This is a genomic window from Tateyamaria sp. syn59 (assembly GCF_007995245.1).
Taxonomy (GTDB): Bacteria; Pseudomonadota; Alphaproteobacteria; order Rhodobacterales; family Rhodobacteraceae; genus Tateyamaria.
Map to the genome: position 1 here is coordinate 57672 of NZ_VCBA01000010.1, position 57671 is coordinate 115342.

Consider the following 57671-nt stretch of genomic DNA (forward strand, 5'->3'; position numbering starts at 1 on the left):
CGGGTTCCTTGCCCACAAACACCCGTTCGGCATCGCGGCGCGCCAACTCCAGCACGCCGGGATCGACAAGGCGGTCGTAAAAGATGATGTCCGCCTCTTGCAGCCGTTGAACACCGCGCATCGTAATCAGATCGCTTGATCCCGGACCAGCGCCCACAAGGGCCACCGGAGCAGGGGCCGCCGCGGGCACTTTGCCGGTGCGAATGACCTCCTTGATGGCACGGGCCACTGGTGCGTCTCCCTCACTGGCGTGCTGCACGCGCAGCGGGCCATTGAACACCCAGCGCCATAGGTCGCGCCGCTGGCGTGGGCCCAGTCGGTGGGCCGCATAATCCCGCAAGCGCCCGGCCAGTGCCGCCAGGTCGCCCAGGCGCGGATCCAGCATCCGTTCAAGCGCTGTCTTGACCTGACGCGCCAGAACGGGGGCTGTGCCTTCGGTGCCGATGGCAACGACCACCGGGTCACGGTCCACGATGGCCGGGGTGATCGCGTCGCAAAGATCTGGCTGGTCCACGACGTTCACCAACGCGCCCGCAGCGCGCGCGACGGCGTGCAGCGCGGCGTCTATTCCTGGGCAGCCTGTGCCGATGAAAACCAAGGGCGCCCCTTCAAGCACGTGCGCAGTGATCGGGCCGGTTCGATGCGTGATCCGTCCTGCATCGGCCAACGCCTGCAATTCGACATCCAGCGTCGGTGCAAAAACCTCAATAGCGGCTTCGGTTTTGAGCATCAGCCGGCATTTCTGTGTCGCCTGTTCGCCGCCGCCAAGGATGACAACGCGGCGGTCGGTCATGGTCAGGAACATCGGAAAGGTCTTCATGGCGAGTCTCCTATTCTGCGGCGACGGCTGCGGGTTCTGCCGGGATCAGCAGGCCCTGAAGTTCGGGTTTGCAGGCACCGCAATTGGTGCCCGCGCCAGTGCAGTCACCCAACGCCTCGACCGAGGCGGCGCCATCCGCAATGGCGCGTTTCAGATCATTCAAGCCTACACTCATACAGGCGCATACAGTCGGGCCGGGATCGGCCTGCGCCCCGGCGGCGCGTCCCGCCAGTGCGGCCCCTGCGGGGCTGTCCTGTCCGATGGCCGCAATGGCATGCGGGCGGGACAATTGCACAGGCTCGGGTGACAGAAACAACAAGGCGCTCAGACGTCCGTCGACATGATGCGCAAGTCGTTGGCTACCAGTTGCGGTGTCGAGGGCAATGCTGATGCTGCCCATGGGCGTGCCGACAAGCTGCGCAAGCAGGTCTTCGGCCTGCGCCTGGTTCGAGCTGCCCGCAAGTTCCGCCTGCCAACCGGTGTCAGTGCGCGCCACTGCGCAATAGTCGCTCAGCGGCGTCACGGCCCGGTCTGAGGCCAGAAAGCCGTACCAGCGCGCCGCAAAGCGCGTGGCCGTGACACGCCCAAATTTGAGTGCAGGTTGACCGGACACGGGATCGGTACCCGTCTGCACAACCGCGTTGACGGTCCCGGAGGTGCTCCGCTGCCGGGTCCAGTGCATGGGTGCAAATAGGGCGCCAGAGACGACGCGGTCGGTCGGCAGGCTGCGCAGGATCGCGCGGTTTTTGCCGTCGCTCACCACACACAGCTCAGCCGTGCCAATGCCCAGTGTGGCGGCGTCGGCGGGATGGATCTCGACATAAGGCTCCGCCAGATGGGTCCCGAGGCGCGGGGCCTTGCCCGTGCGCGTCATAGTGTGCCATTGGTCCCGGTTACGGCCTGTGTTGAGGTGGAACTGGCCCGATGGAAGGGCAGTGGGCGCTGTCAACGGCAGCATGCGCGCCTTGCCATCCGGATGATAGAATCCACCATCCGCAAAAAAGCGGGCCTGCCCCTTGCCCTCAGCCGGAACCGGCCATTGCACAGGCGCCATCGCGTCATATTCCGCGTCACTAAGCGTCGCCAACCCGCTGATGTCAAAGTCCCGATTGAACGGACGCATTGCAGCAGAAAGCGCAGCGTGCTCCCGAAACACATCCGCCGGGCTGGTGTAGTCAAAGGCATCCGTCCAGCCCATGGCCGCCGCCACATCGCTGATGATCTTCCAATCGGGCCGCGCCTGCCCCGGCACCGGCAAAAACGCCCGCTGCCGCGAAATACGGCGTTCGGAGTTCGTCACGGTCCCGCTCTTCTCGCCCCAACCCGCTGCAGGCAGCAGCACATCGGCCAGATCACCGGTGTCCGTTCGCACCATGATGTCCGACACAACGGTAAAAGGCACGTTGGCAATCGCATCTGCCACTCCCCGCGCATCGGGCAGGCTGACAGCCGGGTTGGTGGACATCACCCACAGCGCTTTGATCTTGCCCTCTGCACAGGCCTTGAACAGATCGACCGCCTTCAGCCCGGGTGCTTCACAGATCGTCGGACTGTCCCAGAACGCCTGCACCGCCGCCCGGTGATCCGCATTCTCAATATCCAGATGGCTCGCCAGCATATTGGCCAAACCACCCACCTCGCGCCCACCCATCGCATTGGGCTGACCGGTCACCGAAAACGGCCCCATACCAGCGCGACCAATGCGGCCCGTCGCCAGATGGCAATTGACAATAGCGTTCACCTTGTCGGTCCCGCTGGACGACTGGTTCACACCCTGTGAATAGACGGTGACAACCTTCTCCGTCCCCGCCCACATGGAATAGAAAATCGCCAGCTCATCTGCTGACAAACCGCTCTCTGCCGCTTCGGTCGCATAGGCGGCAGCCAAGGCAGGCTCAAACCCGTTCACATGGGCATCGACATACGCGCGGTTCACCCGGCCCGTCGTCGCCAGATGCGCCAAAAGCCCATTGAACAGGGCGACATCGCCATCGGGTGCAATACTCAGATGCAAGTCAGCAAGCTGCGACGTTGCTGTCCGGCGCGGATCCACGTTCACGATCCGCATCTCCGGCCGCGCCTCCTTGGCCGCCGCAATGCGCTGGTGCAGGACAGGATGGCACCACGCCAGGTTCGACCCGACCAGCACGATCAGATCAGCCTCTTCCAGATCCTCATAGGTTCCCGGCACCGTATCGGTGCCAAAGGCCCGCTTGTGCCCCGCAACGGACGACGCCATGCAGAGCCTTGAATTCGTGTCGATATTCGCCGCGCCGATAAATCCCTTCATCAGCTTGTTGGCGACATAGTAGTCCTCGGTCAGCAACTGACCTGAGCCGTAAAACGCCACGGACTCAGGACCATAATCGCGAATGACCTCGGAAAACTTCCGTGCGACAAGCGCGGTCGCCTCGTCCCAGCCAACCTCGATCCCGCCCACAGTCGGGGCCAGCAAACGACCCTCCAGATCAATGGTCTCGCCCAGGGCAGAGCCCTTCGAACACAACCGCCCGAAATTTGCCGGATGCTGCGCGTCGCCCTTGATGGTCCCATCGGGCGACGCGATCACACCGCAGCCTACGCCGCAGTATGGGCAGGTCGTGCACGTGCTCATGCGGCAGACCGTGCCTGCAGGAACGTGGTATCCAGCAGGATGCGCCCGCCTTCAACGCGCGCCGGATAGGTGGCAACCTGACCCTCGTCATTGCCCTGCACCAGACCGGTCTCAAGCGAGATCACCCAGTTGTGCAGCGGGCAGGTCACGGCAGACCCATGCACGATCCCCTCAGCCAGCGGGCCCTGCTTGTGAGGGCAGGAGTTCTCCAACGCGAACACCTCATCCGCTGCCGTCCGAAACACGGCCACACACCCTGCGCGCGTCTTCACCACGCGCGCGCCGCGCTGGGGAATGTCGTCGAGGGCTGCAATATCAATCCAATCGGTCATTCCGCAGCCTCCAGCGTCAGGTTCGCAACAGGCCGGTAAATCGCGGCCTTCTTCTGGGCGTGCTCGGCCCATGGGTCTTTCTGGTAAACGGTCTGGGACAGGTCGAAACGGGCAGCGAGCCTGTCGCGCTCCTCCGGATCGGCAATACGCTCGCGTATCCAGTCGAGCCCAACCTTGTTCATCCACTTGTAGATACGGTCGAGATACTTGGCGTTCTCGCGATAAAGCTGCGTCATCGCCTTGATGACGATAATCGTCTCTTCCTCAGTCTCGACATCAATCAGGCGCTCAACCTCTTTGACGTCCATGCCCGCCGCACCGCCGATCCCGACCTGATAGCCGCTATCAACACAGACAACACCGATGTCCTTACAGGTCGCCTCAGCACAGTTGCGCGGGCAGCCTGACACACCCAGCTTCAGCTTGTGCGGGGTCCAGGACCCCCACAAGGCCTTTTCCAGCTTGATGCCAAGGCCGGTGGAGTCCTGCGTCCCAAACCGGCAGTGATCCGTGCCCACACAGGTCTTCACCGTGCGCAGACCCTTGGAATAGGCATGGCCTGACACCATCCCGGCGTCGTTCAGATCGGCCCAGATCGCGGGTAGGTCCTCGCCCTTCACGCCCAGCAAGTCGATGCGCTGCCCACCGGTCACTTTCACCGTTGGCACATCGTACTTGTCGGCGGCATCAGCAATCGCGCGCAGCTCATCCGGCGTGGTGATCCCACCCCACATCCGCGGCACGACACTAAACGTGCCGTCTTTCTGGATGTTTGCGTGCTTGCGCTCGTTGATAAAGCGCGACTGCGGGTCGTCCAGATATTCCAGCGGCCAGTCCGCAATCAGGTAATAGTTCAGGGCAGGGCGGCACACATGGCAACCATCCCGCGTCTTCCAGCCACATTCCTGCCAGACGGCATCCATGGACTTGAGTTCCTGGGACTTGATCATCCGCCGCACGTCTTCGTGCGTCAGATCGGTGCAGCCACAGATCGACTGCGCCGCGGGCATGACGAAATCATCGCCCAGCGTGACGGCCAGCACCTGCTCCACAAGTCCGGTGCATGTCCCGCAGGACGCAGATGCCTTGGTCACCGCTTTCACAGCCGTAAGGTCGGTCGCCCCACCTTCGATTGCATCTACGATGGTGCCTTTGCAAATGCCGTTGCAGCCACAGATTTCCGCATCACGCGGTAAGGCTGCAACGGCTGCTAAAGGGTCCACGGGGGCACCCCCCTGGTAGGCCGGGCCAAAGATCACCCTATCGCGCATCTCGGCGATGTCGGTCTTGTCGCGGATCAGGCCGAAGAACCAATTGCTGTCAGCGGTGTCGCCATACATGACGGTGCCGACCACGACATTGTCCTCAATGACAAGCCGTCGATACACCCCGCGCCCGGGATCCCTGAACACAATGTCCTCGCGCCCCTCGGCATCGGCAAAGTCCCCGGCAGAGAACAGGTCACACCCTGTCACCTTAAGCTTCGTGCTCAGTTCCTTCTGCACAAACGCTGCCTCGTCCCCAAGGATCGTCTGTGCCGCCACCTTCGCTTGATCGTAAAGCGGAGCGACCAGGCCGAAGATCGCTCCGTTGTGCTCCACACATTCGCCGACAGCGAGGATGTTCTCGTCCGACGTCACCATTTGGTCATCCACGTGGATGCCTTTGCCAACAGCCAGGCCCGCTTCCTGCGCCAGCGCAACGTTGGGCCGGATACCGACGGCCATCACCAGCAGGTCGCAAGGCAGTTCGGTACCATCATCCAGCAGCAACGCCTTCACCTTGCCATCTTCGCCCAGGATTTCCTTAGAGTTCGCCTGACACAGCACCGTGATGCCCTTGTCCACCAGCGCCTTGCGCAGCAGATAGCCTGCGGCCTCGTCCAGCTGACGCTCCATCAGGTGGCCCATGATGTGCACGACAGTCACGTCGACACCGCGTGCGGCCATGCCAGCCGCTGCTTCAAGCCCCAGAAGGCCGCCGCCAATGACTACAACCTTGTTCTGCGGCCCCATCGACATCATCAGTTCGGTGTCTTCCAGATCGCGATAGGCGATCACACCGTCCAAATCATGGCCGGGCAGGGGGATCATGAACGGGTTCGACCCGGTGCCGAAGATCAGCTTGTCATAGGGCAGCACGTCACCGTTCTCTGCGGTGACTGTCTTAGCTGTCCGATCCACCGATGCGACCCGCTCGCCAAAGCGGCAGGTGACACCGTTGGCTTCGTACCAATCGGCATCGTGTGTCACGATCTCTTCGTAGGTCTTGTCGCCCGCCAGCACTGGCGACAGCATGATGCGGTTGTAGTTCCCGCGCGGCTCAGCGTTGAACAGCGTGACGTTCACGTCCGCGCCCGCGTCAAACAGGTGCTCCAGCGCACGGCCCGAGGCCATGCCGGCACCAATGACGATGATATTCTGTGTCATCTCTTTCACTCCGCTGCCATGGCTTTTGGCTTGGGTTTCGGCTTGGCGCCGTGCTCGTACTCTTCAAGGAAATCGAGCACATCCTGCCGGTAGTTGTAGTAATCTGGATGCTCCAACAGCGCCTTGCGCGTCCTTGGTCGGGGCAGGTCCACATCTACAATCTTACCAATGGTCGCCTGCGGCCCGTTGGTCATCATGACCACCCGGTCAGCCAACAGAATGGCCTCATCCACGTCATGCGTCACACAGATGGCAGTCACCTTGGTACGCGACCACACCTCCATGAGAACTTCCTGCAATTCCCAGCGCGTCAGGCTGTCGAGCATCCCAAACGGCTCATCCAGCAGCAGCAGCTTCGGCGACAGAGCAAAGGCACGCGCAATGCCAACCCGCTGCTTCATCCCGTTCGAGAGGTCCGCGGCCTGCTTGTCCATCGCGTCGGCCAGTCCCACCCGCTCAAGGTAATACTCCACCACATCCTGCCGCTCTTCACGCGACGCGCGGGGATAAACCTTGTCCACACCAATCGCCACGTTCTCCTTGGCGCTCAGCCACGGGAACAGGTTGGGTGACTGGAAGACCACGGCCCGCTCGGGGTCCGCACCCTCCACATGGCGACCATCCAGCTTGATGGCCCCTTTGGAGATCTCGTTCAGCCCCGCCGCCATCGTCAGCACGGTCGACTTGCCGCAGCCCGAATGGCCAATCAGCGAAATAAACTCGCCCTTGTTGATCTTCAGATCGAAATCCTCGACCACGGTAAGCGGCCCCTTCGGCGTCGGATACACCTTGTGCAACTGCGAGAAATCTAGGAACCGGTTCTCGATCATCCCCTTCTGCGCCTCGGCCACAGCCGATGGCACACCATGAATTGGGGTCACATCGGGCAGCACCTTGGTGCCCTCGACCTTGGCCTCGATCCCCACATCCATCAGGTACTTGGTCACATGCGCCCGCAACCGCTTGAACTGATCGTTATGGTTCATCTCCATGCGATCACGCGGGCGAGGGATGGAAACAGAGAACTCGTTACCCAACGTGCCGTCCGGGTTCAGCGCAATGATGCGGTCGGCCAGGATAATCGCCTCATCCACATCATTGGTAATCAGCACACAGGTCTTCTTGTCGGCTTCCCAGATATGTTCGATCTCGTCGGCCAGATTGGCGCGGGTCAGTGCGTCCAGCGCCGAAAGCGGCTCATCCAGCAGCAACACCTCGGGGTTCATCGCCAGCGCACGGGCCACATTCACCCGCTGCCGCATCCCGCCGGACAACTCGGCAGGACGGCGCGTGGTCGCGTGACCCAAACCCACCATCTTCACATAGTGATCGACCTTCTCGGCCCGCTCCGCCTTCGACAGGTTGGGGAAAATGGTGTCCACAGCCAGACCCACATTCCCATTCACCGTCAGCCAGGGCATCAGCGAATAGCTCTGAAAGATCACCCCACGCTCCGGCCCCGGCCCGGTGATGGGCGCGCCCTTGAACGTCACCTCACCGAAGGACGGGGTATCCAGACCCGCCATCAGGTTGATCAGGGTCGTCTTGCCGGTGCCCGAGAAGCCAAGGAGGACCAGAAACTCCCCCTCTTTCACGGACAGAGAGATGTCTTTCAAAACCTCCGTCCGCTCGGTGCCTGCGTCGAAATACTTCGATACGTTTTTGAACTCGATCATGCTCATGGCGATCACCGGTTGTTCGTGAAGGTGAACATGGACTGGATGGCGTACATCAGGCGGTCCAGCAGGAAGCCGATGATGCCGATGGTGAACACGGCCACCATGATCTTGGCGAGAGACTGGCTCGATCCGTTCTGGAACTCATCCCAGACAAACTTGCCCAGACCGGGGTTCTGCGCCAGCATTTCGGCGGCGATCAGCACCATCCAGCCAACACCCAAGCTCAGACGCAGACCGGTAAAGATCAGCGGCAGGGCGGAGGGCAGGACCAGCTTGGTGATCTTGGTCCAAGTGTTCATTTTCAGCACCTTCGACACGCTCACCAGATCCTTGTCGATGCTGGCCACCCCAAGCGCGGTGTTGATCAGCGTCGGCCAAAGCGAGCAGAGTGTCACGGTGATGGCCGATGTAAGGAAGGATTTGGCAAAGAAGCCGTCGGCGGCATAAGTGGCCGACACAACCATCGTCACGATGGGTAACCATGCCAGCGGCGACACGGGCTTGAAGATTTGAATCAGCGGGTTGATGGCCGCGTTCACCGTCGGGCTCAGACCGGCAGCGATGCCCAGCGGGATGGCAACAACAGACGCGATCAGGAAGCCAAAAAACACCGTTTGGATCGAGGTCCAGATCTGATCGTAGTAAGTCGGCTTGCCGGTATAAACGCGCTCTTTCACACGGTCGGCCTGACCATCTGCGATCAGCTTGGCGTTACGCTCGTCCTGACGGACATAGAACGCGGCTTCTTTCTCTTTCTCACGCTGCGCGTCTTCGTGCAGCTTACCGACTTGCTCCCAAACCTGTGCGGGTCCGGGGATCGCACCCAGCGAAGTCTGCACCGTTGGTGCCAGCGAGGCCCATGCGACGAGGAAAAAACCGATGGCGACAAGCGGCACACCCAGCAGGCGCCAGATTTCCTTGGTCTGGGCCTTTGGGTTGTCACCGGCCGCTGCCTTCAGCACCGGTGTCAGCCAGGCGAGGCCAAGAACCTGAAACCATTTGTCTGCGGCGTTGATGCGGGTGAATGTCCGCTGTTTGCGTTCTTCGCGCGCTGCGGCGTCCAGATCGGATGGGTCGATGGCGGTCATGTCAGGCTCTCCTGGCGTGGATGCAGATGGCTTGGATGTGCTCTGCAAGGCTCGAATGGGCGGATGCTGCGATGCAGCGGTGTACGGGCTGTGCACGCTCTGTGCACAGGTTGTGCACACGATGTGACAGGGTGTTTCGCGGCACGGCAGTGTGCTTGTTTTTTGAGCAGATGCACCGCCTTTGGGGCCGGTTTGCTGCGAGGCAGCGTGAGGTGGGCATCGCTGCCCACCCCCTCATGGCTTTCAACCTTCGACAGCGTTGCCGACGACCTTCTGCTCACCCTTCAGGCCGATGGGCAGGCTGTCGATGTAAGCGTTGGGCGCTTTCCCGTCGTAGGGGATGCCGTCGATGATGTCGGCGGCAGGCGTCGGTGCCTTGAACCCATCGCTGTCCCAGGGGAAGTCAGCCTCATTGGCCAAACCTTCGTCCACCAGCAGGCGGGCTGCTTCAAGGTAGATTTCGGGCTTGTAGACCTTGGCGGCCATGTCGAAATACCACTGGTCAGGCTTGGCTTCCGAGATCTGACCCCAGCGGCGCATCTGCGTCAGGTACCAGATCGCGTCGGAATAGAACGGGTAGGTCGCGTTGTAGCGGAAGAACACGTTGAAGTCGGGGGCCGGGCGGCGGTCGCCCTTCTCGAATTCAAAGAAACCGGTCATCGAGTTCGCGATCACGTCGTAATCCGCGCCCACATATTCCGAGCGGCTCAAGATCTCGACCGCTTCCTCGCGGTTGGCGTTGTCGTTCTCGTCCAGCCAGATGGCCGCACGGATCAGCGCCTTGGTGATGGCCTTTGTGGTGTTGGGATGTTCTTCGGCGAACTCGTTGGTGATGCCGAACACTTTTTCAGGGTTGTTCTTCCACATGTCATAGTCGGTGATGACCGGAACGCCGATCCCTTTGAACACGGCCTGCTGGTTCCATGGCTCACCCACGGCGTAGCCATATATTGTGCCCGCTTCCATCGTGGCGGGCATTTGTGGGGGCGGGGTCACGCTCAACAGCACGTCCGCACCGATCTGGCCGGTGATGTTGTCGGGGCTGTAATAGCCAGGCTCCAGACCACCGGCGGCCAGCCAGTAGCGGATTTCGTAGTTGTGAGTGGAGACAGGGAACACCATGCCCATGTTGAAGGGCAGGCCTTGGTCTTTGTAGTCTTCAACGACCGGCGCCAGAGCTTCAGCACTGATCGGGTGCTGCGGGCGGCCATCGTCCATCAGCGGAACGTGGGGCTTCATCTGCTCCCAGATTTCATTGGAAACCGTGATGCCGTTGCCGTTCAGGTCCATCGAGAAGGGCGTGATGATGTGGGCCTCGGTGCCGTAGCCGATGGTAGCGGCGAGGGGCTGGCCCGCCAGCATGTGTGCACCATCAAGTTGGCCGTCGATTACGCCGTCCAGCAGCACTTTCCAGTTCGCTTGCGCTTCCAGCGTCACGAACAGACCTTCGTCTTCGAAGTAGCCGTTTTCATACGCGATGGCCAAGGGGGCCATGTCGGTCAGCTTGATGAAGCCAAACTTCAGCTCATCCTTTTCCAGATCCAGCAGCTCGGCATGTGCTGCCGTGCCAAGCAGGGCAGCCATGGCACCTGCGAAAGTAAAGAGACGGGTCATCCTGTCGGTCCTTTTTATAACAAAAAAGTCGCCCGTTCCCTGGTGCGCACGGGAGGAGGTGTACGCAGTAGGAACGAGCGACTTTGCTCTTGATAGAGCCTCCTTCATGGAGGCGGAGGGAAGCATCTTTGCTTCGTTGAATCACTGATAGCGACTCAATCGGGCGTCAGCCAATTGGATTTTGGTCGTAGCCAATGATTTTCTGCTGCGATGCAGCAACTGCCCAAAAACTAATCATTCCGCTCCGCCAAAATCGAAAATCTCGCCATCAAAAAAAGCATCCGGCCCCAGAATCATCTCCCCCCGCGTCGACGCGACGGCCATGGGGTGGGTCAGGGCGCCCTCGATTTTGGCGGAGGCGCCAGGCATGTCGACGCCTATGGGACCCAGATGCTGACGGTAGCAATCTGGGCGCATCGTGCGCTGGGCAATTTCAATGGCGTGGTCGCGGTTGATACCTGCAAGGCGCGCAATCTCGGCCCCGATCCACGCGGCCTGGCTGCGCCACGGAAAGTTGGCTGCTCGATCATGAAAGCGCAAGAAGCCGGGCACATCTACGGGGGCTGCACCAAATTGCGTAGCAAAGCGGCCCATCAATGCGTGATCGAGTGCGGCGTGCGGCAGGTCCAGATGCGCGCTCCGGGCCAGGATCTCGATGGCGAGGGGCCGGTTCTTGGGCGTATCGAGCCACGCAGCTGCCCGCGCAACAGCCCGCATCAACGCGCCCACAAGGCTTGGATTGTCTTCAACCCAGGCATGCCGTGCGGCCAGAACCTTTTCCGGGGCATGCGCCCAGATCGCAGCGCCTGGCAGGATCAATTCGCCTACGTTGTTGCCAACGGCAACAGACCCCCATGGCTCACCTACGCAGAAGACGTCAATCTCGTCTGATGCGACGGCGTCCGCCATCAGCGGCGGCGGCGTTGTAATGATGTGCAGGGCGGACGGATCTCGCAGCCCCACGTGACCAATCCAGTATTCAAAAAGCAGCCGGTGCATCGAATAGGGAAACGGCACGCCAACCCGCAGCGGGCGATCAAGGGCAGACAGCATCGGACCTGCGGTGTCCTGCGGTGGTGCAAAACCGCCCGGCCAACCCTTGTGCCGCATCGCATCCGCCATCGCGTTCGATACACCGATGACCGTCCCGTTCACCGACAAGACCATCAACGCGTCGATCCGTGCCATCGGCCCGCTCAGCCCAAGCGACATTGCTATGGGCATAGGCGCGAGCATATGTGCGACATCTAGATGCCCCAAGGCGAGCAGGTCGCGTAACGCGGCCCAAGAAGGCTGGCGCAGCAGATTGAGCGACAACCCCTCATCGGCTGCAAAATTCAATTCCTGCGCCACGATGAGTGGGGCGCTGTCGACCAGGGGCACGTAGCCACAATTCAGGCGGGCGGTACTCATGTCAGCAAATCCGATGCGGTCAGCAGGGCCTGGGCCACCTCGATCACCTTGCGATTCTGCGACATGGCGGTCTTGCGCAACAGGGCATAGGCCTCTTCCTCGCCCACGCCCTTGGCGCGCATGATCATGCCCTTGGCGCGGTCTACGGTCTTGCGGTCGGCCAGCGCCTGCTTGGCCGCCTCAAGCTCATTGCGCATCTGGCTCATCATCTGGAAGCGGGCAATGGCCGTTTGCAGGACCGGTTTGATCCGGTCGGGCTGCAATTCTCCGACCACATAGGCAGATAGGCCCGCGGCAACTGCAGCTTGCGTCATCTCGTCGTCCGAGCGGTCCACGAACATCGCGACGGGGCGGCTTTGCGCTTCGGATGCGACACTGACCTGCTCCAAAGCATCGCGGGAAGGGTTGGCAAGGTCGATCAACACCAGGTCCGGATCCAGAGCGGCGAGCTTGCGCGCCAGCCCAGTTACATCGCCCAGCACGACAACGTCGTTCCAGCCCCCTTCCATCAGCGCGTCGATAATGTCCCGCGCGCGGTCCGGGTCCGGTTCGATTACAGCAATTTTCATTTCTTCGGTCACGGAAGATGTGGTGCGCGATGGGCGCGGCCTGATCCATCCGCGACGCACAGGCTGCTCCCTGATGTCGCATGACGCACAGATTGTGTCCCAAGGTGTGAGCAATGCGCACAAAAAACTGGCAGGAAGTGAACAAAGCGCTGGCGTAACTTCGTTATCCACCGCACGGTCTGTGATGTCGGAACGGCGACACGGAGGTGAAGGTGGCGCAGACACCACAACATACCAACTACGATGTCATCATCGTCGGCGGCGCCATAATGGGTGCGTCCACAGCGTGGTTTTTGGCAGACAATCCGGATTTCGATGGTCGTGTGCTGGTGGTCGAGCGTGACCCGACTTATTCAGCGTGCTCAACTGCCCATACCAATAGCTGTATGCGGCAACAGTTCTCGACCGAGCTAAATGTCCGCGTCAGTCAGTTTGCGGCCGATTTTGTAAAGAACATCAGGGACTACATGGGTGGCGATGCGCGGGTGCCCGAGCTTGGCATTCGCAGCTTTGGCTACATGTATCTGGCCGATAGCGACGCTTTTGCCGACACCCTTCGACAGAACATCCATGTGCAACATGCCGCGGGTGCTGCGACACAGCTTATGAGCCCGGACCAGATCAAGGCGGCCTATCCATTCTATAATGTTGACGACATCGTTTTGGGGTCGATCAATACCGTGGACGAAGGGTATTGGGACGGTGCGACGGTCTTTGACTGGTGGCGCCGCCAGTCCCGCGAACGTGGGGTAGAGTATATCGAGAACGAAGTCGTCGCGATGACGCGCAACCCGGCAGGCACCCGCATCGAAAGCGTGACACTGGCCAGTGGTGACATCATCGCCTGTGGTCAGATCGTGAACGCCACGGGCCCGCGGGCAGCGCGTACGGCGCAAATGGCGGGCATTGATCTGCCGGTTGAGCCGCGCAAGCGCTTTTCCTGGGTCTTCAAGGCCGAGCAGCCGCTTGATCGTGATCTGCCGCTCACCATCGACCCATCAGGTGTGCATGTGCGTGAAAACGGGGGCGGCACATATCAGGCGGGGGGGCATTCCGACATCGACCCCGCCGTTGACTATGACGACTTCGACATGGATCACAGCATTTGGGGAAACCACGTTTGGCCGATCCTAGCCACGCGTATCCCTCAATTCGAGGCGATCAAGGTCACCAGTGAGTGGGCTGGGCACTATGCCATGAACACGTTTGACCACAATGCCATCCTAGGTCCGCATCCTGAGGTCAAGAACTTCAATTTTCTCAACGGGTTTTCCGGCCACGGTTTGCAGCAGTCTCCGGCCATGGGGCGCGGCATGGCCGAATGGCTGACCTATGGCGCGTTCCGAAGCCTCGATCTGTCGCCCTTTGCCTACGACCGGCTGGTGACGGACCGACCCATCCTTGAAAAAGCAGTGATCTGAAGGACCTGACATGAAGAAACTCGTATTGACCGGCGCGGCCGGTCGGCTGGGCTCATATCTGCGCGCACCGCTCGCTGAGTTGTGCGACACGTTGGTGTCCACCGACATCGTCGATGCCATCGACTCGCCCTTGCCGAATGAGACTTATGTCCAAGCCGACCTCGCTGATTTCGACGCGATGGAGGCGGTCGTGAAAGGTGCGGACATGGTCGTGCACTTCGGCGCCTTCGTGGACGAGGGCCCGTTCGAGACGCTGCTTGGTCCGAACTTCATAGGGTCCTACAACATTTGGGAGGCGGCCCGGCGCCATGGCACGCGCCGCATAGTCTATGCCTCGTCTATCCATGCAGTCGGCATGCACCCAAAGACCGACGCCATCGGGATCGACGCCGCCCATCGCCCGGACGGGTTCTATGGCCTCGCGAAGTGCTTTACCGAAGACTTGGCCCGCATGTACTGGGACAAGGAAGGGATTGAGGCGGTGTGCCTGCGCATCCTGTCCTGCGCCAATGTCACCAACCCGCGTGCTGTCGGGTCATGGCTCAGCTATGACGACATGATCCATCTTGTTGAGCGCGCCATCGACACACCCATCGCCGGGTTTTCCATTGTATACGGCGTGTCCGACAACGACCGTGCTCCGGTCGACAATTCAGGCGCGCGCCACCTTGGGTTCCGGCCCAAGGACAATGCCGAACAGTTCGCCGACAAGATCTATGCCGAGGCCGGTGTTCTTGACCCGCAGGATCCCGGCAATTTCTGCCATGGCGGCCCATTTGCCAGCACGCCCATCGGGCGCAGTGCGATGACGGCGCTTAATCTGGATGAGGAAGATACGGGCAAAGACTGAACCATGCGTATCGACAATCTTCAGTACTGCAACTGGTCAGAGAAGGTCTTTCGTCAAATGCGCGAAGGGCAGGTGGACGCGGTGCATGTCACCATCGCGTATCACGAAAACTTCCGCGAAACGGTGCTGAACTTCGAGGCTTGGAACCGCTGGTTCGAGCTGTACCCTGACTTGATCACCAGGGGACTGTGGGCCAGCGACATCGACCGTGCGCGGGCCGAGGGCAAGACGGCGATCTTTTTCGGCTTTCAGAACCCTAGCCCCATCGAGGACGATATCGGTCTGGTCGAGATTGTGCACACGCTTGGCGCGCGGTTCATGCAGCTGACGTACAACAACCAGTCGCTGCTCGCGACCGGGTGTTACGAGGATAACGACACCGGCATCACTCGCATGGGCAAGCAGGTGATCAAAGAGATGAACCGCGTGGGGCTGGTCGTGGACATGAGCCATTCCGCTGACCGTTCGACAATCGAGGCGGCAGACATTTCTGAACGCCCCATCGCGATCACCCATGCCAACCCGCATGACTGGCACCCCGCGCTGCGCAACAAGCGCGACAACGTGATCAGGGCAGTGACGTCGAACGGGGGTATGTTGGGCTTTTCCCTGTATCCGCATCACCTCCGGGACGGGTCGAACTGCACGCTTCAGTCTTTTTGTGAGGCGGTCGCACGCACAGCGGATAAATACGGTACGGACAGGATCGGCATCGGCTCTGATCTCTGCCAGGACCAGCCCGACAGCGTGGTCGAATGGATGCGTGTGGGCCGCTGGTCCAAGGACATCGACTACGGCGAAGGGTCGGCCGCAAACCCCGGATTTCCGCCGCAGCCTGACTGGTTCCGCGACAATCGCGATTTCGGCAACATAGAAAACGGCCTGCGTGCCATAGGCATGTCCGAAGACGAAGTGGCAGGCATCATGGGCCGCAACTGGTATCGTTTTTACGCCGAGAATTTCGGAGCGGCGTCGTAAACAAGACGGACAGCGCCAGGCAAACGCCATTCCTTGATCTGAAAGATACAAGGGAGAATTGCCATGACCATCGGATTTATCGGTCTGGGAAATGTGGGTGGCAAGCTGTCCGGCAGTCTGATCCGTAATGGCCACTACGTTTCTGTGCATGATCTGAACGCGGATTTCGTGGCCGCAAAGGTTGCGGATGGTGCGCGTGATGGGCAAAGCCCGGCGGCGTTGATGCAAAGCTGTGATACCGTGATCACCTGCCTGCCCAGCCCTGCAGCGTCCGCCGCGGTGATGCAGGAGATGCTGCCCCATGTCCGCCCCGGCAAGATCTGGATGGAGATGTCGACCACCGACGAGGCCGAGGTCAAACGTATCGGCGCGCAGGTGAGCGCGGCGGGTGGTGCGGCCGTCGATTGCCCGGTTTCCGGCGGTTGTCATCGCGCGGACACCGGCAACATCAGTATCTTTGCAGGCTGTGACCGCCCGACCTTCGAACGCATTCTGCCGCTGCTGACGACGATGGGCCGGCGGGTCCTGCACACGGGCGATCTGGGCAGCGCGTCGGTGTTGAAGGTGCTCACGAACTACCTTGCGACGGCGAACCTCGTTAGCTGTGCCGAGGCACTGACCGTGGCCAAGGGCGCGGGCATGGATCTGGGCGTCGCCTATGAGGCGATGGCGATCAGCTCCGGTACCTCTTTTGTGCACGAAACCGAAAGCCAGGTGATCCTGAACGGATCACGCGACATCTCGTTCACCATGGATCTGGTTGCCAAGGATATCGGTCTGTTTCAGGACGTGGCGGACCGGGCGGGCGTGCCGCTGGACCTCAACCCGCTGCTGATCACTCTGTTCAACGACGCCATCGCGCGCTTTGGACCGCGTGAGCTGTCACCCAACATCATCAAGCGATTGGAAGAGGCGACTGGCCTTGACGTCACTGCGCCAGGTTTCCCGGCCCAAATGGTCGATGACGAACCGGAAGCGCGCGGGACAGAGGTGTTTGCCCGGCGCTGACCCCTTGCCCGAGCGCGACCTGCAAGCTAAGGGCGGGCCATGCAAGGTCTGGATTTCAAAGAGGGCGAAGTCATCGCCACGATCAGCGCGTCCCAGGGACGGCGCATCCTCGGTATCGGATCGCTTTGGATCCTGTCCCTGATGGTGATTTACGTGGGTGTCGCGCGCCCGCCAGAGCTTGGCTGGCAGCTGTTTCTGCTGGGCCTGGGCGGCGGGGCGCTTTGGATCGCGGAAAAGATGCGCCGCGCGACCGCGCTGACGCTGGAACTGACCCCGGAAGAGTTGCGCGATAGTACCGGTCAGATCGTGGCACGCACCGAAGACATCCATTCCATTGATCGCGGCATGTTCGCCTTCAAGCCGTCAAATGGTTTCTTGTTGCGGCTCAACACGTCCGGAGACCGCGCGTGGCGGCCGGGCTTGTGGTGGCGGCTTGGCAACCGGGTCGGCATCGGCGGGATGACACCGGGTCACCAAGCAAAATTCATGGCCGAGATCCTCTCGGCCATGATTGCAGAACGGTCGTCTGACTGACTTACTCGCTCGTCCAAAGCACACGAGGTGCATATCGCGGGCGAGTGAAGACAAAGTTCTCGATCTCGCGATCTTTCAGCCCGGTTTCGAACGGCGCGTCATACTTGGCAAATGTCTCGACAACCATCACGCGTTCGTTGTGCGGCATCACCGGCAACAGGTGCTTGAGTTCCTTGACCTCGTTGTTCGACAGGCCCGGCTTCCAGCCACGTGATTGCGACCAATCGCGTTTGTAGACGTTGTTGTTCGCGTCGTACTTTACGCTGGTTACACGGATAGCAACGTCACTGGTGGCGTTGTTTGTCAGGTAGGCAAAGATCTCGTGCGTGCCGTTCATGTAGCTGCTGTCGAGCGGCGTTGTCTCGCGAGAGATGATGTCGCCCAGGGTGTAGGCCGCCTTCTGGTTGATCGCATGCTGGCGATAGGAGTCGAAGATCGCAAACATCGACAGGTAGGCCCAGAAGAGGAGCGGGATAAGGATCACAGTTTCGATGGCGATACTGCCCTGATCCTCGTCGCGGAAGGCCCGCAGTTTGGTGATCATGCGTTTCATCAGCTTGGCTCCTGCACAAATCCGGACATCGCGGTCATTTTGACCCGGCCTGCGCCGTCCTTGGAGAACGAGGCGCCCAGACCAGTCATCGGAAAGACCGGCTGGAAGGAATAGCACGCGCGCAGCATCATCAGCTGGTGCTCACTGCCGTGCACAAAGGTGGTCGATGGCGTCACGGGCAGCGATACGTCGGCGCAATCCACCGTGTTCGGAAAGCCGGAGAACGACCGCGCCGAAACAGGCATCATTTCCAGTTTGAGCGCGTTGTCGCAGTCTTCAAGGAAGCCCGAGAACTCACAGACCATCTGCTTGATGTCGCTGTGCGAGTAGTTGGCCGATGTGTTCAGGCGGACGTTGCGCACCGCCATGTCGAGGCCGCGGTCAAGAAAGCCCTGGCGCACCTGGTAAATGCCAAGCTCGACAGACGTCATGAAGAGGGTGAACATCAGCGGGATGGCGAGGGCGAATTCCACCACCATGTGGCCGTCTTCGTCACGCCGGAACCGGCGCAGAAGCGTTTTGGGATTGAAGGTCATTGGGTCAGCCTCAGTTGGTTGATTTGCTTGGCAATTGCCTCAAAGGCTTCGGTAATCTCGACGCCTTCCACCCGGAAGAAGTGACTGGGCGACGATGCGCAGTCTTCCATGACGCCCGCCGAATAGTCGGTGACTTCGAAGCCGACGGACCACACCACGATGCCTTTGGCCTTGGCCGCGTCGCAGATGTCTTCAAGCATGTCGTCGGCCTGACTGGAGGTATACTTGGTGTAGCGCCAGTTGCTCCAGCTGTTGCGCACGTAGTTGTTCAGATACCAGTGCAGCGGATACCGGTTCCAGTGCGCGTACTCCGATGGGCTGTTGTAGTACCACGGTTGAATGCGCGTCGTGTCCACGTTCTGGCCGTCTGTCATCAGAACAACGGTCTTCAGCGTTTCAACGTCGGTGTATGAGGCCGGGCGGTTTGCAAAGGCGTCATCGACGACGTCGGTGCCCGGCAGCGCAAGATCTTGCGTGATCGGCCGGAAGGATGGGTCGAGCAGTGCCACGCCCCACTTCATGCCGAGGTGGATCGACGTATTTGCCCGCGCACGGTAGTTGTTAATTGTGTTCTTGAGCGTGGTCGCGTTCTGGCTGAACGGCACAATCTCTTCGAAACTCTGCTTTGGGCAGCCGGGATTGCTAACCGGATTTGAATAGTTCCAGCCTTCGTCGAAGTGCTGCATGTGCTCGTATTCGTTTTCGAGGTCGAGCCCGGCTTCGGAAAAGTCTGCAATCTCGAAATCAATACAATACGAGTAATTGTGCAGCTGGTTCGTCTCCATCCGCGAGAAGATGTCGTAACCTGCGTTCACCTGCGCGGTGTAGGGGATGAGCGAGACCGAAATGAGGTCGTCGTTCTCGTCCCGGATCACCGTGTCGACAAAGGTTGTCGCGGCAGTCTGCAGGTTGGCCATCTTGTTGTTCCGACCCATGGAGCCGGAGATGTCCAGAACCATCGAAATCTCGACATTAGACACCCGCTCTTCCGCTTGCGCCTTGGCTGGCACAGGCAGGGAGTCCACGCCCATCAGGCGCATGAACTGGGTTGCTGTCGTGACATTCGCGGTTGCCGTCACTGTTCGGAAGTTCAAGCCTTCGTCCACGGTGACTGAACTGAGGTAATTGCTCATACCGGACTTGTCGAAGTAGTCGCGCACGACCGCCTCCGGTTCCAGCGGCTGGTCGAGGTCGGCGGCGGCCAGCACGGCACGGTCCACCGTGGCCTGCATGCGCGTCCGCTCCATCTCGTTGCGCATCAGATCGACACCGATACCACCTACCAAAATCATCATCATAAACATTGCGACGGCGAAGATGGTCATTGCCCCTGACTCTTCCCGCGCAAATCCGGCGACGCTGCTTTTCAGCCCCGCCTTCGTTGTCAATTTCCGTGTCCACTTCATTGGCTTCGAGCACCTTATCGTTTTGGTCATACCGGGCCAGCACGGCCCTTTCGTCCAATGATTGGTGTGGTCTCGGAATGTGGCTGAATTCGGGCAGAAACAGGAAAGCTGTGAGGAGATTTTGACCGCATTGTCGTCAATCCGGCAGCGTATGCCCGACTGTTTACAATTCGATTAGAAAAGGAAGCAATCGCGGTCGCAATGCGGCACCGCACAAAAAAGTCGCACCTGTTAATGGAACCGTCATAGGCTGGGATCACAGACTCGTCTCAAGTGAGTCGTGCCGGAAAGAGGAGAGCCCGGATGAGCCCCAAAAACGAACCCAGTTTCCGTGAAAGTGTGGACATCATGTTCAACCGGGCGGTGGCCCTGATGGATCTGCCGCCGGGCCTCGAGGAAAAGATACGGGTCTGCAACGCGACTTACACCGTGCGTTTCGGCGTGCGCCTGCGCGGGCAAATCCAGACGTTCACCGGCTACCGGTCGGTTCACTCCGAACATATGGAACCGGTCAAGGGTGGCATCCGCTTTGCCTTGGGTGTCAACCAGGACGAAGTGGAGGCCCTTGCGGCCCTGATGACCTACAAATGCGCGCTGGTCGAAGCGCCCTTTGGCGGATCAAAAGGTGGGCTGCATGTGGACCCCCGCGAATATGACGACCACGAGATGGAACTGATCACGCGCCGCTTTGCCTATGAGCTGATCAAGCGCGATATGATCAACCCGGCACAAAACGTGCCTGCGCCCGACATGGGCACGGGCGAACGCGAAATGGCGTGGATTGCGGACCAGTACAAACGCATGAACACGACCGACATCAATGGCGTCGCTTGCGTGACGGGCAAACCGACGAACGCTGGCGGCATTCAGGGCCGGACGGAAGCGACAGGGCGCGGCGTGCAATACGCCCTGCGGGAATTCTTTCGCGACACCGAAGGCGTGAAAAAGGCCGGCATGTCCGGCACGCTGGATGGCAAGACCGTGGTCGTGCAGGGCCTTGGCAACGTGGGATACCACGCCGCCAAGTTCCTGGCTGAAGAGGACGGCTGCAAGATTGTCGGAATTATCGAGCGTGATGGCGCGTTGGTCGATGATCGTGGCCTCGATGTCGACGCGATACGCAACTGGATTGCGGGCCATGGCGGCGTCGCAGGCTATGCAGACGGCACATATGTCGAGGACGGTGCATCCGTTCTGGAAAAGGAGTGTGACATCCTCGTCCCGGCCGCTTTGGAAGGTGTGATCAATCTTTCGAACGCGGAAAAGGTCAAGGCGCCGCTGATCATCGAGGCTGCGAACGGCCCGGTCACCGCCGGTGCAGACAGCGTTCTGCGGGAAAAGGGAACGGTCATCATACCGGACATGTATGCCAATGCCGGCGGTGTGACCGTGTCCTACTTCGAGTGGGTCAAGAACCTCAGCCACATCCGATTTGGTCGCATGCAACGCCGTCAGGAAGAAGCGCGACACCAATTGGTCGTCGATGAGCTTGAACGCCTCAGCCGTCATCTGGGCGATGCCTGGACGATCACGCCGGATTTCAAGGACAAGTATCTGCGCGGCGCGGACGAGTTGGAGCTGGTCCGTTCGGGCCTCGATGACACGATGCGTGCGGCTTATCAGTCGATGGCCTCTGTGTGGCATGCGCGCGATGATGTCGATGACCTGCGTACGGCAGCTTATCTGGTGGCGATTGGGAAGGTCGCGGACAGTTACCGCGCCAAAGGGCTCTGACAAGCGCTGGGGCGACCCGGAAAACGGCAGCACCCGGACCCACCGGGTGTTACGCACCAAAGCGGGGAATCCTCAGCGCTGGATATTCGGTGGCTTGACCCAATGTCCGCCATACGCGCGGCATAATCAGTCGCTGACAGACCAGCCCGTGTCGAAAAGCGCCGCAGTTGGCGCAGCGCCTCTTGCTACACCCGATCAGATGATGATGGTGGTGCCATGTGATCAGGCGGAGGGGTAGATGCGCTTTTCAGGGCTGAAGGTTCTGACCGAAGGGCTGACCGGGAACCAGGGTTGGGGGCCTCACTGGCGCAATCCCGAGCCCAAGCCCGAATATGATATCGTCCTCATCGGCGGTGGCGGACATGGCCTTGCCACTGCGCATTATCTCGCCAAAGTGCATGGTCTGACCAACGTCGCGGTGCTGGAGAAGGGTTATCTTGGTGGCGGCAATGTGGGGCGTAACACCACCATCGTTCGCGCAAACTACATGCTGCCCGGAAACTCGGAATTCTATTCGCATTCGCTGAAGCTGTGGGAGGGTCTGGAAGAGGACCTGAACTATAACGTCATGCACTCCCAGCGCGGGATCATCAACCTGGTGCATTCGGACGGACAGCGCGACGCCTTTGTGCGCCGGGCCAACTCCATGTGCGGGCAGGGTGATGACGGCGCGATGCTTGACCGGGCAGGCGTGGAAAAACTGCTGCCCTTCCTCGACTTCGAACAGACCCGCTTCCCGATCTATGGCGGGCTTTACCACAAGCGCGGCGGCACCGCCCGTCACGATGCGGTGGCCTGGGGGTTTGCCCGCTCCGCCAGCGACCGCGGCGTGGACCTGATCCAGCAATGTGAGGTCACAGGTATCGATGTCGAAAACGGTGTCGTCAAAGGCGTGCAAACCACGAAGGGACCGATCCGCGCCAAGAAGGTTGGTATGGTTGCTGCGGGCCGCTCGTCACAAGTGGCAGCGATGGCCGGGATGAGCCTACCCATCGAAAGCCATGTGCTGCAAGCCTTTGTCACCGAAGGGCTGAAGCCCTGCATCGATCACGTCATTACCTACGGCATGGGCCACTTCTATATCAGCCAGTCCGACAAGGGCGGGCTGGTCTTTGGCGGCGATTTGGACATGTACGCCAGCTATGCCTCACGTGGGAATCTGCCGTTGGTCGAACATGTGGCTGAGGCGGCGATGACGCTGATGCCCGCGATTGGCAAGGCCAAAATGCTGCGCAGTTGGGGCGGTGTGATGGACATGTCTCCCGACGGCTCCTTCATCATCGACAAGACGGATATCGAGGGGCTCTTCGTCAATTGCGGCTGGTGCTATGGCGGTTTCAAGGCAACACCGGCCTCGGGCCACACGTTCGCTCACTTGCTCGCTACTGGCAACTCGCATCCCACCACCGTGCGTCACCGTCTGGACCGTTTCCGCACCGGGCGCGGGATCATGGATGAAGAGGCCACCGGGTCTCAGCACAATCTGCACTAGGGATGGTTGAGATGACGGGAGCCTCCGGCGGGGATTTTTTTGAAACAGGGAAGGGGTGGACCTTGCACTCCTTTGGTGAAGCCTGATGCGGTTGCGATGTCCGATCTGCGGTGCGCGCGACCGGCGCGAGTTCTACTATCAGGGATCTGCCGTGATGCTTGACCGCCCAGGACCTGATGCGGGCGAAGTTGCGTGGGACGACTACCTGCACTTGCGCGAAAACCCGGCAGGCGACTTGGAGGAGTTGTGGAGCCATGACGCGGGCTGTGGCGCGTGGTTGAAAGTGACGCGCAACGTGTCCACGCACGAGATCAAGAGCGTGGAGTTGGCGCGGGAGGTCAAGCGATGAGGGTCGAGGGCAAAGGGCTGATCGACCGCACCCAGCGGCTGTCCTTCCGCTTCGACGGGACCATCTATCGCGGCTTTGCGGGCGACACGCTGGCCTCGGCCCTGCTGGCCAACGACGTCCGGCACGTGGCGCGGTCCTTCAAATACCACCGCCCGCGCGGCATCCTGACCGCGGGGTCCGAAGAGCCAAATGCGCTTGTCACAATCGGAGAGGATGGGGCCACAGACCCGAACGTGCGCGCGACGGTGCAGGAACTTTATGAGGGTCTTGAGGCGCGCAGCCAGAATGCCTGGCCGTCGCTGGGTTTTGATCTGCTGGTTATCAACGACCTCGCCGCACCGTTTCTGGGAGCTGGGTTCTACTACAAGACGTTCATGTGGCCGCGCGCCTTCTGGGAAAAGGTCTATGAGCCGTTTATCCGCCGTGCTGCGGGCCTGGGCGCGCTGAGTGGTGAGAAGGACGCTGACCACTATGAAAAGGCATATGCGTTCTGCGACGTGCTGGTGATCGGGGCCGGACCGTCAGGACTGATGGCCGCGTGGACGGCGGGGCAGGCAGGCGCCCAGGTGATCCTCGTGGATGAAGACAGCCTTATGGGTGGTCGCCTCAACGCGGAAACACTGACCGTCGACGGCACGCCCGGTGCGGACTGGGCGGATGACATGGTGTCGAAACTCGCGGCCATGGACAACGTCCGCCTGATGCCGCGCGTGACCGTGACGGGCGCGCATGACGGCGGCACATTCGGCGCGCTCGAACGGGTTGCGCATCACGCGGGGGCTGTGCCGAAGGGCGGAGTGAAGGAAACCTTTTGGCGCATTGTCGCCAAACGCTCGATCCTGGCTGCCGGGGCCATCGAACGGCACATCGCGTTCCGGAACAACGACCGCCCGGGCATCATGGCGGCAGGGGCCGTGCGCACCTATCTGAACCGTTTCGGCGTGAGCCCCGGCAAAGCGGTGACGATCTTTGCCAACAACGACGACGCGCACCGTACGGCGATGGACCTGCAGGACGCAGGTGTGCATATCGCCGCAGTCATCGATAGCCGCAAGGACGCCCAAGCCCTGGGCGACTACCGCCTGATGCAAAGCGCGGTCGTGGCTGGCGCGGATGGGCGCAGGGGGCTGGAGGCCATCCGGGTCCAGACCGCATCCGGCAGCGAAAAGATTGCGACTGACTGCCTCGCTGTGTCAGGCGGCTGGAACCCGACAGTGCACATGACCTGCCATATGAACGGGCGTCCCACCTGGGACGAAGGCATCGCGAGTTTCGTGCCAACCCCGGGTGCTATTCCGGGGATGGAGACAGCGGGGGCCTGCAACGGCGCCTTCTCGACTGCTGCTTGCTTGGCCGCAGGGGTTGCTGCAGCCAAGACGACCCTCGAAGTCCTCGGCCTGGCCGCACCTGACATCGACATCCCCCAAGCCGATGATAGCCCCTACGCCATAGAACCGCTCTGGGCCGTGCCGGGCAATGGGCGCGCCTGGCTCGACTTCCAGAACGATGTGAGCGTGAAGGACGTCAAACAGGCCGCACAGGAAAACTTTGCCTCCGTCGAGCATATGAAGCGCTACACGACCCAAGGCATGGCGACCGATCAAGGCAAGAACTCTAACGTCGCTGCGCTCGCGCTGCTGGCGGATGCGACCGGGCGCGGCATCCCGGAAACCGGCACAACCACCTTCCGTCCGCCGTATACGCCCGTCGCTCTCGCGGCCCTTGGGGCAGGGGCGCAAGGCAAAGGATTTGCCCCTGAACGCAAAACCACCAGCCATGCAGCCAGCGTGGCCGCAGGCGCGCCGATGATTGAGGCAGGTCTGTGGTATCGCCCCTCTTACTTCCCGCTGCGGGACGAAAAGACCTGGCGCCAGTCCTGCGACCGCGAGGTGGGGTGGGTCCGCAGCGCGGTGGGCATCTGCGATGTCTCGACCCTGGGTAAAATCGACATTCAGGGCCCGGATGCGGCCAAACTGCTCGATTTCGTCTACACCAACACGTTCTCGACTCTGAAAGAGAACCGGGTGCGCTACGGCCTGATGCTGCGCGAAGACGGGTTGGTCATGGATGACGGCACGACCGCGCGGCTCGGCGAAAACCATTATGTTATGACCACGACCACTGCTGCGGCAGGTCAGGTCATGCGGCACCTCGAATTCGTTACTCAAGCGCTACACCCCGAATGGGACGTGCGGATCATGTCCGTCACCGAACAATGGGCGCAGTTTGCGGTTGCCGGGCCGCAGTCGCGGGAGTTGCTGAACGGTCTGTTCGATGACACCATCGACGACAGCAAATGGCCCTTCATGTCCTGCGGTCTGGTCACGGTCCAAGGGGTCAAGGGGAGGCTCTTCCGCATCTCATTCTCCGGCGAACATGCGTATGAACTGGCCGTCCCGTCCCGCTACGGTGACAGCTTGTTCCGACTGCTCGTCGCACGGGCCGAAGCGCTGGGCGGCGGTGCCTACGGTATGGAGGCTCTGAACGTGCTGCGCATCGAAAAGGGGTTCATCACGCATGCCGAAATCGACGGTCGGGTCACCGCGCAGGACATTGGCATGGAGCGGATGCTGTCCAAGAAGAAAGACTTCATCGGGGCCACCATGGCGCAACGTCCGGGTCTAACCGAAACGGGCCGCGCGCAATTGGTCGGCCTAAAACCGGCCGGCCCGGTCAAGCAACTCACCGCGGGCGCGCACATCTATGCGGACGGGCAAGAGCCCGTGGCAGAGCGCGACCAGGGCTATGTCACGTCCGTGGGCTTCTCACCCACGCTTGGCCACTTCATCGGCCTCGGCTTTGTCACTGACGGGCTGTCGCGTCACGGCGATGTGTTGAACATGGTGGACCATGTGCGTGGCATCCAAACGCGGGTTGAGCTGTGCGATCCGGTGTTCTTTGATCCAAAGGGGGAGCGCACACGTGGCTGACCTGATCGCAAAGACCCCGCTTGATGGCATTGCCCCCGTCACCATCGGCACCTGCACGGTGGCTGAGGTCGGCCTCGGCACCCTGACCTCTATCGCGCCCTATGCCGGGGCAAAGATCGCGGACACATTCAAGACCGCCCACGGCATCGCGTGGCCTGCGCCCAATCGGGCTACGGGCAAAGAGGGCGCACGGGCCATCTGGTTCGGGCGCGATATGGTTCTTCTTGCCGGGCCGGAGCCGGACAAGGCGCTGGCCAAACATGCAGCCCTCACGGACCAATCGGATGCCTGGACGGCGGTCACTCTGTTCGGCCCGGAGGCTGAGGCCGTGCTGGCGCGCCTAATCCCGCTCGACCTGTCGGCAGGTACATTCAAACGCGGCCACACTGCGCGCACGCAGATCCAGCATATGAGCGGGTCGGTCACACGCATCGGGGCCGACATGTTCCTGCTGATGGTGTTCCGCTCCATGGCGGGCACGCTGCTTCACGATCTGGAAAGGGCAATGGCAAGCGTCGCGGCGCGGAGGTAAAATATCGTAAATCGATTCCAATCTGTCGGAGCCTGCCCATGATCCGTTTTGCAATCACCGCCGCACTTGCCTTCGTCGCGGCACCCGCCTTTGCACAGGAAACCAAGGAAGAAAGCTGCGCCCTGCAAGCGCAGGTCGTTGCTGCCGTTCAGCAGGCCCGCCTTGATCGTGTGAAAGAGCGTGAAGTGCAGGACCATATCCTGGCTCAAGGCCCAACATGGCCCGAAAAGTACAACAACGCGATCCCGCTGATTGCCCCTTGGGTCTATGAACAGCCGCGCCGCATTGTCCGCAACGAAAGCCTGTCGGACGCGTGGAGCGAACTTTGCCTGCAGCAGTGACTCGACTCGTAGGCCCACACGCCCAATATTAGGGGCATGAGCCTGCCCCCCGGATTTCTGGATGAACTGCGCACCCGCCTGTCGCTGACACAGGTTGTCGGGCGCAAGGTTATGTGGGATGCGCGCAAGTCGAACCAGGGCAAGGGCGACATGTGGGCGCCATGCCCCTTCCACCACGAAAAGACGGCCAGCTTTCACGTCGATGATCGCAAGGGCTACTATTATTGTTTCGGCTGCCACGCCAAAGGCGACGCGATCAGCTTCGTGCGCGAGACCGAGAATGTTGGCTTTATGGAGGCCGTCGAAATCCTCGCCGGTGAGGCCGGGATGCCCATGCCCGCGCGCGACCCGCGTGCACAGGAAAAGGCCGACAAGCGAACGCAACTGGCCGACGTCATGGAAATGGCCGTCCAGCACTTCCGCTTGCAATTAAAAACCGGCGCTGCGGGTCCTGCCCGAGATTATCTGGAACGCCGTGGGCTGGACCCGGTAGCACAGCAACGCTGGGAAATCGGCTTTGCTCCGGATGCGTGGCAGGGGTTGTGGGACGTGCTCAAGGGCAAGGGGGTCGAGGATGAGTTGATCCTTGGCGCGGGCCTCGCCAAACCCAGCCAGAAGGGCGGCAAGCCCTACGACACGTTCCGCGGGCGCATCATGTTCCCGATCCGCGACGCGCGCGGTCGCTGCATCGCCTTTGGCGGACGGGCGATGGACCCGAATGACAACGCCAAATACCTGAACTCGCCCGAGACCGAACTCTTCGACAAGGGGCGCAGCCTCTACAACCACGGCCCGGCCCGCACGGCGGCGGGCAAGGGCCAGCCCCTGATTGTGGCCGAAGGGTACATGGACGTCATCGCGCTGGCCGAATACGGCTTTGGCGCCTCCGTTGCCCCCCTCGGCACAGCGGTCACGGAAAACCAGCTCGCCATGCTCTGGCGCATCGCGGATGAGCCGATCATCGCGCTTGATGGGGACAAGGCGGGCCTGCGCGCCGCCATGCGCCTGATCGACCTCGCCCTGCCCATGCTCGAAGCAGGCAAATCCCTGCGCTTTGCGCTCATGCCCGACGGTCAGGACCCCGACGATCTGCTCAAGGCCCAAGGGGCGGGCGCGCTGCAAAAGCTGCTCGATGACGCGATGCCCATGGTCAAACTGCTTTGGCAGCGCGAGACCGAGGGCAAGAACTTCGACAGCCCCGAACGCAAGGCCGCACTCGACAAGGCGCTGCGCGACAAGATCACGCTGATCAAGGATCCGTCGATTCGCCAGCACTACGGCCAGGCGATCAAGGACATGCGCTGGGACCTTTTTCGCCCTCAACGTGGCGGCGGGCAGGGGCCGAAACGCAACTGGCAAAAGGGCCGCGGCTGGCAGCCCCCCCCGGTGCCGATGGCCAGCACCAAAAGTTCCGCATTGGCCGCTGGCGATGCGCAGGTCACCGACCACTTGCGCGAAACGGTCATCCTCGCGGCGCTGATCTGCACGCCCGAAGTGGCCGAAGACTTCGAAAACGGGCTCGAAAGCCTCGCCTGTAACGATCCGGACCATGCCGTATTGCGCGACCTGATTCTGCGCCACGCGCATGCCGGTTCAGAGGTGTTGCGCGAAAACATTTTCGCCGCACTTGGCCCGGAAGCCCTTGATAACCTGCTGACTTCACGCCATGTGGCAATTGTCCCGTGTATCCGCACCCCGGGCGACGCTGACATGGCCCGTATGACCGTGGCCGAAGAGCTCGCAAAACTCAGCGCGGCAAAGGGACTGAATGCCGAGATCGCGGATGCGGTGCAGGACCTGGAAGGTGTAGCAGATGAAGGCGTGACATGGCGCCTTGCCCAAGCGGCTCAAGCCGCAACCCAGGCCAGCCGCAGCGGGAAAGAAGATGATGCCGAATACGAAACGGGCGACAACGGCGCCCGAATCAGTCGGAGCGAACGGGACGCTTTTGCGGCCCTGATGGACCAGATCAGCTTCTCCAAACGCCGCAACTGATGCGATTTGGTCTCAAAACATAAAGAAAATGCGCTTAGACGGGTGGCCGAATCACTCAAAGCGCTAAATGTTTCTAGCAGCGATTCGCGGGGACGAATCGCCAAGGAGCCCCGGTAAAGGAGCCCGTTATGGCCGCGAAAGACACGAACGAAGACGCCAAGACCGAAGATCAGGACAGCGCCCACTCGCTCGACATGAGCCAGGCCGCGGTCAAAAAGATGATCTCGGAAGCCCGCGAAAAGGGCTACATCACGTACGATCAGCTCAACACCGTGCTACCGCCGGACCAGGTGAGTTCCGAACAGATCGAAGACGTGATGTCGATGCTGTCCGAAATGGGCATCAACATCATCGAAGATGAAGAGGCCGAGGACGAAGAGCAAAAAGGCTCGACTGAGGTCACGACGACCGAAGGCACCCGCGACCTGACGCTGGGCGCCACCGGTCAGGAAAAACTCGACCGCACCGACGACCCCGTGCGTATGTACCTGCGCGAGATGGGCAGCGTCGAACTGCTCAGCCGCGAGGGCGAGATCGCCATCGCCAAGCGGATCGAAGCCGGTCGCAACACCATGATCGCGGGTCTCTGCGAAAGCCCGCTGACCTTCCAGGCGATCACCATCTGGCGCGACGAACTTCTGAGTGAAGAGATCCTGTTGCGCGACGTCATCGACCTCGAAGCGACCTTCGGCAACCAGATGGGCGAAGACGGCGAAGAGGTGAACGAACCCGTCGTCGACACAAACGCCAGCGCCGAGAAGAAGGCCGACACAGGCCCGGAGCTCGACGCCGACGGCAATCCCATCGCCAAGGATGACGACGACGACGAGGACGAACAGGCCAACATGTCGCTCGCCGCGATGGAGGCCGCGCTGAAGCCGCAAGTGCTCGAAGCGCTCGAGGTGATCGCCCACGACTACTCGCTTCTGTCCGAAATGCAGGACAGCCGGATTTCGGCGACGCTGAACGAAGACGGCTCGTTCTCGGACGAAAACGAAGCGACCTACCAAAAACTGCGGGCCGAGATCGTGCTGCTGGTCAACGAGCTGCACCTGCACAACAACCGGATCGAGGCGCTGATCGACCAGCTTTACGGCATCAACCGCCGCATCATGCAGATCGACAGCTCCATCGTGAAACTGGCCGACCAGGCGCGGATCAACCGGCGCGAGTTCGTCGATGCCTACCGCGGGCGCGAACTGGACCCGAACTGGCTGGAAGAGATGGGCGGCAAGTCAGGTCGCGGCTGGCAGATGTTCATCGAACGCTCCGCCGACAAGGTCGAAGAGCTGCGCGCAGACATGGCGCAAGTCGGCCAATATGTCGGTCTCGACATCTCGGAATTCCGCCGCATCGTCCAGCAGGTGCAGAAGGGCGAGAAAGAAGCCCGTCAGGCCAAGAAAGAGATGGTCGAAGCCAACCTGCGCCTCGTGATCTCGATCGCCAAGAAATACACCAACCGTGGCCTGCAATTCCTGGACCTGATCCAGGAGGGCAACATCGGCCTGATGAAAGCGGTCGACAAGTTCGAGTACCGCCGCGGCTACAAGTTTTCGACCTACGCCACGTGGTGGATTCGCCAAGCGATCACCCGGTCCATCGCAGACCAGGCGCGCACCATTCGTATTCCCGTGCACATGATCGAAACGATCAACAAACTGGTCCGTACGGGCCGGCAGATGCTGCACGAGATCGGCCGCGAACCCACGCCCGAGGAACTGGCCGAAAAGCTGCAAATGCCGCTCGAAAAGGTCCGGAAGGTGATGAAAATCGCCAAGGAACCGATCAGCCTCGAGACTCCCATCGGCGACGAGGAAGACAGCCAGCTTGGTGACTTCATCGAGGACAAGAACGCCGTGCTGCCGCTCGACAGCGCCATTCAGGAAAACCTCAAAGAAACCACAACACGGGTTCTCGCCTCGCTCACCCCACGAGAGGAACGTGTTCTGCGCATGCGCTTCGGCATCGGCATGAACACCGACCACACACTCGAAGAGGTCGGCCAGCAGTTCAGCGTGACCCGCGAACGTATCCGCCAGATTGAGGCGAAAGCGCTGCGCAAGCTCAAGCACCCCAGCCGCAGCCGCAAACTGCGCAGCTTCCTCGACCAGTGAGGGGGCTGCTCGCCGCTCTGACGCTGGCGCTGACCCCTGGGGCGGCGGCAGCGTTTTGCGGCGATATGTATCCGGTCCTGCAATGTCAGATCGGAACCAAATCGGTGAAAGTGTGTGTCGGCCAAGGGCAAGCAACCTACGCCTTTGGCCCGCGCGGCGCAGAACCGGAACTGTCTCTCACGCGGTCCTTGGCAGATGTCCAGGCAACCCCATGGCCCGGCATCGGTCGCTCGATCTGGGAAGACATCACCTTTGAAAACAAGGGCACACGGTACAGAGTCTGGGTTGCCGTCGACCGCATGGCAGGAGAATTGCCCGGCAGGGGTGGCGTCGTGGTTTCGCAAGGTGACGAGACGCTGGCCAATCTCGAATGCCAGGACGGGTCCGTGGATTTGTCGATCTTCGCCATAGCAGATGCCATGCTTGAGGCGGGCTTTTGCGCGGATTACGACAGTCAGCTCTATTCAAAAGCCGCATGCGCTGACTGAGCACAACCCCAAGACAGACCCGGCAAATAACCCGCGCCTCATTTCACCCCGGATCTTGTCATGCAAACTATCTTCGAAATCGCAACACACGGTCAGGGCCTCTACGAATTCACCCGCGACGTGACACGATGGTGCGAGGGCGACGGCCTGCTGACGCTCTTTGTCCAACACACCTCCTGCTCTCTCCTGATCCAGGAAAACGCGGATCCCGAGGTGCAAACGGACCTGCAGAACTTCTTCTCCCGCCTCGTGCCGCCCACGACCGACCCGTCTATGTCCTACCTCACACACACCTACGAGGGCCCGGACGACATGCCCGCGCACATCAAGGCAGCGATGATGCCGGTCAGCCTGCAAATCCCGGTCTACGGCGGGCGGCCCCAGCTTGGCACCTGGCAGGGCATCTACCTTTTTGAACACCGCACGGCGCCGCATCATCGCCGCGTTATTGGGCATCTCTGCGTCTAATTCCGCGTGTGCCGACGCGCATGTGACCGCGCGTGACCTCTTTGGTTCGCCTCGCGGTTTCAAATCCACGCTCGGTGCCTAAATGATTGGGAAAGGAGACAACGATGTTCAAACCTCTTTCGCTCGCCATCCTGATCACACTCCCCACGCTTAGCCACGCCGAGGCGTTCGTGCAGCGCGAGCGCTATACGATCCCGGTCAACCAGATCAACGCGACCAGTTTCGAGGTGATCGAGGCCGATGGCGCAGGCGGAACGCAAATGTGGTGTGCTGCAGGCCTTTATGCACGCAACGTGCTGGGGCAACGCGGCGGTGATCTGACCATCGAAACCGGCCGAGGCGATGCGTTGACAGCACCTGGGCGCAAGGGCGTCGTGTTTACCACAGCACCGCTTGAGGGTGCTTTTTCTTCGTTCAGTCAAGGCGTGCGCCGCTCGGGCAAGGTGTTTTCCATGACCCACGCCTTTGCTCTGTGCCAGACTTTGCCATTCCTGCGAGTGCGTACGGCCGACAATCAACTGGTCCGCCGGTAAAACGCTTATCTAGCGGTCGCATTTCCCCTCTACCCAAAACCTTGACAACCGCCTATAGTTTCGTGGAACGGGGGAAAACCCCCACTACAGGCGGGACAAATACGAAGGGGATGGGCGATGCGCTGTCCGTTTTGCGGGAATATCGACACTCAAGTCAAAGACAGCCGACCGGCAGAGGATCACGTTTCGATCCGCCGCCGCCGCTTTTGTCCGGCCTGTGGCGGGCGGTTTACCACCTATGAGCGGGTGCAGCTGCGCGACCTCGTGGTGATCAAGTCAAATGGCAAGCGCGAAGACTTCGACCGCGACAAGCTTGAACGTTCCATCCGCATCTCGATGCAGAAACGCCCCATCGACCCCGAGCGGATCGACCAGATGATCTCTGGCATCGTCCGGCGGCTCGAAAGCATGGGCGAGACCGATATCCAGTCCAAGCAGATTGGCGAGATCGTGATGGAAGCGCTGAACCGCATCGACACGGTCGCCTACGTCCGTTTCGCGAGCGTGTACAAGAATTTCCAGGCCGCTGACGACTTTGACAAGTTTGTCGCCGAATTGCGGCCCGAGGGCACTGGCGAAGAGTGACCGCCGCGGACGACACCCGCTTTATGTCTTTGGCCCTTGCGCTGGGACGGCGCGGGCAGGGGCGGACAGCCCCCAATCCGTCCGTGGGTTGCGTCATCGTTCAGGGCACTCGGATCGTGGGGCGGGGCTGGACCCAGCCGGGCGGCCGGCCGCATGCTGAAACGGAAGCAATTGCGCAAGCGGGCGCCAAAGCGGCAGGCGCCACCGCCTATGTCACCCTGGAACCTTGCGCCCACCACGGCAAAACCCCGCCCTGCGCCGACGCGCTCGTGGCCGCAGGCATCGCGCGCGTCGTCATCGCCATGCGGGACAGCGACACGCGAGTGGATGGCCGGGGGATTGCGATCCTTGAAGCGGCGGGCATCGACGTGACCACCGGCATCTGCGAAGCGGAGGCTGAGGCCGATCACATCGGCTTCACGCTGCGCACCGAACAGGGCCGCCCCTTCGTCACCCTCAAACTCGCCAGCAGCTTTGATGGGCGCATCGCCACAGGCTCAGGTCAAAGCCAATGGATCACCGGCCCCATGGCGCGCCGCCATGTGCATGCCATGCGCGCGCGGCACGACGCGGTGATGGTGGGCGGCGGCACCGCGCGGTACGACGACCCGTCGCTGACCGTCCGTGATATGGGCGACATCCAGCAACCGGCCCGTGTGGTGGTCTCGCGCCGGATCGACGTGCCGCTCATGTCCAAACTCGCCACGACGGCGCGCGAGGTGCCGGTCATCCTCTGCCACGGGCGCGACGCCGACCCGATGCTGCAACGCACGTGGCGCGACATGGGGGCAACGCTCCTGCCGTGTGCCACCCAAGGCACGCAACTTGATGCGCAGGACATCCTGCAAAAACTGGGCGACCACGGCCTCACCCGCGTCTTCTCCGAAGGGGGCAGCGCGCTCGCCGCCTCCCTGATCGAAGCAGACCTGGTAGATGAGCTTGTCGGCTTTACCGCAGGGCTGGCAATCGGGGCGGAAGGGTTGCCTAACATCGGTGCGCTTGGCCTCGGCTCACTGGACGCCGCGCAACGCTATCGTCTTAAATCCGTCGTGCGCATCGGCGACGACATCTGCCACATCTGGAAACGGCGTTAACGCCATAGATGCGCCTGGCTGGCAAGCAAGCCTTGCAGCTTCGACAGCATCCGATTGGCAAGTCCGAGCCGGGGCAGTGGGCCGTTCCGCAACCGCTCGACCACCACCTCCACAGCGCACGCCGCCCCAGTTACAGGATCGAAGTAACGCGGGTAGTCAATCAAGGTGGCATGGACCAACCCGGCCAGCGGCACATCCTCGCGCCGCCGGGGCGGGACTGGTCCGCGATCTTCAGTGAGGCCCCAGCCCGCGTAGAACGGCGCACCGGTTGTCACAACCCGCACACCACGCAACAGCGCCTCGAACCCGGTGAGCGAGGTCATAGTCCACAGTTCCTCCACCTGATCCAGCAGCGCGGCAATGTCGGCCCGGCTGGCTACAACATCCGCAATGTCAGCGTCATCAAAAGCTCCCTCACGCAGGCCCGCCTCCACATCCGGGTGCGGCTTGTAGATCAGCACCGCGTCAGGCCGCGCCGCCCGCGCTGCTTCCAACAGCGCACGGTTGGTTCGGATTTCCCCCGCACCCAGCCGGATCGAGGCATCATCCTCAACCTGCCCCACAACCAGCACCCGCTGGCCTTCGGGCAAGTTGGGCACATCGCCCGATAGGTTGTACTTGCTCAACCCCGCCGCCGTCAGCGACCGCACCAGTGCGTCAGCGCGTTCCACCTGATCGGGCCGCAATACCCGGCGCTCACGGATCAGATGCTCCAACCGGCTGGGCCGCGAGGGATCATAGTAAATGCCTAGATCATCTGTCACCAGCGACAGGGCCGGGATCAACTCGGCCCCAAGGCCCCGCGACCGCAGAAACCCGTCCTCAACCCGCACGGCATCGTCATGCATCACATCCGCCTTGCCCGCCCAAACCATCCAGGGTCGTTCCATCGCACGTGCCCGACCTGGATCCTCCTCAAAGCGCATCGGCACGTACCGCCCAAACACTCTTTGCAAAGGCCGCCGCTTCCACAGCCGCATCCCGCTTGCTACCCAGCCGCGATGATCTGCCCGCCACGCGTGGGTCTCTGCGGCCAGCGCCTCCATCGCTGTCGGCAGATCACACAGGCAATCGCGATGCGGATCGTACCAGGTCGGGTACAGGATCATCGCCCCTGCAAAAAGCTGCGTGCGGGTCAGCGTGCGCTGGCGCCGCTGTACCGGAAACTCATCCGCCGTCAGACCCCACCCAGCATAGAAGGGTTGGCCAAAGACGCGGGGCTTATGCCCTGCCATGATCGCCTCAAAGCCCACCCCCGAAGACACGGTATAGACCGCAATCGCCCCCTCCATCAGCGCCCACGGGCTGACAGCATCGGCAAAGAGTCTCACCCGGTCATTGCAGTCCTCATCGGTGAAGTACCCGTCACGAAATCCCTGAACCGTCTCCGGGTGCGCTTTTATGATGATCCGGGCGCGCGGATGCTCTTCCTGCGCGACAAAGAGCATTTCCAGAAACCTGTTCCGGTCCGCCCCGCAGGCGGTGACGGACGCATCGCCGCGCGTCTGATCAATGACCAGGACATATCCCGGCTCAGGCACAGCCGCGTCAGGATCAAACCCGGTATACTTGCTCAGATGCGCCTCCTGCATTCGGGCCATGGCACCCCGCGCGACGTTCAGAACAGCGGTGTCGTCCAGCGGCTCTTCCGCCAGGATCCGTTCCAGATCGGATGGGCTTGAGGGATCAAAATGCACGCCCGCATGATCAATGAGCAGGCCGATGGGTTGGCTGCCGGCGCGGCCCGGCAGGACGGAGCGCAAGAACGCATCCTCCACCCGCACAACGCTGGCATCCCGGCGCTCTGCCATAGCTTCGCCCCGATAGGCGGTGGGCGAGTTACCCCACACGCCTACCATCCCGTTCGGGCCGGGCAGACCCACGGCGATGTCATAGCCTGCCAGCTCGACGATCCGTCGCACGCGGCCCCGCGCCAGGAAGCCACCATTATAAACGTAAAGCCGCCGGGCCCCATCGGGTCCGGCGGCCATGTCCTGTCCGCTGTGCACGGTCGTTACTCGCCCGATAGACCCGTCGCCAGGTTGTTCACGCCTGTGATCGGGGTCGTGATCGAGGTGATGATCTTGGCAAATTGCGTGTACGGCGCCTCGGTCACGTAAAGCGTGTCGCCGTCGCGAATGACAAAGTCACGCGCTTGGAACATGCCGTTGGGCTGGGTCAGGTCCAGCACATAGACCATGCGCTGCGCCCCGATCAGATCGTCACGGCCCAGCACCACATTGGCCACTTCCGCAGGCTCGTTGCGCAGCACGAAAATACCCGTGGGGTCCGACGTATTGGTCTGCAACCCACCCACCTGAGCCAGCGCCTCCAGCGCGCTCAGCGTCGCTGTCTCGAAGGGTACACGGGCCTGCCCGCCGGTCGCCCCCAGCGCGGTAAAGGCGCGGGTGTCGGCCTCAATCAGTACCCGGTCTCCGCCACGCAGTGCGATGTCGAGATGCGGGTTTTCATACAGATCCTGGAAGAAGATGCGGCTGCGCATCCCCCCGCGCAACACGGTCACGCGCGCAATTTCGGGTTCGATGGTGACGCCACCGGCCTGGGCCAGCATCGTGGACAAGGTACGCGTGGGCCGCTCGATGGGGTAAACGCCTTGCGCCCCGATGGCACCGATCAGCGACACGGTCGACCCGTCACCTGCAACGCGACGCACCTGCACCTGCGGGTCCGGCGTCTGGTCTTCCAGTTTGGTGGTGATGATGCGTCGGATCGCTTCGGGGCTGTTGCCAGCGGCACGAATGCGGCCCGCGTAAGGCACAAATATAAAGCCCGCGCCATCCACCTGTACCTCTTCGAGAATGGTGGAGTTCTGCGCCTCACCGGCGAGCAGGCCATCATCCACGTTCTCCCAGATCGTCAGGCCCAGCACGTCGCCGGGACGGATTGTGTCCGATCCCAGCAGACCTGCATTGCGGAACTCTTCGGAAAAGCCCAAGGCCGGGGTCACTGCGGTGGCTTCGGTCACGCGATCGCTGACCGACACGATGAATGCATCCCCTTCACGTTGTACAGAGCCGGAGAAGATCTGGCGCTTGTTCGGACCAATCTGCGGCAGACCGCAGGATGCAAGAATCCCCAAAAGGGCCAAAGACGCGACCATACGCGTCCAGCGGAATGACTGGAAAATCACTGCTCGGTCTCCTCGACCTGTTCTTGTCTGCCTCTGGCCGCAGCTTGATCTGCGCCCGTATTCTTTTTGGTATCGCGACGATTTTCCGCCGGTGATTTGGTGTCAACCTACCGGAGTCCGGTGATAAAATCTAGCCATAGAGGTAGTGGTGGTCAGTTCACCAACCGCAACTGTTGCCGTGGCGCCGCGGTGCCAGAGGCCAGCGCATCATAGGGATCGTCGGGTGACAACATCATGTCGACAACCTGCCGCAGCAGCTGCCTGCGGCCCTGCGCCGAATAGAAGCCGCCGGGGATCTGGCTGGTTTCCAGCAGGTAGCGCCGGTAATCCTTGTAGGCGCGATTGTCCGGGCGGGAGGCACCGGCAAAGAAATCCGGCAATGGCTGATCGCTTACAAACTCCGGTTTTGAAAAAACGGCCTTGCCAAAGACTTTCAGGGGGATGCCGCGCCACAACACCTGTTGGGCGGCGGTCGAATTCACGGTCACCGCACTGCGCGCATCATTCAGAAGCTGTGCGAGCTTTCCGCCACGAACATAGTGGACCCGGCCCTGCAGGCCCAGTTTGCGGGCAAGATCTCGTATCGTTTTGCGGATGGGCGACCGGCCGTCCTCAAGCGGATGCGCCTTGATCACCAAATGGTGATGTGCCGGTGCGCCTTCAGCAAAGCCCCGGATGACGAGGTCCAGAAAGTCGGGCATCGTGTCAAAGGGCGAGTGTTCTTGGAAGCTGCTATCATGTTCCAGCTGCAAAAGCGCCAGGTGATAGGGAAAGCCGCCATAGCGGATGCGCAGCGTCGCCTGCATCCGGTCGAGTGTCTGGAACGGCATCAGCAGCAACCGTTTCAGGTATAGCTGAAATTCGCGACCGACGGTCAGCGCGCGGTGCGGCTGAAAATTGCGGTATTGTCCGTTCCGGAACAACACGAACCAGTGATAGAGCGCGCCGTAAAATACATGTTGGCGCATGTCGCCCCAATGGCCGGGCGGCAACGGAGCCTCCATATCCGACAGGGCAAGGGCCGCCTGCATGTCGGCGACCGACATCTCCATCAAGCGCGAATTCCCGTTGGATCCGCCACGCTCGTAAGTGACCCAGTAGGGACGCATATACCCTTCTTCGAACACGTGTACGGTGATGCCACGGCGCTTTGCTTCGGCGACCGCTTGGGCGTGGATCGGGCGCACATCGCCGTACAGCACAATGTCGGTCACGTTTTTGGCCTCGGCCAGGCGGGCAAAGGTATCGGGCCAATCTGCAGCCGCGCCGCGATAGGGAACATAGCTGCGCGGATGAAACCAGAAGGCCCGGTCGCCTGCATTGAACCCTACACGCCAGACTGTCGCCCCCGCACGGCGCAGCATGGCGCCAAGGCGGTTGAAAAACGGTCCATGGGGTCCTTGCAGAAACAGAAAGACCCGCGAGGTTGGGGCATGCAGCGTCATCTGATCCCTGATATGCGGCAAACTCTTACTCTCAGATGAACATCTGACTGGGGCGGTTTTATGGCGTATTGGGAGGATTTTCGCAATGCGCTAGGTGCTTGCCCTCGTGCTCATGCGCCGCTACGTCACAAAGGCGTACGGCAAGGAGCACCAGTATGTTCACAGGGATCATCACTGATATCGGCACCATTGCAGACCTCACGCAAGAGGGCGATCTGCGCGTGCGGATCCAGACCGGCTATGACACCGCCGGTATCGACATGGGTGCGTCCATCGCCTCGGACGGCGTGTGCCTGACCGTCGTGGATCTGGGGGCCGACTGGTATGACGTGCAGGTCAGCGCCGAAACCGTATCCAAGACCAACCTTGGGGCATGGGTCGTTGGCAAGCGCCTGAACCTCGAACGCGCTTTGCGCGTGGGCGACGAGTTGGGCGGCCACATCGTGTCGGGCCACGTCGACGGCGTGGCCGAGGTCGTGTCGGTCGTGGACGAGGGCGACAGCACCCGCGTGCAATTGCGCGCGCCGGATGATCTGGCGCGGTTCATTGCGCCCAAAGGGTCAGTGGCGCTGAACGGCACGTCCCTCACAGTGAACGAGGTGGAGGGGGCCGTCTTCGGCGTCAACTTCATCCCGCACACCAAAGAGGTGACAACCTGGGGCGACGTGGCCGTTGGCGACGCTGTGAACCTGGAGATCGACACGCTCGCCCGCTATGTCGCACGGCTCGCTGAGGTGGCGTGATCCTGCGGACAGGCCTATCGGCCTGACGCCATTTTCGGCGCCTTTGGTACGCGTGCTCGCATCATGCGATATATGGTGTGTTTGGCGGATCGGCCCTCCGGGGGCGGTTTATCTGGCGAAATGAAGCTGCACGGGATCTGTGCGTCGGGGCACTGGCATTGGGGGGCGTGATCCTCTATGTCGCGGGCAATGTTGCCACAGGTGCCCCATGAGCTTTGAGACCCCCGGTCCAGTCGAGACCGATCTTGCCGCCGCCATTTCGCCCATCGAGGAGATCATCGAAGAGGCGAAGTACGGCCGGATGTTCATTCTGGTAGATCACGAGGATCGCGAGAATGAGGGCGATCTGGTTATCCCCGCCAACTTTGCCGATGCGGCAGCCGTGAACTTCATGGCGACCCATGGGCGCGGTTTGATTTGTGTGACATTGCCTGCCGAGCGGATTGACGACCTGGGCCTGCCGATGATGGCGATGCACAATTCTTCGCGTCATGAGACGGCCTTTACCGTGTCGGTCGAGGCGCGCGAGGGGGTGAGCACCGGGATTTCTGCAGGTGATCGGGCGCTGACCATTTCGACGCTGGTGAACCCGCAAGCGACCGCGGCTGATCTGGCGACACCGGGGCATGTCTTTCCGTTGCGCGCGCGCAAGGGCGGGGTGCTGGTGCGGGCAGGGCATACTGAGGCGGGCTGCGATGTTGCACGTCTGGCCGGGCACTACCCGTCGAGTGTCATCTGCGAGATCATGAACGAGGACGGGTCCATGGCCCGCCTGCCCGACCTCGTGGACTATGCTGCCACGCATAAGCTCAAGATCGGCACCATCTCTGACCTCATCGCCTATCGCCGCCGCCACGACAATCTCGTGGTGGAAACCGACCGCCGCATGGTCACCTCGCAGCATGGCGGGGAATGGGACATGCGCATCTTCACCGACCAGACCTATGGGATCGAGCACGTGACGCTGTCCAAGGGTGACCTGAGCACCGACGAGCCGGTCCTGGTCCGCACCCATGCGCTGGCGGAAGTCACCGACATCCTGGGCCTCTCGGACAAACCCGTGGGCGAGCTGCCCCGCGCCATGGAGCTGATCGCCGCCGAAGGGCGCGGCGTGGTCTGCCTGTTCCGTGAGCCGCGCAAATCGCTCTTCACCGACGAGGAACCCGGCCCCCGCATCGTCAAGAACACCGGCCTCGGCGCTCAGATGTTGTCGAATATGGGCCTCTCCCGCCTCATCCTGCTGACCGACAGCCCGCGCACGACCTATATCGGCATCGACGCCTACGGGCTCGAAATCGTCGGCACCCGCCCCATCCTTGGAGAGAAATGATGGCTTCGATAGACCACCACGTGCTGGGCCGCCCCAGCTTTGATGAGCCAACCAAACTGCTGATCGTCGTCTCGCCCTACTACAAACAGATCGCCGTCAACCTCGTGGCCGGGGCTAAGGCCGAAATCGAAGCCGCGGGCGCCACCTGGGACCTCGTCGAAATGCCCGGCGCGCTCGAAATCCCCACGGCTATCGGCATCGCCGAACGCATGTCGAACTTCGACGGCTACGTGGCCCTCGGCTGCGTGATCCGGGGCGAGACGACCCACTACGAAACGGTCTGCAACGACTCGTCTCGCGCCATTCAGCTTTTGGGCCTCCAGGGCCTCTGCATCGGCAATGGCATTCTGACGGTCGAGAACACGGATCAAGCCGAGGTCCGCGCCGACCCCGCCAAGCAGAATAAAGGCGGCGGGGCGGCAGCCGCGGCCTTGCACCTGATCGCGCTCAGCCGTAAGTGGGGCCGCTCCACCAAAGGGGTCGGGTTTAAACCGGCCACCGAATACCAGCTGGCTTCCAAGACAGGATCCACAACCGCATGACCCTTTCGGGCAACCAGAAACGCAAGATGCGCTCCGCCGCGCGGCTCTATGCCGTGCAGGCCCTGTTCCAGATGGAGCAGACGGCACAGACCGTCGACCAGATCAAGGTCGAGTTCATGGACCACCGCTTTGGCGCGTCCTACGAGGGCGACGAGATGGCGGAGGGTGACCCCGATCACTTCGCGCGGGTCATGGATGACGCGGTGAACTACCAGGCGCCGATCGACCAGATGACGGACCGTGCGCTTGTGGCGAAATGGCCGATCGCACGGATTGATCCCACCTTGCGGGCACTGTTCCGGGCGGCAGGGGCCGAGTTTCGGGACACGGGCACGCCGCCCAAGGTGGTGATCGTGGAATACGTGGACGTGGCGCGGGCGTTCTTTCCGGAAGGGAAAGAACCCAAATTCGTGAACGCTGTGCTCGATCACATGGCGCGGGAAGCGCGGCCAGAGGCGTTCTGAGACCCGCACGCTCTTCACTCAAGTATGACAGCTATTTCGAACCCGTCTGATTGTTGTTCAAAGCGCTGACAGGAGCGGAATCAAGCCGAAGGCGCCGGTCCAACATGGGGCCCGTCCCGGCGGGCTGGTGTTTCGGACACTATAGCGAACCGAAATTCTGTGAGATGTACTTGGCTGCCCTAAAGTGCTGCCGAACTTCGGGGGTTACACCAGCCCACGGGCTTGTGTTGGGCCGACCTATGTCTGGTATGCGGACGAAGCTGCCGTTCGTTCAAGGTCTGTTTTCAGTCAAACGCCAACAAGGGGTCGAAAGGAAATACTTGGCAATATATTAACTGGTGAAATTAGCCGGGCCAGCCAACCAGTATGGTCGGTATCCAGTTTTGTTTTCGCCGCTGAATGCGTTCTGCTTTACTCTCGTTGTCATAGACACGAGGTCGTGCTTCTTGGATAAACCGCGCCCGCTCGTCCAGTGTATCAATATTCAGCACGCTCAACACACCTTCGTCGTCACGCAGGGTCATGGCTACATAAACGCCGCAGCGGTTGCATAGTACCTGTTTCGAAGTACGCAGGCCAAACTCATACTCGTGTACAGCGCCCCAATCCAATGCAGTTATCTCAAGCCTAGCTGAAGGATCGGAAAAGGCTCTTGCATTGTGTTTACGGCAGAAAGTGCACTGACAAGCACCCAGAATTTGGTCTTCTGGTCTGCGCGAAGTTTCAAGTTCAACGCGGATCGCACCACAGTGACAGCCTCCAGGAAATTTCAAGGTGTTCCCTTTCCAGCATTCAGCCCAAGGCTACCAACCGCACCATCGGCCATTCGCTGCACTGCGTCAAATGTCGGGGGGGCTCACTCCCAACATTAGACAACCCCACCCCACTGCCCTACCTTCCCCCCATGCAGCCAGAGCAACCAAACCCCCTCATCCGCCTTTTCCTCAACGGCACCGCCGTGGGCTTCGCCCTCTCGGCCCTCTTCGTCACCGGCATCTGGCTCCTCGACATCGCGGGCATCCACACGCGGGCTGCAAATAGCGATGACGCCTTCCTCATCCTCTTCATCCTGTGGTTCTTTCACGGCCTCCTGTTCGGCGCTGTTCAGATCAGCTATCAGGTCTGGCAAATCGGTCGCGACGGCCACTAGACGAGGGATAGCAGAATGCGCGCCATGCAAGTCACCGCCCTTGGGCAGCCTCTCGAACTGCGCGAGATCGACATGCCCACCCCCAAGGCGGGCGAAGTGCTGGTGCGCATCCACACCTGCGGGCTCAACTTCGGCGACACGCTGATCGTCAAGGGCACCTATCAGGAAAAACCCCAACTCCCCGCCACCATCGGGATGGAGATGTGCGGCACCGTCGAAGCGGTCGGCACAGACGTCACCCACCTGAAACCCGGCCAGCGCATCGCGGCCTATGCAGGCTTCGGCGGTCTTGGTGAATACGCTGCCCTGCCAGCCAATATCTGCGTGCCCATCCCGGACGAGATGTCCGAAGTGGACGCTGCGGCCTTCCTCGTCGCCTACGGCACCAGCCACGTGGCCCTCGACTACAAGGCGCATATGAAACCCGGCGAGCGGCTGCTGGTCCTCGGCGCTTCGGGCGGCGTCGGCCTCACGGCGGTGGAATTGGGCAAGCTGATGGGGGCAGAGGTCATCGCCTGCGCCCGCGGCGCCGACAAGCTGAAAATTGCGTCCAAGGCGGGGGCCGATCACCTGCTCGACAGCGACACCTGCGACCTAAAGGCAGATGTAAAGGCGCTGGGCGGCGCCGATGTCGTTTATGATCCCGTCGGCGGCGACCTCTTCGACGCAGCCCTGCGCGCCTGCAATCCCGAGGCGCGGCTGTTGCCCCTCGGCTTTGCCTCCGGCACCGTCCCGCAGATCCCCGCCAACTACCTGCTGGTCAAAAATCTGCACGTCCTTGGTTTCTACTGGGGCGGCTACATGCGGGTGAACCCCAAGGTGCTGACCGACAGTTTCGAGGTGCTGTTCGGCTGGTATGCCGAAGGCCAGCTCAAACCCCATGTCAGCCACGTGCTGCCACTGGCCGACGCCAATGACGGTCTCGACCTGCTGCGCACGCGCAAGGCCACGGGCAAGGTCGTGATCCAGGTCGACGGCTAAGGGTTAAGCCAAAGTTAAAGGCCGCGCGCAAACCTTAACGCTGTGGATAAGTGAAGGGATGGTTAACGCCGTTCGCTTGTTCAAAACACGCAATTTCCCGGCCAAAATGTGCAGTTTGTCCACAATGGGCCGAAAAACCGGGGTTTGCGCCCGCTCAAAACACGCAGTTTGGCCCCGAAAACTCGCAGTTTCGCGAAATCCCCCCACCGTACGCTCCGTTAACCCCTGCGCCCCGGCGCAGGCCTCTGTCCTCCGATCGGCGCCTTCTGCCGCTCGCGCAAAAACACGAACAGACCCGCGCCCAGGATCAGCAAAATGCCAACCCACACCTCCCAAGTCGGCAATTCGCCAAAAACGACCCAGCCCCAGAACACGGCCAGAGGCAGGCCCACATATTCAAACGGGGCCACGGTTGCCGCATCAGCGATACGGTAGGCTTGGCTCAGGCAATAAACAACGATGGCTGAGTTCAGTCCGAGGCCCAAAAATACCCATAAATCAGCGCCTTGCGGCCAGATCCACGCTCGCAGCAGAAAGATCACCGATCCGTTTGTCGCCCCTTCAGCAAAGCGTCCATCGCCTGCCACCACGAAGAAGGCCACCGACACGAGGATAAACATGCCATGGATATAGACCGCCATTGCACTGGCCTTGCTCGCGACCCCCAGCTTGCGTGTAAGTATTTGATTTAAAGCATAAGTCAGCGCTGCCAGCACCGGCAGGGCCAGCACAAACCGGCTGACCTCAAGGCTGTCCGCATCGGCCCACGGCCGCTGCATCACAACCACGCCGACAAAGCCAACAGCCACCGCTATCAGGCGCAGCACGCCAACGCGCTCGCCCAAAATTGGTATAGATAACAATGTGATAAACAAAGGTGCGACAAAGAATAGGGCCGTCACATCGGCCAACGGCAGCACCGCGAGGCCAACGAAAAACGTCATATTCGCGATAACGATCAGAATACCTCGCAGCGCGTGTTGCCAGGGCGTGTCGGTCCGCAAGATCCCGAACCCGCCCTCGTATTGCACCACGATCAAGGTGAACAGAATGCCGCTCCCCGCCCGCGCAAAGACGATCTGATGCAGGGGGTAATCGCCCGATAACTTTTTGATCAGCATGTCATTTACGGAAATGCAGACAACCCCGATCAGCACGAATAGGATGCCCAGTCCGGCAATATTCTGACGTGTCGTCTCCATGGGGTCAGCCCTACCACAGCCGATCACCCGCTGACTTGCGAATAGCGCATAGCGCAATTGCAGGCTCTGCGGTATCACGGACCAAATCCAAGGGAGACTGCCGATGCAAATGTCCGACACCCGCCAGATCGCCGCTCCGCCAGCCGAGGTCTACGCCGCCCTTCTGAACCCGGACGTGCTGAAGGCCTGCGTGCCCGGCGCAACAGAAGTCACTGGCAACCCGGAAGACGGGTTCGAGGCATCCGTGACGCAAAAAGTCGGGCCAGTGAAGGCGACGTTCAAAGGGCAGGTCACGCTGTCTGAAATGACAGAGAATCAAAGCCTTACCATCACGGGTGAAGGTAAGGGCGGTGCCGCTGGATTTGCCAAGGGCGGCGCCGAAGTGCGCATGGCTCCGGTAGATGGCGGCACAGAACTCAGCTACGATGTCGAGGCGAAAGTAGGGGGTAAGCTGGCGCAGTTGGGTAGCCGCATCATCGACGGGTTCGCCAAAAAGATGGCCGACCAATTTTTTGCCAACCTTCAGGAAACGCTCGAAGGGCCCGCTCAAGCCGCAGAGGCCTCCGAGGCCGATGAGACCCCCAAAAAAGGTTGGCTCGGTCGTTTGACGGCCAAGGATTGACGCCTCGCACATCCGCCTGTGCATCCATGCGCTGGTGATGAATCCAAAAGCGCCATACCTCTCGTTTCCGTGAACGGCCCGGAGTCTTTATGTCCACGATCCTGAGTATCCAGAACCTGCGCAAATCCTACGCGGGTGGCTTTGAGGCGCTCAAAGGCGTCAGCCTGGATATCGAAGAAGGCGAGATTATCGCGCTTCTCGGTCCCAACGGCGCTGGAAAAACAACTCTGATTTCAACGGTCTGCGGCATCACGATGCCCACCTCCGGCACCGTCACTGTAGCCGGGTTCGACACGCTCAATGACTTTCGCGAAGCGCGCCGCTTGATCGGTCTCGTTCCGCAGGAAATCGCGCTCGAGCCCTTCGAGAAGGTGATTAATACCGTCCGCTTTTCCCGCGGTCTCTTCGGCAAGGGGCGCAAGGACAGTGCTGTTGAGGACATCCTGAAACGCCTTTCGCTCTGGGACAAACGCGACAATCAGATTCGCGAGTTGTCCGGTGGCATGAAACGCCGCGTGCTGATCGCCAAGGCGCTAGCGCATGAGCCACGGGTGCTGTTTCTGGACGAGCCAACTGCGGGGGTCGACGTGGAACTGCGCAAGGACATGTGGGAGATTGTTGAACAGTTACGCGCCGATGGCGTCACCACAATCCTCACCACCCACTACATCGAAGAGGCCGAGGCCATTGCCGACCGCGTGGGCGTCATCAGCAAGGGAGAGATCCTGCTGGTCGAGGACAAGGACAAGCTGATGGCGCGCATGGGCAAGAAGCAACTCGACGTGCAATTGACCACTCAGATCGACACTGTGCCAGAGGCGCTGGCCGCGTATGACCTGACTCTGAGCGACGAAGGCTGGACGCTTGTTTACAGCTACGATGTCAATGCCGAACGGACGGGCATAACCATGCTGCTGAACGATGTGCAAAAGGCCGGGCTGCAATTGAAGGACGTGGTGACACGGCAATCCAGCCTAGAGGACATTTTTGTCTCGCTGGTCAATCAGCCGGAGGGCAATGCATGAATTGGACCGCCATCCGCGCCATCTATCTTTTTGAAATGGCGCGTTTCTTTCGCACAATAGCGCAATCGCTCATTTCGCCTGTGCTCTCCACGTCGCTTTACTTCGTGGTGTTTGGTGCTGCCATAGGTAGCCGTATCGACGAGGTCGAAGGGGTCAGCTACGGCGCTTTCATCGTACCCGGCCTCATCATGCTGACGGTGATGACCCAGGGCATATCGAACGCCTCCTTTGGTATCTATTTCCCGAAATTCATCGGAACAATTTACGAACTCTTGTCGGCGCCAGTGAACTTCCTTGAGATCGTCATGGGCTATGTAGGGGCCGCAGCGACAAAGGCCTTGTTCATCGGGATCATCATCCTCGTGACCTCGTTCTTCTTCGTCGACATCCAGATCCAGAACCCGGCCGCCATGATCGCTTTCCTTATCCTGACCTGCATCAGTTTTGCCCTCTTCGGCTTTATCATAGGCATCTGGGCGGGCAACTTTGAACAGCTGCAACTGGTGCCTCTGCTGATCGTGACACCCCTCGTGTTCCTGGGGGGCTCGTTCTACTCCATCTCCATGCTGCCACCGGTTTGGCAGACGATCTCGATGTTCAATCCGGTGGTCTATCTGATCTCAGGCTTTCGCTGGGCCTTCTTCGGGGTCGAGGACGTACCCATCGTCACCTCTCTTCTGGCCATCGGCCTCTTCACCTCGCTGTGCTTGGGCGCAGTCTGGTGGATTTTCAAGACGGGCTGGCGCATTCGGCAATAACGTAACGGCTTGAAACTCCTTTGCCGTGTGGCCTTGTTCTGTGCGGGGCCGCATTCTACATGGGCGTGGATGAAACGCTGGATCCCCTTCATGAAATCCGACCCCACAGTCGCAATCGTACGACTGCAAGGGGTCATCGCAGGCGGCACGCGTGGCGCGTTGAATGACCGTGCTTTGGCAAGCGCCATCGACAAGGCATTCAGCCGTGGCAAGCCTGCTGCTGTCGCGCTAGAGGTGAACTCGCCCGGCGGCAGCCCTGTCCAATCGTCGCTGATCGGCAGCCGCATCCGGCGCCTGGCCGAGGAAAAGGATGTGCCCGTCATCGCCTTTGTCGAAGATGTTGCCGCATCCGGCGGCTACTGGCTGGCAGCCGCAGCGGACGAGATCTATGCGGATCCGTCTTCCGTCGTGGGGTCCATCGGCGTGATCTCAGCCAGCTTCGGCGCGCATGAGCTGATGACACGGCAAGGGGTCGAACGGCGCGTGTACACCGCGGGCAAATCCAAAAGCATGCTGGACCCGTTTCGCCCGGAAAAGCCCGAGGATGTGGAGCGGCTCAAGGGCCTTCTGGAGGACATTCACACCAACTTTATCGACCACGTGCAGGCGCGGCGGTCTGACAAGCTCGACACGGAAACCGAGTTGTTCACTGGCGAAGTGTGGCTGGCCGAAAAGGCCAAGGCGCTTGGCCTGATCGATGGTATCGGGCATCTCAAACCGATGATGCAGGACCGGTTCGGCGAAAAGGTGCAGTTCCGCCGCTACGGCGTGAAAAAGCCGTTCTTCTCTCGACTGGGGGCGCAGTTGCTCGACGACGCGGTGACCACAATTGAAGAGCGCGCAGCTTACGCGCGGTTTGGACTGTAATCCATGTTGTCCAAAATTGTCCTGCTGTTCCTCGCTTTCATCGCGGTGCTCGCTGTGTTCGGCAAATTGCACTGGATCGGCGGCAAGCGTTTTTCCTCCGCCAAATGTGCCTGCGGTCGCTATAGGATCGGCAAGGGCAAGTGTTCCTGTGGGCGGGGTGGCACCTGATGGCTGCCGCAATGCCGTGGCTGCTCAGCGGTCTGGGCCTGTTGATCTTGCTGCTGGCGGGCGACTCGCTGGTCAAGGGCGCCGTGAACCTGTCTTTGAGGTTGGGGGTGCCAGCGCTGATCGTCAGCCTGACAATTGTCGCCTTCGGCACATCCGCCCCCGAGTTGTTGATCGCGATCCAGGCGGTTCTGGACGACGCGCCGGGCATCGCCATCGGCAACGTCGTTGGGTCAAACACCGCCAATATCCTTCTTGTGTTGGGCATTCCGGCCCTGCTGGCCACAATGCACACGTCCGAATGCGAGACGAAGAAAACCTTCAATTTCATGATCGCGGCGTCGATCCTGTTTATCGCGCTGGCGTTTCGCGGAGTTTTTGACTGGATTGCTGCGGTCGTCTTGCTGTTCGGGCTTAGCCTCGTATTGTGGGATGCCGCGCGCGAGGCCAAAGGGCATCGCGCGGTAAATCCCGGTGCCGATGAAGAAGAGGAAGACATAGAGGGCGTGGACCCCGACCTGCCAGGGTGGCGCATCGCGATCTTCCTCATACTGGGTCTGATCGGCCTGCCTTTGGGCGCGGATCTGCTGGTCGATAATGCCACGATCATCGCCAAGATGTATGGCGTCAGCGACACGGTTATTGGCCTGACGCTTGTTGCTGTGGGGACATCGCTGCCGGAACTGGCCACAACCGTGATGGCCGCGTTGCGCCGTCAGGCCGACGTCGCCTTGGGCAACGTGATCGGGTCGAACATGTTCAACCTGCTGGCCATCATCGGCGTCGCCAGCTTTGTCGGACCCATCCCGGTTGATCCCTCGTTCCTTCGGTTCGATCTTTGGGTCATGCTCGGCGCGTCTCTTCTGCTGCTGCCATTTGTATACATGCGCCGTGATATTACGCGTTTGTGGGGCGTGATCTTGACCGCCCTCTATCTGACCTATCTGGCTGTCGTACTGAGCTAACAATAACAAAAGGGGAGGGTGCGATGACACGCGCACTTGTGACAGGGGCGGGACACCGTTTGGGCCGGGCGATGGCTGTTTATCTGGCCGGGCGGGGCTATGACGTGGCGGTGCATTACGCCAGCTCGGATGTCGGCGCGCGCGAGACGGTTGCGCAGATCGAGAAGGCGGGCAAGCGCGCCGTTGCGCTTCAGGCGGACCTGACGGATGAAGGGGATACACAAGCCCTGTTCGGCAAAGCGGTTGAGGCGCTGAGCGGCCCGATCACCTGCCTGATCAACAACGCCTCCATCTTTGAATACGACACCGTCGAAACTGCGACGCGCACCAGTTGGGACCGGCATATAGAAAGCAACCTGCGCGCGCCCTTTGTGCTGACGCAAGCGATGGCGGCGCAAGGACTGGAAGCGGCGCAGGACGACATGAACGAACCGCTCGCGCCAGGCCTGATCGTGAATATGATCGATCAGCGCGTGCGCAAGCTGACGCCGGAATTCATGACCTATACGCTGGCCAAGATGGGCCTTTGGGCGCTGACTCAAACCAGCGCGCAGGCCCTGACACCTGCGATCCGGGTCAATGCCATCGGTCCGGGCCCAACCCTGCAGGGGGGGCGCCAAAGCACAGAGCATTTCGCCAAGCAACGGGCGGCGACTGTTCTGGGCCGCGGTTCAAACCCATCAGATATTGTCGGTGCCTTGTGCTATTTTCTCGACGCTCCGGGCGTGACGGGACAATTGCTCTGCGTGGATGGCGGGCAGCATCTGGCCTGGGAAACACCCGATGTGATTGGCGTTGAATGAGGTGACGTAGGGTGAGTTTTGCACCGCGTTAATGTTCGTTACAATTCTGTTACCAAAACGCGTGTGTTTTCAGTGACTTGTTCGATACCAAACAAAATATGCAGCAAAATCAAGATCTTAATCGCTTGCTTAAAAAGTAGGCAAAATCAGGAAGCGCCCAAAAAACAACAGAAAATTCCCGACGCCCAGAAGTTACCCGCACACTTATCCACAGCTTTCGTGGATGTATGATCGCTTGAACACGTGTTCAAATCAGTGCAGCCAAAACAGGTGAAATGGCACGAATCGCATGGCGAACCAGGACCCTTCAGAACAGCCTCAGATTGAGCAGCGCGTGCCTGTCGGGCACGACGTCATTCAGGGATACCTGAAGACACTGGACAGCTCACCCGGTGTGTACCGCATGCTCGACCGCGAAAGCCGCGTGCTTTACGTGGGCAAGGCCCGCAATCTGCGTGCGCGGGTGTCGAATTACGCGCGGCCATCCGGGCACAGCCCGCGGATCGCCCGCATGATTTCGATGACCGCGTCGATGATGTTCCTCACCACCCGGACGGAAACCGAGGCGCTGTTGCTGGAACAGAACCTGATCAAGCAGCTTAAGCCCAAGTTCAATGTCCTGCTGCGTGACGACAAATCCTTTCCAAACATTCTGGTGACCGGCGATCACCCCTATCCCCAGATCAAAAAGCACCGCGGTGCCAAGAAACAAAAGGGGGCCTATTACGGGCCGTTTGCCAGTGCGGGCGCCGTGAACCGCACGCTTAATCAACTCCAGAAAGTCTTTCTCCTTCGTAACTGCACCGATTCCATGTTCGACAGCCGCACGCGGCCTTGCCTGCTGTACCAGATCAAGCGGTGCTCCGGCCCTTGCGTAGGGCTGATTTCCGAAGCGGACTATGCGCAGTCGGTTAAGGATGCGGAGCGATTCCTGACCGGTAAGTCGACCGACATCCAGGCCAAGTTGGCTGGGCAGATGCAGGAAGCCTCCGAAGACATGGAGTTCGAGCGGGCTGCGGCCCTACGCGACCGTATACGCGCCATGACGCAGGTGCAGACTGCGCAGGGAATCAACCCGCGCAGCGTGACCGAGGCGGATATAGTCGCCCTGCATATGGAACAGGGACAGGCCTGCGTGCAGGTCTTTTTCATCCGCGCCAACCAGAACTGGGGCAACCGCGACTTTTACCCGCGTGTTGGGGCGGATGTGGACGCCGCCGAGGTGCTGGAGGCGTTCTTGGGCCAGTTCTACGACACCAAGGAACCGCCGCGGCAGTTGATCCTGTCGAACGAGATCGAGAACCCCGACCTGATGGGCGAGGCGCTGAGCCAGAAGCTGGGCCGCAAGGTTGAGTTGCTGGTGCCCAAGCGCGGCGAGAAGGCGGAGCTGGTCGACAGCGCTCTGCGCAATGCGCGCGAAAGCTTGGCACGTAAGATGGCCGAGAGTGCGACGCAGGCGAAGCTGTTGCGCGGTGTGGCGGAGGCCTTTGAGTTGCCGGAAGCCCCCGAGCGGATCGAAGTCTATGATAACTCGCACATTCAGGGCACCAATGCTGTGGGCGCTATGATCGTCGCGGGCCCGGACGGGTTCATGAAAAACAGCTACCGCAAGTTCAATATCAAGGGCGATGACCTGACCCCCGGTGACGACTTCGGTATGATGAAGGAAGTGCTGCATCGCCGTTTCAAACGGCTGCTGTCCGAGGATCCTGACCGTCAAAAGGGCATGTGGCCGGACCTGCTCTTGATCGACGGCGGGGCAGGGCAGGTATCTGCCGTGGCCGAGATCATGCGCGAGCACGGGGTCGAGGATATCCCTATGGTCGGTGTTGCCAAAGGCGTCGACCGCGATGCGGGTAAGGAAGAGTTTCACCGCACGGGCAAGCGTCCCTTTGCCCTGCGCCACAACGATCCGGTGCTCTATTTCGTGCAGCGCATGCGGGACGAGGCGCACCGATTTGCCATCGGGACACACCGGGCCAAGCGGGCCAAGTCCAACATGAAAAACCCGCTGGATGACATCCCCGGCGTGGGGGCGTCGCGCAAGCGCGCGCTGCTGGCGCATTTCGGATCAGCTAAGGCTGTTGCCCGGGCCAACCTCGCGGATCTAAAGGCGGTCGATGGGGTGTCCGAGGGGCTTGCGCAGAAGGTCTATGACTTCTTTCACGACCAGTAAGGCGCATGCGCCTTGCGCCCCCTTCCGGACCAGCGCGGGACAGGCTAGAGATTGCGCATGATTTGGACGATACCGAACATCCTGACGACGCTGCGCCTGATCGCTGCCCCACTTGTCGCCGTGATGTTCCTTTACTTCACGCGGCCGTGGGCGGACATCCTCGCCGTCATCCTGTTCGTGGGTGCCGCCATCACCGACTGGTTTGACGGCTACCTCGCCCGCGCCTGGGGTCAGCAGACAAAGCTTGGCACCATGCTCGATCCCATTGCGGACAAGGCAATGGTGGTGATTGCGTTGATGGTGATCATCGGGTTTTCCAGCTGGTCCCCATGGCTCGTTCTGCCCGCCACGATGATCCTGTTTCGGGAGGTTTTCGTGTCGGGTCTGCGGGAGTTTCTGGGGGATACCGCTGGGACCTTGAAGGTCACAAATATTGCGAAGTGGAAGACCACTTTGCAGATGATCGCCATTGCGGTTCTGTTCTCCCAAGGCGTGTTCGAGCACTACTTCGGCATGTCGATCTGGGGCATGGATGAGGCAATGGTGAACGCCATCCTGAACGGTGAAGAACCCGATCATATGGGTCTTTGGTGGAAGCTCGCCGGGGCCGACTGGTCGGGGCGTATAGGCCTTTGGTTGCTGTGGATTGCGGCTGCCCTTACCTTTATCAGCGGATGGGATTACTTCCGTAAGGCCATGCCGTACTTGAAAGGGTAACTGATATGGACGTGCTCTATTTCGCCTGGGTCCGTGAAAGGATCGGCATCCCGCGCGAGGCAGTCGAGACGCAGGCCGGTACGGTCATGGACCTGGTCGAGGAGTTGCGCGGCAAGGAAGAGCGTTATGCAGCCGCCTTTGCTGACATCAGCGCGTTACGCGTGGCTGTGGATCAGCAACTGACAGACTTTGACGCGTCCCTGTCTGGAGCGCGGGAAGTGGCGTTTTTCCCTCCCATGACAGGCGGTTAGGCGGATGCGCGTCGTCGTTCAGGAGGCCCCATTCGACTTTGGTGTGGAGGCTGCCGCGTTTGCTGAAGGGCGCGCTGTTTCGGGCGCTGTTGTAACCTTTACCGGCATCGTGCGGGACGTCGATGGCGGGCTGCAGGCGATGGAAATCGAGCATTATCCGGGCATGACCGAAAGCGCGCTGACCGACATCGCGGCCGAAGCCAAGACCCGATGGTCGCTGGAAGATGCACTTGTCATCCACCGGCATGGGCGGCTTGAGGTGGGTGAGATGATTATGATGGTGGCGACCGCCGCCCGCCACCGCAAGGATGCGTTTGAGGCGGCGGAGTTCCTGATGGACTACCTCAAGTCGCGGGCGCCGTTTTGGAAGCGTGAGGTCACTGCGGACGGAGCCGATTGGGTGGCGGCGCGGGACGAGGATGAGGACGCACTGACGCGGTGGTGATTTACCCTTTGTTTATATGGCTGAATTGCTGAATCTGCCGGTACACATCCCGTGCACAAGGCGTGCATAACCTGTGCACAGCTTATGCTGCAGAACTGCTGATTAGCGGACGGAACGATAGTTAAGAAAGGGTGCAGATCGTAAGGCGGATCTTGATCCGCCCAGCCGTCAGCTGGCTTGCTGGCGGTCGATCCAGGCGCGCAGCTCTTCGGTCTCGTGACGGGCATCGCGCAGCCCGTCCATGGCAGCGCGCAGTTCCGCTTCGGTCTGGGCCAGCTGGTTGGTCAGCTCTGCCTCGCGCTGCTGCAGGTAGGTGATGGCCTGATCGCGGGTTTCCTCGGCCTCGTGCAGCTCCTGGCTCATCCGGTCCAGTTCGGCCACATCGCCCGAGGCAACACGCGTGAAGCGGTGGATCAGCCAGTTCGCAAACCAGCCCAGGCAGAACGCAATGAAGAGAATGATAGCTGTCGCAATGACAAACTCAGCTCTGCTCATCGTCCTATTGTCCTTCGGCGCTGTCCTCGGTTGCGGCTTCTGTATCGCCGTTTCCGGCCAAGGATTCCAGCGTTGTTTCACCTTCCGGTGCTGAAGGTGTTGGTCGGATCAGCTTGAATTCGATGCGCCGATTGGCTTCACGGCCTTCTTCGGTGTCGTTCTCGGCAATCGGGTCGACCTCGCCATAGCCCTTGGCGGAATAGGTCGAGGTCAGCACCCGGCGCGCGCGCAATTCGTTCAGCACCGACTGCGCGCGGGCCTGGCTGAGGTTCAGGTTCATCTCTTCCCGGCCTTGGCTGTCGGTGTGGCCCTGAATCTCAAGCCGAATATCGCCGCAGATCCGCAGCACTTCGGCGATGTCATCCATCGTCCCCAGCGCGCTGGCATCGATAGTGGCGCTGCCCGGCTCGAACGTGATTTTCGAGGCTGACAGGATGCCTGCAATCTCGGCCTCGCATTCCGCCGGGGTGGGCAGGGCAGCCACCGGGTCCAGCTTTTCCTGGTAGGTGACGCGGATGTCGAACTCTTCCGCCTCGCCCAGTTTGGAGGCGAGCAGGGTTGCGATATTCGTGCTGGCCTTCGGATTGCCAGTGTTGCCTGAAATGGTGACCGCATCTGGCGTGACCGTCACGGCCCCGTTGGAAAGCTGCGCGAGTGACTCGAGGCCTGTGAGCACCCGCACCGGCCAATCCCCCGGCAGGTCGTCGACAATCCGCGTCGCCACATAGACGCTGTTGGTGCCAAAGGCGGCCTGGGCGTAGCTGTCGACCAGCGCGCGCAGGTTCGAGTCGGACAGACGGCCACGCAACTGTACCAGTCCTTCGGGGCTGAGTGTGGCCACAAATTCGGGCGGGCCCTGGTTGGGATCCACGGTTTCGGGCAGCTTGGCATAGAGCGCAAAGACTGGGGGCAGGGCGTTTTCCAGTTCACCCACGACACGGTCAAAGTCGGCCTGCGGCGTGCCTTCGGCCGCGATGAGGGTGATGTCCGCGTCCGAGAATGTCACGGACCCTGCGCCCAGTGTGTCCAGCGCGCCGATGGCCTGTTCCACGGCAACACTCCATTTCGGGCTGGGCACGCCCATGCCGACGGTGCAGGTGCCCGGTCCGGTCAGGCCTGCAGCCGTGGCGGCGTTCACGATCCGGGTGCGGGCCGCTTCAGTATCGGCCGAGCAGGCATCGAACCGTGTGCCTGCCGCGTCCTTTACCAACCGCAAAGTGAAGGGGGTGATGACGGGCCGGGGCGCTGCGATGTCGAGGGCCACGCGCAGGCCCGGAGGGGCGGCGCGGTTCAACTGCGCTTCGAGATTGGTTTTCTCTTCGGCGCTGTCGGTGATGGCGCGGATCGACACGCGGCCCGCCTCGACCGACACCTTGGCGCGCGGCAGACGCTCCATCGCCGCGAGAGCAAAGCCCAAGGCGTCACTCCATCCATCCGGTGCCGGATAGTCGGCCACTTCGATCAGGTCGGTGACGGGAGTGTCGCCCGCGATTGCGGTAATCCGGTCCATGACAGCGGTCCGGTTCGTGGCCGCCGGGATCAGTCCGATGATCGACAGGCCCGCATCGTTGCGCAGCAGTTCAGCCGAAAAGCGCGGGGGTGCGATGGCGGCGGCAGCTTCCACCTGCATCTCGTCAATGACGCGGGCGGCGTCAACGATACTGCCTGCGGTGGATAGGGCGGCAAAGCGCACCGCTTCGGTCGGCGCAATGCCCGCGAGTGTCACCTTCAAGCCGTCGGCTTCGACCTCGGCCCAGGTCATCCCCTCGTCATCGAGCGCGTCGCGCACACCGATTTCCGAGTTTTCCTCGATCAGCTGTACCGATAGGTTGGCGGTGATCAAGGCGAGCACGGCGGCCACCGAGAACGTGACAACTATGATCAGAAGGGATGACAATCGCATCATCGGCAAACCTGTTTTTTGGGCGTCTTGCGCGCGCCTACGGTGTACGCGGCTTGGCCCCCGGGTTCAATCACACGAGCAGTGCGGCGCAGAAAAACACCAGCGGGATCGCGCCAGTATCGCGGTTGGCGCGGAAGAGTTGCAAGCATTTGGCAGGGTCCTCGATGTCGAGGCCGCGCAGCTGCCACGCCATGTGCCAGCCCATGGCCCATGGCCCGCCAAGGGCGATGACTAGAGCCAGCACGTTGACTTCGTCAATGGCGGCAAAGATAACGGCGATGCCCATCAGCCCCACGGTTGCCATCAGGAAGCGGCGGAGCCATTGGGGCGTTTGGGTGCCAAAGAGGCGCGCAGTGGATTTCACGCCGATCAGCGCGTCATCCTCGGTGTCCTGGTGGGCGTAGATTGTGTCGTAGAACAGGGTCCATGCGATGCCAGCGAGGTACAGCACGATAGCTGGCGCTTCGAGTTGGCCTGTGTGCGCCGTCCAGGCCAGCAGCGCGCCCCAGTTGAAGGCGAGGCCGAGGAACACTTGCGGCCACCACGTGAACCGCTTGGCGAAAGGGTAGACGGCCACGGGTAGGAGGGCGAGGATGCCCAGAAGGATGGCGGCTGTGTTGAACGTGAGCAGGATGGCGAAGGCGATCAGTGCTTGGAGGCACATCCAGATGACTGCGCCGCGCACGGTCACCTGACCCGAAGGGATCGGGCGGGAGCGTGTGCGTTCCACCTGTTCGTCGAAGTCACGGTCGGTGATGTCGTTCCACGTACAGCCCGCACCGCGCATCAGCCACGCGCCCGCCGCGCAGCCGATGGCGATCCAGGCGTCCTCCCACCGGGGCGACTGGTCGTGCAGTATGGCGAGGGCGAGGCCCCACCAGCAGGGCAGGAGCAGGAGCCATGTGCCGATGGATCGATCTGCGCGGCTGAGCCGGAGATAGGGCCGCGTCCACTCGGGCGCCAGCGTGTCGA

General features: G+C 61.1%; 55 protein-coding genes (2 of these 55 cut by a window edge). 35 read left to right on the top strand and 20 right to left on the bottom strand.

Annotated features, from left to right (window positions below):
• The 9 genes from cysG to FD715_RS17425 form a co-directional block, all read right to left on the bottom strand.
• Positions 1-820: the 5' portion of a siroheme synthase CysG gene (gene cysG, locus FD715_RS17385; RefSeq protein ID WP_147112759.1), read on the bottom strand. The gene continues 578 nt to the left of window position 1, outside the view; the window shows 820 of its 1398 coding nt (coding positions 1-820); the start codon lies at positions 818-820; its stop codon lies beyond the left edge, outside the window.
• A 10-nt stretch (positions 821-830) separates the two neighbouring features.
• Positions 831-3434 (bottom strand): nitrate reductase, encoded by a 2604-nt coding sequence (locus FD715_RS17390; protein WP_147112762.1) that lies wholly within the window; start codon positions 3432-3434, stop codon positions 831-833.
• Positions 3431-3766 (bottom strand): nitrite reductase small subunit NirD, encoded by a 336-nt coding sequence (gene nirD, locus FD715_RS17395; protein WP_147112765.1) that lies wholly within the window; start codon positions 3764-3766, stop codon positions 3431-3433. Before nirD ends, FD715_RS17390 begins: the two co-directional genes overlap by 4 nt.
• Positions 3763-6195: a nitrite reductase large subunit NirB gene (nirB, locus tag FD715_RS17400; RefSeq protein WP_147112768.1), complete on the bottom strand. Its 2433-nt coding sequence runs from the start codon at positions 6193-6195 to the stop codon at positions 3763-3765. The genes nirD and nirB overlap by 4 nt, the downstream gene beginning before the upstream one ends.
• A 5-nt stretch (positions 6196-6200) precedes the next feature.
• Positions 6201-7877 (bottom strand): ABC transporter ATP-binding protein, encoded by a 1677-nt coding sequence (locus FD715_RS17405; RefSeq protein ID WP_147112771.1) that lies wholly within the window; start codon positions 7875-7877, stop codon positions 6201-6203.
• A gap of 5 nt (positions 7878-7882) precedes the next feature.
• Positions 7883-8962 carry an ABC transporter permease gene (locus tag FD715_RS17410; RefSeq protein WP_147112774.1) on the bottom strand — a complete coding sequence of 360 codons (1080 nt, stop codon included), beginning with the start codon at positions 8960-8962 and terminating at the stop codon, positions 7883-7885.
• Positions 8963-9205: 243 nt separating this feature from the next.
• On the bottom strand, positions 9206-10546 hold the full coding sequence (locus FD715_RS17415; protein WP_223274960.1) for a CmpA/NrtA family ABC transporter substrate-binding protein: 1341 nt from the start codon (positions 10544-10546) through the stop codon (positions 9206-9208).
• A gap of 264 nt (positions 10547-10810) precedes the next feature.
• Positions 10811-11989, bottom strand: coding sequence for a CmpA/NrtA family ABC transporter substrate-binding protein (locus FD715_RS17420; RefSeq protein ID WP_147112780.1), 1179 nt, complete (start codon positions 11987-11989; stop codon positions 10811-10813).
• Entirely contained in the window at positions 11986-12570 is a 585-nt protein-coding gene (locus tag FD715_RS17425; protein ID WP_147112783.1) for an ANTAR domain-containing response regulator, read from the bottom strand. The genes FD715_RS17420 and FD715_RS17425 overlap by 4 nt, the downstream gene beginning before the upstream one ends.
• Positions 12571-12827: 257 nt before the next feature.
• On the opposite strand from FD715_RS17425, the gene FD715_RS17430 reads away from it, so the two are divergent.
• From FD715_RS17430 to FD715_RS17450, 5 genes are all read left to right on the top strand, one after another.
• The gene (locus FD715_RS17430; protein WP_147112961.1) at positions 12828-13979 is read left to right on the top strand and encodes an FAD-binding oxidoreductase; all 1152 of its coding nucleotides are present in this window, start codon (positions 12828-12830) and stop codon (positions 13977-13979) included.
• Positions 13980-13989: 10 nt separating this feature from the next.
• On the top strand, positions 13990-14829 hold the full coding sequence (locus FD715_RS17435) for an NAD(P)-dependent oxidoreductase (RefSeq protein ID WP_147112786.1): 840 nt from the start codon (positions 13990-13992) through the stop codon (positions 14827-14829).
• A gap of 3 nt (positions 14830-14832) precedes the next feature.
• Positions 14833-15807: a membrane dipeptidase gene (locus FD715_RS17440; RefSeq protein ID WP_147112790.1), complete on the top strand. Its 975-nt coding sequence runs from the start codon at positions 14833-14835 to the stop codon at positions 15805-15807.
• A gap of 63 nt (positions 15808-15870) precedes the next feature.
• Positions 15871-16815 (top strand): NAD(P)-dependent oxidoreductase, encoded by a 945-nt coding sequence (locus tag FD715_RS17445; RefSeq protein ID WP_147112793.1) that lies wholly within the window; start codon positions 15871-15873, stop codon positions 16813-16815.
• Between the two features lie 39 nt (positions 16816-16854).
• The gene (locus FD715_RS17450; protein ID WP_147112795.1) at positions 16855-17349 is read left to right on the top strand and encodes a hypothetical protein; all 495 of its coding nucleotides are present in this window, start codon (positions 16855-16857) and stop codon (positions 17347-17349) included.
• 1 nt (position 17350) lies between these two features.
• Here FD715_RS17450 and FD715_RS17455 read toward each other — a convergent pair whose 3' ends face one another.
• The 3 genes from FD715_RS17455 to FD715_RS17465 are packed head-to-tail and all read right to left on the bottom strand — an operon-like array spanning position 17351 to position 19763.
• Positions 17351-17902 (bottom strand): TadE/TadG family type IV pilus assembly protein, encoded by a 552-nt coding sequence (locus tag FD715_RS17455; RefSeq protein ID WP_147112799.1) that lies wholly within the window; start codon positions 17900-17902, stop codon positions 17351-17353.
• Positions 17902-18438, bottom strand: coding sequence for a TadE/TadG family type IV pilus assembly protein (locus FD715_RS17460; protein WP_147112802.1), 537 nt, complete (start codon positions 18436-18438; stop codon positions 17902-17904). Before FD715_RS17460 ends, FD715_RS17455 begins: the two co-directional genes overlap by 1 nt.
• Positions 18435-19763 (bottom strand): pilus assembly protein TadG-related protein, encoded by a 1329-nt coding sequence (locus FD715_RS17465; RefSeq protein ID WP_255450668.1) that lies wholly within the window; start codon positions 19761-19763, stop codon positions 18435-18437. The genes FD715_RS17460 and FD715_RS17465 overlap by 4 nt, the downstream gene beginning before the upstream one ends.
• A gap of 384 nt (positions 19764-20147) precedes the next feature.
• Here FD715_RS17465 and FD715_RS17470 point away from each other — a divergent pair, with 384 nt between their 5' ends.
• The 13 genes from FD715_RS17470 to ribD all read left to right on the top strand — a co-directional run bounded on the left by FD715_RS17470 (position 20148) and on the right by ribD (position 34499).
• Positions 20148-21578: a Glu/Leu/Phe/Val dehydrogenase gene (locus FD715_RS17470; RefSeq protein ID WP_147112807.1), complete on the top strand. Its 1431-nt coding sequence runs from the start codon at positions 20148-20150 to the stop codon at positions 21576-21578.
• A 238-nt stretch (positions 21579-21816) separates the two neighbouring features.
• On the top strand, positions 21817-23070 hold the full coding sequence (locus FD715_RS17475; protein ID WP_147112810.1) for a sarcosine oxidase subunit beta family protein: 1254 nt from the start codon (positions 21817-21819) through the stop codon (positions 23068-23070).
• Positions 23071-23155: 85 nt separating this feature from the next.
• Positions 23156-23419, top strand: a complete 264-nt coding sequence (locus FD715_RS17480; RefSeq protein ID WP_147112813.1) for a sarcosine oxidase subunit delta — start codon at positions 23156-23158, stop codon at positions 23417-23419.
• Entirely contained in the window at positions 23416-26349 is a 2934-nt protein-coding gene (locus FD715_RS17485) for a sarcosine oxidase subunit alpha family protein (protein WP_147112816.1), read from the top strand. Before FD715_RS17480 ends, FD715_RS17485 begins: the two co-directional genes overlap by 4 nt.
• On the top strand, positions 26342-26881 hold the full coding sequence (locus FD715_RS17490; RefSeq protein ID WP_147112820.1) for a sarcosine oxidase subunit gamma: 540 nt from the start codon (positions 26342-26344) through the stop codon (positions 26879-26881). The genes FD715_RS17485 and FD715_RS17490 overlap by 8 nt, the downstream gene beginning before the upstream one ends.
• A 38-nt stretch (positions 26882-26919) precedes the next feature.
• Positions 26920-27222 (top strand): hypothetical protein, encoded by a 303-nt coding sequence (locus tag FD715_RS17495; RefSeq protein ID WP_039688335.1) that lies wholly within the window; start codon positions 26920-26922, stop codon positions 27220-27222.
• 36 nt (positions 27223-27258) lie between these two features.
• A complete protein-coding gene (gene dnaG, locus FD715_RS17500) occupies positions 27259-29217 on the top strand; it encodes a DNA primase (RefSeq protein ID WP_147112822.1) in 1959 nt (652 codons plus the stop codon).
• Between the two features lie 128 nt (positions 29218-29345).
• Positions 29346-31331, top strand: coding sequence for an RNA polymerase sigma factor RpoD (gene rpoD, locus FD715_RS17505; protein WP_147112825.1), 1986 nt, complete (start codon positions 29346-29348; stop codon positions 31329-31331).
• Positions 31328-31819 (top strand): hypothetical protein, encoded by a 492-nt coding sequence (locus FD715_RS17510; RefSeq protein ID WP_147112828.1) that lies wholly within the window; start codon positions 31328-31330, stop codon positions 31817-31819. Before rpoD ends, FD715_RS17510 begins: the two co-directional genes overlap by 4 nt.
• Positions 31820-31879: 60 nt before the next feature.
• A complete protein-coding gene (locus tag FD715_RS17515) occupies positions 31880-32287 on the top strand; it encodes a secondary thiamine-phosphate synthase enzyme YjbQ (RefSeq protein ID WP_147112831.1) in 408 nt (135 codons plus the stop codon).
• A gap of 104 nt (positions 32288-32391) precedes the next feature.
• Positions 32392-32820: a hypothetical protein gene (locus FD715_RS17520; RefSeq protein ID WP_147112834.1), complete on the top strand. Its 429-nt coding sequence runs from the start codon at positions 32392-32394 to the stop codon at positions 32818-32820.
• A gap of 117 nt (positions 32821-32937) precedes the next feature.
• The gene (nrdR, locus tag FD715_RS17525) at positions 32938-33405 is read left to right on the top strand and encodes a transcriptional regulator NrdR (protein ID WP_147112838.1); all 468 of its coding nucleotides are present in this window, start codon (positions 32938-32940) and stop codon (positions 33403-33405) included.
• Positions 33402-34499, top strand: coding sequence for a bifunctional diaminohydroxyphosphoribosylaminopyrimidine deaminase/5-amino-6-(5-phosphoribosylamino)uracil reductase RibD (gene ribD / locus FD715_RS17530; protein ID WP_370455416.1), 1098 nt, complete (start codon positions 33402-33404; stop codon positions 34497-34499). The genes nrdR and ribD overlap by 4 nt, the downstream gene beginning before the upstream one ends.
• On the opposite strand, the gene FD715_RS17535 is transcribed toward ribD, so the two are convergent.
• The 3 genes from FD715_RS17535 to FD715_RS17545 all read right to left on the bottom strand — a co-directional run bounded on the left by FD715_RS17535 (position 34496) and on the right by FD715_RS17545 (position 39095).
• Positions 34496-36490 (bottom strand): capsular polysaccharide biosynthesis protein, encoded by a 1995-nt coding sequence (locus FD715_RS17535; protein WP_147112841.1) that lies wholly within the window; start codon positions 36488-36490, stop codon positions 34496-34498. The two genes, ribD and FD715_RS17535, sit on opposite strands and share 4 nt — an antisense overlap.
• A 23-nt stretch (positions 36491-36513) precedes the next feature.
• Positions 36514-37620 carry a polysaccharide biosynthesis/export family protein gene (locus tag FD715_RS17540; RefSeq protein WP_147112967.1) on the bottom strand — a complete coding sequence of 369 codons (1107 nt, stop codon included), beginning with the start codon at positions 37618-37620 and terminating at the stop codon, positions 36514-36516.
• A 182-nt stretch (positions 37621-37802) separates the two neighbouring features.
• Positions 37803-39095: a capsule biosynthesis protein gene (locus FD715_RS17545; RefSeq protein ID WP_147112845.1), complete on the bottom strand. Its 1293-nt coding sequence runs from the start codon at positions 39093-39095 to the stop codon at positions 37803-37805.
• A gap of 155 nt (positions 39096-39250) precedes the next feature.
• Between FD715_RS17545 and FD715_RS17550 the strand changes: the two genes are divergently transcribed.
• The 4 genes from FD715_RS17550 to nusB all read left to right on the top strand — a co-directional run bounded on the left by FD715_RS17550 (position 39251) and on the right by nusB (position 42174).
• On the top strand, positions 39251-39838 hold the full coding sequence (locus FD715_RS17550; RefSeq protein WP_147112848.1) for a riboflavin synthase: 588 nt from the start codon (positions 39251-39253) through the stop codon (positions 39836-39838).
• 208 nt (positions 39839-40046) lie between these two features.
• Positions 40047-41168 (top strand): 3,4-dihydroxy-2-butanone-4-phosphate synthase, encoded by a 1122-nt coding sequence (ribB, locus tag FD715_RS17555; protein ID WP_147112851.1) that lies wholly within the window; start codon positions 40047-40049, stop codon positions 41166-41168.
• Entirely contained in the window at positions 41165-41710 is a 546-nt protein-coding gene (locus tag FD715_RS17560; RefSeq protein ID WP_370455417.1) for a 6,7-dimethyl-8-ribityllumazine synthase, read from the top strand. Before ribB ends, FD715_RS17560 begins: the two co-directional genes overlap by 4 nt.
• The gene (gene nusB / locus FD715_RS17565) at positions 41707-42174 is read left to right on the top strand and encodes a transcription antitermination factor NusB (RefSeq protein ID WP_039688312.1); all 468 of its coding nucleotides are present in this window, start codon (positions 41707-41709) and stop codon (positions 42172-42174) included. Before FD715_RS17560 ends, nusB begins: the two co-directional genes overlap by 4 nt.
• A gap of 344 nt (positions 42175-42518) precedes the next feature.
• Here the strand turns inward: nusB and FD715_RS17570 are convergent, their stop codons facing one another.
• Positions 42519-42947, bottom strand: a complete 429-nt coding sequence (locus FD715_RS17570) for a GFA family protein (protein WP_147112854.1) — start codon at positions 42945-42947, stop codon at positions 42519-42521.
• Positions 42948-43078: 131 nt separating this feature from the next.
• Between FD715_RS17570 and FD715_RS17575 the strand changes: the two genes are divergently transcribed.
• Both FD715_RS17575 and FD715_RS17580 read left to right on the top strand, forming a co-directional pair.
• The gene (locus FD715_RS17575; RefSeq protein WP_147112857.1) at positions 43079-43324 is read left to right on the top strand and encodes a hypothetical protein; all 246 of its coding nucleotides are present in this window, start codon (positions 43079-43081) and stop codon (positions 43322-43324) included.
• Between the two features lie 15 nt (positions 43325-43339).
• Positions 43340-44305 (top strand): NADPH:quinone oxidoreductase family protein, encoded by a 966-nt coding sequence (locus tag FD715_RS17580; RefSeq protein ID WP_147112860.1) that lies wholly within the window; start codon positions 43340-43342, stop codon positions 44303-44305.
• Between the two features lie 218 nt (positions 44306-44523).
• Here the strand turns inward: FD715_RS17580 and FD715_RS17585 are convergent, their stop codons facing one another.
• Positions 44524-45507, bottom strand: coding sequence for a DMT family transporter (locus tag FD715_RS17585; RefSeq protein WP_147112863.1), 984 nt, complete (start codon positions 45505-45507; stop codon positions 44524-44526).
• A 103-nt stretch (positions 45508-45610) separates the two neighbouring features.
• On the opposite strand from FD715_RS17585, the gene FD715_RS17590 reads away from it, so the two are divergent.
• From FD715_RS17590 to FD715_RS17635, 11 genes are all read left to right on the top strand, one after another.
• Complete coding sequence (locus FD715_RS17590) at positions 45611-46129, top strand: CoxG family protein (RefSeq protein WP_147112867.1); 519 nt, start codon at positions 45611-45613, stop codon at positions 46127-46129.
• Positions 46130-46218: 89 nt separating this feature from the next.
• Positions 46219-47154: an ABC transporter ATP-binding protein gene (locus FD715_RS17595; RefSeq protein WP_147112871.1), complete on the top strand. Its 936-nt coding sequence runs from the start codon at positions 46219-46221 to the stop codon at positions 47152-47154.
• A complete protein-coding gene (locus FD715_RS17600; RefSeq protein ID WP_147112874.1) occupies positions 47151-47912 on the top strand; it encodes an ABC transporter permease in 762 nt (253 codons plus the stop codon). Before FD715_RS17595 ends, FD715_RS17600 begins: the two co-directional genes overlap by 4 nt.
• 69 nt (positions 47913-47981) lie before the next feature.
• Complete coding sequence (locus tag FD715_RS17605; protein WP_147112877.1) at positions 47982-48779, top strand: S49 family peptidase; 798 nt, start codon at positions 47982-47984, stop codon at positions 48777-48779.
• A 3-nt stretch (positions 48780-48782) separates the two neighbouring features.
• Positions 48783-48947, top strand: coding sequence for a hypothetical protein (locus FD715_RS22560; protein WP_189799534.1), 165 nt, complete (start codon positions 48783-48785; stop codon positions 48945-48947).
• 11 nt (positions 48948-48958) lie between these two features.
• Positions 48959-49909, top strand: coding sequence for a calcium/sodium antiporter (locus FD715_RS17610; protein ID WP_147112973.1), 951 nt, complete (start codon positions 48959-48961; stop codon positions 49907-49909).
• Between the two features lie 23 nt (positions 49910-49932).
• On the top strand, positions 49933-50712 hold the full coding sequence (locus FD715_RS17615) for an SDR family oxidoreductase (protein WP_147112881.1): 780 nt from the start codon (positions 49933-49935) through the stop codon (positions 50710-50712).
• 289 nt (positions 50713-51001) lie between these two features.
• Positions 51002-52888, top strand: a complete 1887-nt coding sequence (gene uvrC / locus FD715_RS17620; protein WP_147112883.1) for an excinuclease ABC subunit UvrC — start codon at positions 51002-51004, stop codon at positions 52886-52888.
• Positions 52889-52945: 57 nt separating this feature from the next.
• Complete coding sequence (gene pgsA, locus FD715_RS17625) at positions 52946-53605, top strand: CDP-diacylglycerol--glycerol-3-phosphate 3-phosphatidyltransferase (RefSeq protein WP_147112886.1); 660 nt, start codon at positions 52946-52948, stop codon at positions 53603-53605.
• Positions 53606-53610: 5 nt separating this feature from the next.
• Positions 53611-53856 (top strand): molybdopterin converting factor subunit 1, encoded by a 246-nt coding sequence (gene moaD, locus FD715_RS17630; protein ID WP_147112889.1) that lies wholly within the window; start codon positions 53611-53613, stop codon positions 53854-53856.
• A 4-nt stretch (positions 53857-53860) separates the two neighbouring features.
• Positions 53861-54301, top strand: coding sequence for a molybdenum cofactor biosynthesis protein MoaE (locus tag FD715_RS17635; protein WP_147112892.1), 441 nt, complete (start codon positions 53861-53863; stop codon positions 54299-54301).
• A 168-nt stretch (positions 54302-54469) separates the two neighbouring features.
• On the opposite strand, the gene FD715_RS17640 is transcribed toward FD715_RS17635, so the two are convergent.
• The 3 genes from FD715_RS17640 to ubiA form a co-directional block, all read right to left on the bottom strand.
• Positions 54470-54796, bottom strand: a complete 327-nt coding sequence (locus FD715_RS17640; protein WP_147112895.1) for a hypothetical protein — start codon at positions 54794-54796, stop codon at positions 54470-54472.
• 4 nt (positions 54797-54800) lie between these two features.
• Positions 54801-56699 (bottom strand): OmpA family protein, encoded by a 1899-nt coding sequence (locus tag FD715_RS17645; RefSeq protein ID WP_147112977.1) that lies wholly within the window; start codon positions 56697-56699, stop codon positions 54801-54803.
• 70 nt (positions 56700-56769) lie between these two features.
• Positions 56770-57671, bottom strand: partial view of a 4-hydroxybenzoate octaprenyltransferase gene (ubiA, locus tag FD715_RS17650; protein ID WP_147112898.1) — the 3' portion only. The gene runs 61 nt beyond the window's last position; only the last 902 of its 963 coding nucleotides appear in the window; its start codon lies beyond the right edge, outside the window — the gene reads right to left on this strand; its stop codon occupies positions 56770-56772.

Excerpts from the sequence above, each read along its gene's own strand:
- FD715_RS17445 (WP_147112793.1), top strand. The coding sequence starts at position 15,871 with ATGACCATCGGATTTATCGGTCTGGGAAATGTGGGTGGCAAGCTGTCC.
- FD715_RS17540 (WP_147112967.1), bottom strand. The coding sequence starts at position 37,620 with ATGGTCGCGTCTTTGGCCCTTTTGGGGATTCTTGCATCCTGCGGTCTG.
- FD715_RS17460 (WP_147112802.1), bottom strand. The coding sequence starts at position 18,438 with ATGACCTTCAATCCCAAAACGCTTCTGCGCCGGTTCCGGCGTGACGAA.
- FD715_RS17640 (WP_147112895.1), bottom strand. The coding sequence starts at position 54,796 with ATGAGCAGAGCTGAGTTTGTCATTGCGACAGCTATCATTCTCTTCATT.
- FD715_RS17410 (WP_147112774.1), bottom strand. The coding sequence starts at position 8,962 with ATGACCGCCATCGACCCATCCGATCTGGACGCCGCAGCGCGCGAAGAA.
- FD715_RS17550 (WP_147112848.1), top strand. The coding sequence starts at position 39,251 with ATGTTCACAGGGATCATCACTGATATCGGCACCATTGCAGACCTCACG.
- FD715_RS17515 (WP_147112831.1), top strand. The coding sequence starts at position 31,880 with ATGCAAACTATCTTCGAAATCGCAACACACGGTCAGGGCCTCTACGAA.
- FD715_RS17545 (WP_147112845.1), bottom strand. The coding sequence starts at position 39,095 with ATGACGCTGCATGCCCCAACCTCGCGGGTCTTTCTGTTTCTGCAAGGA.
- FD715_RS17450 (WP_147112795.1), top strand. The coding sequence starts at position 16,855 with ATGCAAGGTCTGGATTTCAAAGAGGGCGAAGTCATCGCCACGATCAGC.
- FD715_RS17420 (WP_147112780.1), bottom strand. The coding sequence starts at position 11,989 with ATGAGTACCGCCCGCCTGAATTGTGGCTACGTGCCCCTGGTCGACAGC.
- FD715_RS17645 (WP_147112977.1), bottom strand. The coding sequence starts at position 56,699 with ATGCGATTGTCATCCCTTCTGATCATAGTTGTCACGTTCTCGGTGGCC.
- nusB (WP_039688312.1), top strand. The coding sequence starts at position 41,707 with ATGACCCTTTCGGGCAACCAGAAACGCAAGATGCGCTCCGCCGCGCGG.
- FD715_RS17575 (WP_147112857.1), top strand. The coding sequence starts at position 43,079 with ATGCAGCCAGAGCAACCAAACCCCCTCATCCGCCTTTTCCTCAACGGC.
- FD715_RS17635 (WP_147112892.1), top strand. The coding sequence starts at position 53,861 with ATGCGCGTCGTCGTTCAGGAGGCCCCATTCGACTTTGGTGTGGAGGCT.
- FD715_RS17610 (WP_147112973.1), top strand. The coding sequence starts at position 48,959 with ATGCCGTGGCTGCTCAGCGGTCTGGGCCTGTTGATCTTGCTGCTGGCG.
- FD715_RS17440 (WP_147112790.1), top strand. The coding sequence starts at position 14,833 with ATGCGTATCGACAATCTTCAGTACTGCAACTGGTCAGAGAAGGTCTTT.
- FD715_RS17390 (WP_147112762.1), bottom strand. The coding sequence starts at position 3,434 with ATGAGCACGTGCACGACCTGCCCATACTGCGGCGTAGGCTGCGGTGTG.
- FD715_RS17455 (WP_147112799.1), bottom strand. The coding sequence starts at position 17,902 with ATGAAACGCATGATCACCAAACTGCGGGCCTTCCGCGACGAGGATCAG.
- FD715_RS17465 (WP_255450668.1), bottom strand. The coding sequence starts at position 19,763 with ATGACCATCTTCGCCGTCGCAATGTTTATGATGATGATTTTGGTAGGT.
- nirD (WP_147112765.1), bottom strand. The coding sequence starts at position 3,766 with ATGACCGATTGGATTGATATTGCAGCCCTCGACGACATTCCCCAGCGC.
- nrdR (WP_147112838.1), top strand. The coding sequence starts at position 32,938 with ATGCGCTGTCCGTTTTGCGGGAATATCGACACTCAAGTCAAAGACAGC.
- dnaG (WP_147112822.1), top strand. The coding sequence starts at position 27,259 with ATGAGCCTGCCCCCCGGATTTCTGGATGAACTGCGCACCCGCCTGTCG.
- FD715_RS17615 (WP_147112881.1), top strand. The coding sequence starts at position 49,933 with ATGACACGCGCACTTGTGACAGGGGCGGGACACCGTTTGGGCCGGGCG.
- FD715_RS17435 (WP_147112786.1), top strand. The coding sequence starts at position 13,990 with ATGAAGAAACTCGTATTGACCGGCGCGGCCGGTCGGCTGGGCTCATAT.
- FD715_RS17585 (WP_147112863.1), bottom strand. The coding sequence starts at position 45,507 with ATGGAGACGACACGTCAGAATATTGCCGGACTGGGCATCCTATTCGTG.
- ribB (WP_147112851.1), top strand. The coding sequence starts at position 40,047 with ATGAGCTTTGAGACCCCCGGTCCAGTCGAGACCGATCTTGCCGCCGCC.
- FD715_RS17590 (WP_147112867.1), top strand. The coding sequence starts at position 45,611 with ATGCAAATGTCCGACACCCGCCAGATCGCCGCTCCGCCAGCCGAGGTC.
- FD715_RS17535 (WP_147112841.1), bottom strand. The coding sequence starts at position 36,490 with ATGGCCGCCGGACCCGATGGGGCCCGGCGGCTTTACGTTTATAATGGT.
- FD715_RS17475 (WP_147112810.1), top strand. The coding sequence starts at position 21,817 with ATGCGCTTTTCAGGGCTGAAGGTTCTGACCGAAGGGCTGACCGGGAAC.
- FD715_RS17560 (WP_370455417.1), top strand. The coding sequence starts at position 41,165 with ATGATGGCTTCGATAGACCACCACGTGCTGGGCCGCCCCAGCTTTGAT.
- FD715_RS17520 (WP_147112834.1), top strand. The coding sequence starts at position 32,392 with ATGTTCAAACCTCTTTCGCTCGCCATCCTGATCACACTCCCCACGCTT.
- FD715_RS17580 (WP_147112860.1), top strand. The coding sequence starts at position 43,340 with ATGCGCGCCATGCAAGTCACCGCCCTTGGGCAGCCTCTCGAACTGCGC.
- moaD (WP_147112889.1), top strand. The coding sequence starts at position 53,611 with ATGGACGTGCTCTATTTCGCCTGGGTCCGTGAAAGGATCGGCATCCCG.
- FD715_RS17470 (WP_147112807.1), top strand. The coding sequence starts at position 20,148 with ATGAGCCCCAAAAACGAACCCAGTTTCCGTGAAAGTGTGGACATCATG.
- FD715_RS22560 (WP_189799534.1), top strand. The coding sequence starts at position 48,783 with ATGTTGTCCAAAATTGTCCTGCTGTTCCTCGCTTTCATCGCGGTGCTC.
- FD715_RS17430 (WP_147112961.1), top strand. The coding sequence starts at position 12,828 with ATGGGTGCGTCCACAGCGTGGTTTTTGGCAGACAATCCGGATTTCGAT.
- FD715_RS17600 (WP_147112874.1), top strand. The coding sequence starts at position 47,151 with ATGAATTGGACCGCCATCCGCGCCATCTATCTTTTTGAAATGGCGCGT.
- rpoD (WP_147112825.1), top strand. The coding sequence starts at position 29,346 with ATGGCCGCGAAAGACACGAACGAAGACGCCAAGACCGAAGATCAGGAC.
- uvrC (WP_147112883.1), top strand. The coding sequence starts at position 51,002 with ATGGCGAACCAGGACCCTTCAGAACAGCCTCAGATTGAGCAGCGCGTG.
- pgsA (WP_147112886.1), top strand. The coding sequence starts at position 52,946 with ATGATTTGGACGATACCGAACATCCTGACGACGCTGCGCCTGATCGCT.
- FD715_RS17495 (WP_039688335.1), top strand. The coding sequence starts at position 26,920 with ATGATCCGTTTTGCAATCACCGCCGCACTTGCCTTCGTCGCGGCACCC.
- FD715_RS17415 (WP_223274960.1), bottom strand. The coding sequence starts at position 10,546 with ATGGCTGCCCTGCTTGGCACGGCAGCACATGCCGAGCTGCTGGATCTG.
- nirB (WP_147112768.1), bottom strand. The coding sequence starts at position 6,195 with ATGACACAGAATATCATCGTCATTGGTGCCGGCATGGCCTCGGGCCGT.
- FD715_RS17480 (WP_147112813.1), top strand. The coding sequence starts at position 23,156 with ATGCGGTTGCGATGTCCGATCTGCGGTGCGCGCGACCGGCGCGAGTTC.
- FD715_RS17405 (WP_147112771.1), bottom strand. The coding sequence starts at position 7,877 with ATGAGCATGATCGAGTTCAAAAACGTATCGAAGTATTTCGACGCAGGC.
- FD715_RS17605 (WP_147112877.1), top strand. The coding sequence starts at position 47,982 with ATGAAACGCTGGATCCCCTTCATGAAATCCGACCCCACAGTCGCAATC.
- FD715_RS17485 (WP_147112816.1), top strand. The coding sequence starts at position 23,416 with ATGAGGGTCGAGGGCAAAGGGCTGATCGACCGCACCCAGCGGCTGTCC.
- FD715_RS17595 (WP_147112871.1), top strand. The coding sequence starts at position 46,219 with ATGTCCACGATCCTGAGTATCCAGAACCTGCGCAAATCCTACGCGGGT.